The following is a 55,984-nucleotide window of genomic DNA, read 5'->3' as shown; positions in this document are numbered from 1 at the left end:
TGGCTCAAGGGAACTGGTTCCAGGGATCGAAACGCGAGTCCGAGGCCGGCATCTGGCGCCGGGCGGTCAGTGTGCCGAAAGACCGGTTTGCCGGCCGCGCGCCAGCGTTGCGGAAGGAGCTTCGTGGAAGGTCGCACGGTAGGCGGCGGCAAACTCGCCGAGGTGATGAAAGCCCTGGGCGCGTGCGCATGTGGCGACCGACGCACCACTGCTCCTGAGGAGCTGTGTGCGGGTCGCCCACAGCCGCTTCAGGCGGATGTACTGGTGCAGGCTCATGCCGCGCACCTTGGTCACCGCGCCGCTGAGAGTCCGCACCGAGACACCGAATGCACCGGCGAGATCGGCCGTATAGATCGGCGCGGTCGGATAGGCTGCGACATAATCGTCGATCTGCTGCACGAGCTTCGCGGATCGGGCGCCCGGAATCGGAGCAACGCCGTCCGCCAGCGGGTCAATGCGAAACAGATCATCGATGGCGAGCAACAGGCCCTCCTGGAGGTGTCCGGCGACCTCCGTCGTCTCGAACATGTGCGGCTCGACCGAGGCGGTGCGCAGAATGTCGAGCACGAGCTGCCTGGCGTGGAGTTGAGCGGCACGGTCAGCGACGCGGACCCACAATCTATCGGCACGATCGAACCAGCCGCGATCCCTGAGCAAGGGCGAGAAGATGATCAGCGCGTGATAATTGATCTGGGGCTCGACGAAATGGCAGTCATGGTTGCCGCGCAGGGCCACGAAGAAGCGTGCGTCGAGATCAAGCCCGCTCGACTTTGCGCGCAGATCGTCGGTCATCGGCAGTATCACCATGCCGCCCGGTGCGCGATAGGCGGTATCGAGGATGCGGGCAAACGACTTCGCGACGATGATCCGGCACGCCGGCAGGTTCACGACCGCGCGCGCCGCCGCGAAATTGGTGACGTCTAACGGAATGCTCCGGGCATCTTCGAGCGATTCGGCCGGTCGAAACGCGTCGACATCGGCAAAGCGGACCAACTGAAGGGCGGTAGAGGGGGCAAGCGCGTCAAAGAACATGCGTCCGGCCGGGTGTTGAAATGTGACAATCAAATGAACTTCGGTACATCGCCATCTTTGGCGAAACACGACGATTCAGTAAACCGGATTCCGGGCCGTAGTATTGCGGACATCATGCCACGAGGCCGGGCTGATCGATGTCAGCGTCAACGGTCTCGGTTCATCGGCTGGCCGGTGGCGAGGTCGATAAAGTGGAGCCTCGTGCATGCGGGACAGGTGATGGACTCGAAGCTGCGACCTTCAGGTCTGTGCTGCTTTTCCAAATGCGTTTGCACGTTCATGCCCGTCTGGGGGCACCGGAAAACAATAAAATCCACCATCGAGACAGCATGACGGGATGGCGCGCGTCGTCTTTGATCTAGATCAGTTTTGGAACCAGTCTAGATTGGATCATGTCGCCGTTCACGATCGCGCAAAAGCGAAGGGCCCCCGGAGGGCCCCTCGTGAGGTCACCAGCGGCGGTAGCCGTAATAGCGGGGCCCGTAAGGGCGGGGACCATAATAGCGCGGGCCATAATATCGGGGGCCGTAGTACGGCCGCGGACCGTAATATCCATAAACGTTCGGACGCCAGAAACAGCGCCCCCAGGCATCGCAGACCATGCGGACCTGCTCGACGCCGGAGGCCTGCGGTGTCGCAGGCGCGGGTGCGATGGGCATGGCGGACGCCGCCGGCGATGCCGCGATGGCACCGAACAGGGATGCGGCGACGAGGCCAATCTTAATCTTCATGATGTCTTCCTCCGCTTACGCAGTACAGGATATCGAAGTTGTTCTGATCAAATTGTGGCCGGAACCGAAATGTAATGCTGATGAACAAATCTTCAGCCAATCCGCCGCAGGCCTGACCTTCGGCCTCGAGAGACTATCCCAGGTTCGGGCGCGTGACCAATGCTGCGCGCGCCCTCTGCAGGACGTCGCCGGCATCCTTGATCCTGCGCAATTCACCGACGCGGCTTCGTCCCTAGTCTTGTCGCCGTGGCCTGGCTTTCGAGGACATCGATGGGCGGGCTCACGGATTGCTTGGAGCTGTGCAATGGACAAGATGAGATTAGACAAAGGTGACTGGCTGGTCGTGTGCGATGGGCGCAAGGCGCTCATTCTGGAAAACCTCGGCGACGGGATGTTTCCGAACCTCCACACCAAAGAGGTGCACGAGCAGCCCAATCCGTCGACCAGCGCGCAAGGGACCGATGCGCCGGGCCGGCTGCATGCCGCGGCCGGCGGCGCGCGCAGTTCGGTCGAGCAGACAGATTGGCATGACGAGGCGGAGCGCGCCTTTCTGCGCAGCCTGGCCGGCCGGCTCGATACCGCCGTCAGTGCGGGCGAGACCAGGGCCCTGACCATGGTAGCCTCACCGCGCGCGCTCGGCATGATCCGCGCCGACTATTCGGACGCGGTGCGCAAGGCGCTTCAGGGCGAAGTCGGCAAGGACCTCGTCAAGCTGCCGGTTTATGAAATCGAGAAGCAGTTGCTGCTGACGGGCGCCGCCAGATAGGGACGCCCGTCAGGACGCGCTGGCGTCCCTCAGTAGCAGGGATGCCGGCGGCGGTCCTGGCCGACATAGGCGGCGGCGCTGCGGTAGCAGTGATTGGTCGAGGGGCCGTCGTAGAAGGCGAAGGTGCCGGGCGTGATGCCGGGGCCGTAATTATGCACATAGCTGATCGGGTAGGGCAGCGGGCTTGCGTAACGATGGTACCGGTGATGTCCCCGTGCCTCCGCGAGACCAGGGGCTAGGATTGCGGCCGACAAGGCAGCAACCGCGGCTACAAGCTTGAATTTGCTCATCTCGATTCTCCGGAACCCGCTCGAATAGGTAAGCCGTTTATAGCCAGTTCGAGCCGCCGGGACACCCGTCCAGGGGCCGTAAATCGGGGCCAATCCCGCAGATTCCCGGGTGGGTGTGACAGAATTGCCGGAATGGCCGTCCGTGGCTGCCCATTTTTGGCCTTTTCGGGATGCTTAACGAATTCCCCACACAAGTATGACCAAACAAATTCGGTTGAGAATCCTGTTGCCGGCCCTTTGGGGGTCCTTCGAGGCCGGTCCATTCCTGAAGGCTTTCGTCGTCACGCCGCCATGCGCATCAAGCTTCTGAGCCTGCTGTTGCTCTGCATCGCCGCCACCACGCCGGCGCGCGCCGAGCTGCACATCACCCGTGACCACGGCGGCTACGTCGAGGAGTACAAGGCCAAGTACAAGCGCGTCCGCGAGAAAGGCGAGCGCGTCATCATCGACGGCATCTGCAACTCGGCCTGCACCCTGGTGCTCGGCATCGTGCCGATGAACAAGATCTGCGTGACGCCGCGCGCGAGCCTCGGCTTCCACCAGGCCTATTACGACAAGGCCTTCACCTTCGGCATCAAGGTCACCAGCGCGGAGGGGACCTCCGATTTGATGTCCTATTATCCTGACAAGGTGAAGGACTGGATCCGCCGCAATGGCGGGCTCACCACCGACATGAAGAAGATCAAAAACGGTGTCGATCTCTGGAGGATCGTCGATCCCTGTCCGGAAGAATGGTGAGCGGTTGAACTGATCCGGCGCTTCCGCGCTCTGTCGCGGCGCAGCATCTCTCACGTGGAAATTCGCATTGCCGCATAGGCCCCGGTGGGGCAATGAGGGCGGCAATGAACCATAATCAAGAAGCATTGACCGCCCGCGCCGCGCCGATCCTGTTCGTCGTGCTCTGGAGCACCGGATTCATCGGCACCAAATACGTCATCAACAACGCCGATCCCTTGACCTACCTCGCCATCCGCATGGCGGTGGTGGTCGGCCTGATGACGATCATCGCGGCGATCGCACGTCCGAAATGGCCCGATCGTATCGGCATTGCGCACAGCGCCGTGGCCGGCATCCTCGTCCACGGCTTCTATCTCGGCGGGACCGCGATCGCGATCGCGCATTCGATTCCGGCCGGGTTGTCGGCGCTGATCCCGGGCCTGCAGCCGATCCTGACCTCGACCATCGCCAACCGCTGGCTCGGCGAGAAGGTGACGCCGGTGCAATGGGCCGGCCTCGTGCTCGGTCTCGGCGGCGTCGTGCTGATCCTGCACGGCCGGCCCATGACCGGCGAAGCCGGGCTCGGCTGGCTCGCCTCGGTGGTCTCGCTGATCTCCATCACGCTCGGCACACTCTATCAGCGCCGCTACTGCAACCACATCGACTGGCGCGCCGGCAATCTGGTGCAATACGTCTCCGTCACGATCTTCTTCACGATCGGTGCTTTCCTGTTCGAGGATCGCGTCGTGCACTGGACGCAGGAGTTCGTGCTCGCGCTGGGCTGGCTCGCCGTGGCGCTTTCGATCGGATCGATCGGGCTGCTGTACTGGCTGATCCGTCACGCCGCGGCGACCTCGGTCGCGAGCCTGTTCTATCTGGTGCCGGCGGTCACGGCGCTGATGGCGTATCTGCTGTTCGGCGAGAAGCTCGATGCGCTGGCGATTTTCGGCATGGCGATGTGCGCGGCTGCGGTGTTCTTGGTCAACCGGCGGTTCTAGACCGGTAGACCAAATCTCCGGAATACATCCCTGACGTGCGCCGCAAGTTCGTGTTAGGCTGGACGCATTTCAGTTTCCCTTTCGCAACGGTGATTTCCATGAAGAAGGCGCGGCGCGCACTGCTCGGCAGGTCCCTGAAGCCGGTCCGGATTGCCTGCATCAACTACGCGGAGGAGATGATGAGCGACCGGATGATGGCGAGGCTCACCGCCGCGCTCCAGAAATGCTACGACGAGCATTTCCTGCCGGTCTGGGGCTACCCCGTCGATCTCGATGTCACGAGGAAGCCGAAACCGACGGACTGGCAACTCGTCTATTTCGACGACGCCACCCACAAGAACTTCCTCGGGCGGCATGAGCTGACGCATCGCGGTCAACCGATCTCGAAAATTTTCCTCAAGGCGCTCGGCGAGGACGATTCTGTCAGCCTGGCTGCGTCGCATGAGCTGTTCGAGATGGTGCTCGATCCCATGGCCAATCTCTGGGCCGACAAGAACAGGAACACGCAATACGCCTACGAGGTCTGCGACGCCGTGGAGGAGGACTCCTTCCTCGTCAACGGTTTTGAGATGTCCAACTTCGTCTATCCGTCCTGGTTCGAACCGTTCAAGCATCCCCGCGGCACCAGGTTCGACCACAAGGGAACCCTGAAGGAGCCGTTCTCGATGACCGAGGGCGGTTACGTCATCAAGAAGATCAACGGCAGGAAGGTGATCAAGCAGTTCGGCTCGCCCGAGAAGCGGCGGCGCTTCGCCAAGGAGGACCGGCGCGGCCATCGTAGCGAATTCCGCGATCCGCAAGGCGAGCATCACGAGGGCCGGCGCGCGGCCAGGAAGCGCGGGTAGGGCGGGTGCTGTCTCCGGTCGCCGCCCGCAACCGGAGACACTCGAGCCGCTGCGATCAGCGCTTCGCCTTCTTGGCCTTTTTCTTCTTGGCGGCTTTCTTGGAAGCTTTCTTCACGGATTTCTTGGCTGCCTTCTTCGACGACTTCTTGGCGGCCTTCTTCGAAGCTTTCTTCGCCTTCTTGGAAGCCTTCTTGGGCGCTACTTTCTTCGCGACCTTCTTGGCGGCTTTCTTCACCTTTTTGACGGCCGTGACAGCGGCGTCCTTGGTCGCTTCCACAGCAGTGGTGATGGTGTCCATCGCCTGTTCGGTGATCGTCTTCTCGTCGTCCATATCGTCCCCCACGGTTTGTATGGAGCCGTGACGATAGCGGGTTTCAAAATTGTGTCAAAGCAACGCTCAACCTTTGCGGATCTTCGCATAGGCGGCGAGCGCGCGTTCGCGCCCCTGGCATGATCGACGATCGGTTGCGGATAGGTCTTGCCAAGCGTCACGCCCGCGCTTGCAAGCTCGATCGGCGTCGCCTGCCAGGGTTGATGGATCAGCTTGGCCGGCAGGTCCTTCAGCTCCGGCACCCAGCGCCTGACATAGGTTCCGTCAGGATCGAACTTCTCGCCCTGGAGAATCGGATTGAACACGCGGAAGTAGGGCGCGGCGTCAGCGCCGCAGCCGGCGACCCATTGCCAGTTGGCGGGATTGCTGCCGACATCCGCATCGACCAGCGTGTCCCAGAACCAGCTCTCGCCTTCGCGCCAGTCGATCAGGAGATGTTTGACCAGGAAGGACGCCACCACCATCCGGACGCGGTTGTGCATCACGCCGGTGTGCCAGAGCTCGCGCAGACCCGCATCGACGATGGGGTAGCCGGTGCACCCGCGCTGCCAGGCGGCGAGCGCTGTCTCGTCGGACTTCCAGGGAAGCCGTCGAAATTCGCCTGCAGGTTTTCGGTGGCGAGGTCGGGGTGATCGTGGAGCAGGTGACGGCAGAACTCGCGCCAGCCGAGCTCGCTCAGGAACTTGTCGACGCCGGTGCCGATCGCGGGGGTCTCGGCCGCAGCGAACCGCGCGGCGTGCCAGACCTGGCGCGGGCTGAGCTCGCCGAACCTCAAATGCGGGGAGAGTCTCGAGGTGCCTTCCCTGTCCGGGCGGTCGCGATCGCCGGCATAGCTGTGCGCGGTGTGCTTGAGGAAGTCGCGCAGGCGCGTCCGCGCGGATGCCTCGCCGGGCGTCCAGCTCTCGCGCAGGCCGCCGGCCCAATCGGGCTGGCTCGGCTCGAGCTCCCAGCTCTCCAGCGCATCGCCGGTGATCTTCGGACCCGCATAGAGCGCCTTCGGTGCGGGCAGGGGCTTGGGTGGATCGCCGAGCGCCAGCACGCGGCGCCAGAACGGGGTGAATACGCGCAGGCCCCGGCCTTCCTTGGTGCGGATCGCCGAGGGCGGGGCGAGGAGGTCGCCTGGGAGGATGTGCGAGTCGACGCCGAGCTTTGCCAGCGCCGCTTCGAGCGCCTTCTCGACCGCCTGATGCGGCACCTGCGCGATCCCGTTCCAGTAGACCGCAGCGGCTCCGCTCTCGCGCGCGACCTCGGGGATCACCCTGGCCGCCAGTCCCTTGCGCAGGATCAGGGACGAGCCGCGCGTTGCGATGTCGGCGCCGAGCGCCCGCAGCGATTGCGCCAGCCACCAGCGCGCCGCGCCGCCCGGCGCACGCCCGGCCGCGTCATCGAGCACATAGAGGCAGACGACCGGCGCTCCCGATTTCGCGGCGGCATGGAGGGCAGGATGGTCGGACAGGCGGAGATCATCGCGGAACCAGACGATGACCGGCGGCGGGCTTGGCATGATCGAGGATGTGTCGCCTTGAGGGGTTCTCAATATACGGGACACGGGGGCAGAGTTTCATCTGCAGATCAATCATCCCGGGGATATGCGCCCCGGGGTGATGCTTGGCTGCTGCCCGGCGCAACGGCCAGAGCTTATTTCGGCTGCGGCACGATGCGGATGTAGGGCTTCGGCTCTTTCCAGCCCTGCGGATAGATCGTCTTGGCCTCGTCGTTGGAGACCGAGCCTGCGATGATCACGTCCTCACCCTGCGACCAGTCGGCCGGCGTCGCGACGCGGTGCTTGGACGTGAGCTGGAGCGAGTCGATGACGCGCAGGATTTCCTGGAAGTTCCGCCCCGTGGTCATCGGATAGACCAGCACCAGCTTGATCTTCTTGTCGGGACCGATGACGAAGACGTTGCGGACGGTCTGGTTGTCGGCGGCGGTGCGGACGAGGGGATCGCCCGAGATCGCGGCCGGCAGCATGCCGTAGAGCTTGGAGACGTTGTAGTCGGTGTCGGCAATCATCGGGAAGTTCGGCGCAGCGCCCTGGGTCTCCTTGATGTCCTCCGACCATTTGGCGTGGCGATCGACCGGATCGACCGAGAGACCCATCAGCTTGACGCCGCGCTTGTCGAATTCCGGCTTCAACTTGGCGAGAGCGCCGAGCTCCGTCGTACACACCGGCGTGAAGTCCTTCGGGTGCGAGAACAGCAGCGCCCAGCTGTTGCCGATCCAGTCGTGAAACTTGATCTTGCCTTCGGTGGTCTCGGCTTCGAAGTCAGGAGCGGTGGCGCCGATCGGAAGTGTCATGATTTTACCTCATCGCATTGAATTTGCTTGTGAATTCATTCGCGGTCGTCGCCGTCAGTATAGGCGTTGTCCGACGCCATGTGAACGTCAAGTGAACCGCCTCAAGTAAAATGTGAATTCCTTCTTTGAAGGGCCGATCTCCTAGCACCTTTCTGTTACAGCCGCGCCTGCGACGAAACATCTTCACCGTGGACGCACGGTCTCGCTTGCCGCGATAAAGCCTTTTATGACTTGCATCACGCTGGCCCGACGTTTCACGGAACCAAAACGATCGTCATAGCGACCAATTGGCAACCATCGAGAAAAGTCGCGATCCCCGTATCCAATCATTAACCACCCCTTTACGCCCGCATGAAAATGCTGGTCGGTCAGAAGAAATCTGGAAGTGAACTAATGTCCGCCGCTGCGCATATGTCTGTTGAGTCGCCGTCCCTCGAACCGTCCTGCCGCGATACCGCGGCTCATGCACTCACCATCGTGCGCGACGGCGTGATCACGGGCGAAGGCCCGACCACCAAGGGCCGGGTCCACTTTTCCCGCTCGCTCGATGCCGATGACACCGCCTGGTGCACCCGCATCCTCACCGCTACGGCCGTCAACGGCCAGCCGGTCAGCCGCGCCGAAGCCGAAGCGCTGTTCGAGATCAACGAGGCCGCGACCGAGCGCACCGACGGTGGCCGGTTCGACGATTTGCTTGCCAAGGCCGTGGCCCATTATGCCGCCAGCGCCTCGGGCCTGAAGGTGCCGCCGCGCAGCGTCGCGCTGTCGGCCGAGTCCGACATCGAGAGCTGGGCGCCGTCCTATGGCTCCAAGGTCAACAGCGAGATGCTGGAGTGGATTGCCGGCCAGATGCGCGGCAAGCGCCAGAACAACCGTCGCCTGATGGCGATGGTGGCCATGTTCCTCGGCGCCACCGCGCTGCCTCTGGCGGGCCAGTTGCCGAACGTGTTCGACATCGGCATGTAAGATTTCAATACTGAAGAATCTCGCGCCCCTTGCAGGGCGCGAGCGCAAGCGGCGGGGTTATTTCCCCGCCGTTTTTTGTTTGCCGCCATCCGGCTCGAGGCCGAGCGTGCGGCCCGGGAAGCCGGCGGCGTCGAAATAACGCTGGCTGCCGACGCGCTGCACGTTGAGCACGGTCTCCAGACCGTTCTCGGACTTCTTCTTCGACCTCTCGACGCTCTTGTACGCCTTCGGCACGATGCCGTTGGGCAGCGCCTCGGACATCACGCGGCCGACGAGGCCGCCGTTCTGCGAGCCGCGCAGGCCGAGGAGCTGGGCGGCGGTCATGCCGACGTCGGCATTGCTGACCGGAATCTCGCTGACATAACCGGCCTTGAAGTCCGGACCGATGGCGGCCATGAAGTTCATGGTGTCGCCGCGGCTGAAGCTGCCATGCATGCCCTGGCCCTGGCGCAGCACGGTGTCGGCGACCTGTACCGAGCAGTTGGTCGGCGCCTCGCCGCATTCGCTGGCATAGGAGCGGAAGTTGACCACGATCGATGGCGTCGGCGTCGCCGACTTGCCGCGCAGGTTGATGCTCGACAGCGGCAGCGTGCCCGGGAATCGGCCGAGCGAATCCTCGACGAACAGGCCTGAGACGTAGTCTTGATCGAGCAGCGCCTTGATCGTTTTCGCTGCCAGCTTCTTGTCCTTGTTCGGCAGGTAAACCAGGTCCGAGCCGCCATTGGTGGCGACGACGAGATCGGGCTTCTCCGGATCCTTGCCGAGCACGCCATTGCCGGCCCTCGGATGCTTGTTGCCTTCGACCTTGGCATTCTTGTCATTGGGATCGAACAGCGGCAGGTCGAGCGCCTTGGCAAGGTCGATCGCCAGAAAGCCCATCGGCAGGAAGTCCTTCGGCGTGTCGTCGTAGCTGACCTTGGCCGAGGGGCTGGTCTTGCTTTCCTTGGAGATGGTCGAGAAGCCGTGGTCGGCCTGCACCATGATGTTGGTGGTGGCAGTGAGGCCGAGCTCGTCAAGCGCCTTGCGGAGCTGCGCGAGGTTGTTGTCGGCGTTCCTGATCCCGGCCATCGAGGTCGGCCCGTTGATGCCGGGCAGGATCTGGTTGAGGCTGTCGCCGGTGTTGTGCTGGCTGCCGTCGGGGTCGCGCGACCAGAACACCAGCACGAACGGCTTGTTGCGCGCCTTGAACATCGGCAGCACCACCTTGGCGGCGACGTCGGCGAAATAGGCCTGCTGCGCCACGTTGGCGACGACGGTGCCGGGCGTCTTGGCATCGCCCGCCTTGCTGTTGTCGCCGCGCGGCGGCGTGGCGAGGGGAAGGCCGGCCTTGGTCAGTGCCGCCTTGACCTCGTCCGACAGCGCCACGCCGTTCTTGCCGCCCGTCGCATCGTCGAACACGACCGAATGCAGGCCGGGCTTTTCGGGCTTGTCGGTATGGTCGAACTGGTAGGTCGGGCCATGCTTGCCCAGCGCAGCGGTGCTGTAGCCCTTGTCGCGGGCCAATTTCAGAATGGTCTCTTCGTTGAGATAGTCGCCCTTGAAATGCTCGTCGATGTCGCCGAGCACGGCGTCGTTCTCGATGAAGGGCACCACGGTGTTGCCGGCCGGGACCGAAGTATAGTTGGTCCAGATCGTGTTGGAGAACACGCCGGTGTCGCCGAGATAATGGCCGGTCGACATCGCCGAGCCATTGGCCATGGTGAAGGTGGGGAAGAGCGAGTGCGGGTTCTTGAAGTTGACACCCTTGTCGCGAACCTCCGCCATTGCGGGTGCCGTTTCGGGTGTGACCTTCAGCGCGCGCAGTCCGTCGGGAATGAACAGGATCAGGTTGCGGGGCGTGTTGTTCTGGGCGGAGGCAAATCCGGCGGACAGCACGGTCAATCCGGCGGACAGCAACACCAGTGAACGGCGCATCAAGTCTCTCCTGCGGTGAGGCGAATGGCCGCGGTCGCGGCCCCCGGCATCGTTTAGTTTCGCTGTGTGACGGTTTTGTTACAAGGGCGTGCGCCATGCAAGAGGGCTGGGGAGAGCGCTCGTTCTCACGGACTCGTCATTTTCTTTCCGTGTCCCAGACGCGCTGCAACGCTTTTTTGCGTTGCCGCGTAGCGTCCGGGGCACGTGACCCAGGTTTTCGCGCGCAACTGTATCATCCTCGTCATTGCGAGCGCAGCGAAGCAATCCAGAATCTTTCCGCAAATGCATTTCTGGATTGCTTCGCTGCGCTCGCAATGACGGAGTACATGGTGACGGCGTCGCTCCACTCAATCGCGTCTTCATTGTGGACACACCTTCGCATCCTCGCGGCGTGTTTCGCCCGAGCTTTGGATCTCGCTTCACCCTCGATTGAAAGAGGGTGCAGGGAAGGCCGGGTGCCGGCCGGGCACCCACGGTCCACTGTGCGAAGGTTTGCGCTACAAGAGGCTGCACAGCGGCATACAGGTGTAGCCAGACATCCGGCCTTCCCTGCGCAGTGGTTTGACGGCTTATGTCGTACTCTCCTCGGGGAGCGATGCACTCTTGCCCCCGTCGCCTTGCGGATGGCTGATGCGCGTGCCCGGTTGGGCATCACGTATCACCGCAACGCTTGACGCCAGCCTGCGGGCGCCAGGACCACACGATTTTGCCGTACGCAGATCACACCGATCGTGTGCGCGGCGGCTTCGCTCACGGTTGCCCGCCCTGCAAAACCCTCCGCGTCGACGTGACCCACGTCCACCGCCATCCGGCCCGCGTTCGTGACGATCGCGATACGCCCCTTGTCGTTGGGCCGGAGTGCGCGCTACATACGCCGTTTCCGAATTTCGGTAAAGGGGAATATTTTTGCCGATCCATCTCGACCCATGGATGGCGTGTTTTGCCCGTCGGGCAACTCAACATCTCGTAGGCCGGATGGAGCGGGGGCGAGGGGGCGCGTCTTGCCGCACCGGGTTCCCTGTTAATCCCGTGCCTTAACCAATAATTAATTATAGGTTTGCGGGGGCTGAGGGCCCGGCCTAGCGTGCGGTGGGGAGCCTGCGAAGCCAAACGAGTTGGTGCGTATCATGATGTCCAGATCAATTGGGGCGCTCGCCGCCTCGTTCAGCGCAGCGGCGCTTCTCCTTGCTCCCAGCGACAGTTTTGCCCGGCCCGGCGGCGGCGCACCGCATGGTGTTGCAACAGCCGCTGCGCCGTCCGGTCCGGTGGCACGTCCGCCGATTTCGCCGGGCGCCCGTTTCCGCGGCCGCAACAATCCCTGGGTCTACTGGCCGGGCGGTGGCGGGTTCTTCTACGACAATGCCGGCTACAACCAGCCCTTCGTCGATGCCGGGCAGCCGGCCTCGACCGATATCCGCTACACCTACACCTATGACGTTCCCTGGGATTGGACCCATCGCTTCCCGCCGAACGTGGTGCCGTCCGACCGGCCCTATGTGCCGAGTTGCCCGACGGAGCAGGTGACCGTGCCCGGCCGCGGCGGCGGTGAGCACACCGTCAACATCATGCGCTGTTACTGAGCGGCGCGCTCCGCTCAGCTAGCCGAGCTCGAAGCTGGTCACGCCGAAGACGCGGTCGATCCGCAGCGGCGCGATCGGCCCCGTGTACATCCGCGCCGTCTCGAACACCGGCTTGAGGCCGAGCGCCTCCGCAAGCGCGATGGCTCCGTGGTTGACGGCGGGAACGTCGAGGAAAACTTCGCCGCCGCCTGTGCTCGTGAGCAAGGCCTGCACGACCGCCTCTGCCGACGCGCGGTCATCGGCGACGAGCGGGCCGATCTTGTGGCCGCTCCGGCACGGCCGGATCACGCCCCACGCGGCAGGCCTGCCATCGCGCATCAGCGCGCGGCCGACATGACCCGATGTCGTGATCCAGGCCCGCAGGAACGCACTGCGCGGAGCCGGGAAAACCGTGCAATCATCGGCTTCCACGAGCGCGAACGGGATCGTGTCGAGCGCGACGAGATCGGCGGGCGGCTTCGCAGAGGCGGTGAGGGTGCCGCCATAGCGGATGTTGGCGTAGGCGAACTGAAAGCCCGACCTTCTGTAATTGTCCTGCTGTGCCACGACGCCGTCGAGCCCGATCACCCGGGCACCCGCATGCGCGATCGCGGCGTTCCAGATGCGCAGGCCGTGGCCCGCACCGCGCAAGCCTGAGCGCACGATGTAGAAGCCGAGGAAGGCGAAGCGATCATCGTAATTGACGCAGGAGACGGTGGCGACCGGCTCGCCGTCGATCTCGCCGACGAAGAAGCCCGTCGCATCGGGAATGGCGAAACAGGCGGCGTCGGAATGGCCGGGATTCCAGCCCTCGGCCGCGGCCCAGTCGACCGCGAGGGCGATCTCCTCGGGACGCAAATTGCGGATCTGCAAATCGCTCATTGGGCATGCCTTCGGCGGTGGACCTGCCGGCAGGTCCGGCGGTAGAAGGCCTGATGATAGGCCGGGCCATAACAGACTGAAACCGGGCTCGCCTCAACACTGGGATGATCAGGCATGGCAGCAGAGAAGGTCGCACTCGTCACCGCCGGCGGCAGCGGCATGGGGGCGGGGGCTGCGCGGAGGCTCGCGGCCGACGGCTTTCGCGTCGCGATCCTGTCGTCCTCCGGCAAAGGTGAGGCACTGGCGGCAGAACTCGGCGGGCTCGGCATCACCGGCTCCAACACGTCGAACGACGATCTGAAACGTCTCGTCGACGGCGCGATGGCGAAGTGGGGACGCATCGACGTCCTCGTCAACAGCGCCGGCCACGGTCCACGCGCCGCAATCACCGAGATCACCGACGAGCAGTGGCACACCGGCCTCGACACCTATCTGCTCAATGTGATCCGTCCGACCCGGCTGGTGACGCCGGTGATGCTGGCGCAGAAGGCCGGCGTCATCATCAACATCTCGACCGCCTGGGCGTTCGAGCCAAGCGCGATGTTTCCGACCTCCGCGGTGTTCCGGGCCGGCCTTGCCGCCTTCACGAAGATCTTCACCGACACCCATGCCGCCGACAACATCCGCATGAACAACGTGCTGCCGGGCTGGATCGACAGCCTGCCGCAAACCGATGCGCGCCGCGACAGCGTGCCGATGAAGCGCTACGGCAAGGTCGAGGAGATCGCGGCGACGATCGCGTTCCTGGCGTCAGACGGCGCCGCCTACATCACCGGCCAGAACATCCGCGTCGACGGCGGATTGACGCGCTCGGTGTGAGCCGGCGCGCAGATTCGTCTTGCCGTAGCCCGGATGGAGCGTCGCGCAATCCGGGGCGGTCGTCGTTTGTGGCGAGAATCCCGGATTGCGCTGCGCTCCATCCGGGCTACGCGCCAACAATTCAACTTAGCCCATCGGCTAACAATCGTTGACGCCTGAGAATAGCGCCTTTATAGTTAGCTTCATGGCTAACCAATTATCCCGGCTCGATCAGGTTTTCGCGGCCCTTGCCGATCCCACGCGGCGGGCGATCGTGATGCGGCTCTGCGCCGGCGAGGCGTCGGTCGGCGAGCTCGCCGATCCCTTCGACATGGCGCTGCCGAGCCTGATGAAACACATCCATGTGCTGGAAACGAGCGGGCTCGTGCAGTCGGAGAAGTCCGGCCGCGTGCGCACCTGCCGCCTCAGTCCCGACGCGCTCCTTGGTGCGGAAGACTGGTTCCAGCAGCAGCGCGCGATCTGGGAGGCGCGGCTCGACCGGTTCGAGGCCTACGTGATGAAGCTCAAGAAGGAGAGGGAGCCGGCTGCAAAGCCGTCCCGAACACGCAAACGGAAAGGTGCCAAGTGATGACGAGCTCTGCCAATCCCGCCCTGTCGCAATGGTCGCTCGACCGCGAGATCGTGATGTCGCGCGTGATCGACGCGCCGCGCGATCTGGTGTTCGAGGCGTGGTCCGACCCGAAGCATCTGCCGCAATGGTTCGGCCCGAAGGGCTTCGAGGTCGAGACCTTCGAGATCGACGTCCGCGTCGGCGGGGTCTGGCGCTTCAACATGATCGGCCCCGACGGCACGGTCTATCCGAACCGGATGCGCTTTCGCCGCATCGAGCGGCCGTCCTTGATGGAGATGGACCACGGTGTCGACCAGGACGAGGATCCCGGCATGTTCCGCTTCACCGTCACGTTCGCCGAGCAGAGCAACGGCAAGACCGTGCTGATGATGCGGCAACTGGCCTCGAGCGCCGCGCAGCGCGACGGCATGATCGGCTTCGGTGCCGTCGAATACGGCTACCAGACGCTGGACAAGCTGGCGGCCTATGTGGGCGGGATGAAGACGTAACCCGCCGTCTCAATCGTCAAGCCAGGCCATGACGGATGAGACGGCAGGAGCGCGCTTCACGCGCAGCCTTCACTCCTTCGCCTCATCCGCGACGATGCCGCCGAGCTTCTGCCAGCGCTGGCCGTCGAACTGCACCATCTGGAACTGCTTATTGACGCGGTAGTCGGTCGGCGTCGTCGTCACCGAGATGCCGGGGAGCGTCAGGTCGAGCTGGATGTTCCTGAGATTGGCGGCCTGACGCATCACGTTCTCGCGGGTAAGATCGTCGCCGCATTGCTTCAGCACCTGCACCAGAAGCTGTGCGGTGATGTAGCCGTAGACGTTCAGGTTCGAATCCTTGTCGCCGTCCGGATAGTATTTCGACATGAAGGCGAGATAGCGCTTCATGCCGGGATCGTCCTTCCATTCGGGATCGGCGGAATCCTTGACATAGCCGACACTCACCACCCCCTTGGCGTTGTCGAGCCCGGCGGGCTTCAGCACGGCGCTGACCGAGGAGGCGTTGATGTCGATGATGTGCAGCGGCTTCCAGCCGATCTCGGCGACCTTCTTGATCGCCTGCGCCGCCTGTTTCGGCGTGGTGGCGCTGAACAGCACGTCCGCACCGGCGTCCTTCAGGCGCAGGATCTGGGAATCGATCGTCGGCTCGGTGATCTCGTAGGAGGTCTCGGCCACGACCATCTTCGCCTTGTCGCCGAGCCCCGCCTTGAGGCCGGCGAGGTAGTCCTTGCCGAGATCGTCGTTCTGGTAGAGCACGCCGATTTTCGCGTTGGGATGGTTCTTCAGGAGGTATTGCGCATAGATCCGCCCTTCGACGAGGTAGGACGGGTTGAATCCCATGGTCCAGGGAAAGTTCTTCGGATCGGTGAAGCGCGCGGCGCCCGTCGCCGCGAACAGTTGCGGGACCTTCTTGGCGTTGAGATATTTCTGCACGGCGACGTTCGGCGCCGTGCCGATGATCTGGAAGGTCAGCAGCACCTCGTCGCTCTCGACCAGCCTGCGGGTCTGCTCAACGGTCTTCGGCGGCGAATAGGCGTCGTCATACTGGATCAGCTCGACCTTGCGGCCGTTCACGCCGCCCTCGTCGTTGATCATCTTCATGTAGGCGGCCTGGGTCTTGCCGATCACGGCATAGGCCGATGCCGGACCGCTGAGCGGCACGGTCTGGCCGACCTTGATCTGGGTGTCGGAGGCGCCCGGATCGTATTTCTTCTGGGCTTGAGCGGCGGCGATCGACAGCGCGAGAACCAGCGCGGAGGCGGCGGTGCGTTTGATGAATGCGTTTTTCATGTCCATTCCCCGTTCGTGACAGTCATTCGCCCTTGAGGCCGGCGTCGCGGATCAGCCCCGTCCATTTCTTGGTCTCGCTGTCGATGAACTGGCCGAATTCGGCGGCGCTGCCGGCGCGCACCTCGAGGCCCTGGGCGGTCAGCCTGTCCTTGATCGCGGGCACGGCGAGCGCGCGCAGGACTTCGGCCTGCAGCTTGTCGACGATCGCGCGCGGCGTCGTCGATGGCACCATGAAGCCGTACCAGCCGGCGGCAGCCACGTTGGGAAAGCCCTGCTCGCGCAGGGTTGGCGCCTGCGGATAGAGCGCGCTGCGCTCGGGTGAGGCGACGCCAAGCACGATGAACTTGCCGCTCTGGATATAGGGCAGCGCGGTCGGCAGCGCCGTCAGCGTGGCGTCGACGCGGCCGGCAAGCAGCTCGGTGTAGGAGGCCGCGTCGCCGCGGAACGGAATGTTGAGGCCCTTGACGCCGGCATCCCGGAACAGGAGCTCGCCGGCGAGATGCGGCTGCGAGCCGGCGCCGGGCGATGCGAAGGTCAGGCCGTCGGGCCTGGATTTGCCGTAGGCGATCAGTTCCGGCAAGGTCTTGAACGGCGCATCGGCGCTGATGATCAGGAACAGCGGTGCGAGCACCGTCATCGCGACCGGCTGGAGATCCGCGCGGTCGTAAGTCAGCTTGCCAAACAATGCTTCCGCGGTGGCATAGGGCGCGGCAGCGTAGAGAATCGTATAACCATCGCCAGGCGCATGCGCGACGAGATCGTTTGCGATGCGTGTGCCCGCGCCCGGCTTGTTTTCGACGATGAACTGCTGGTGCAGGCTGCGGCCGAACTCTTCAGCCAGCAGGCGCAGCGAGATGTCGTTGGAGCCGCCGGGCCCGTAGGGCGAGATCAGCCGAACCATGCGCGACGGCCAGGCGTCCTCGGCGCGCGCCGTCAGGCCCGAGCCGGCAGCAAGCCCGCCTGCGAGTGTGCCCAGCAGCGCTCGGCGTGTGACCTTGAATGATGCCACTGTTCTCTTCCTCCCTTTTGTTATTGTCTTGTTGTTATTGTCTTGTTTCGACGTCAGATCACCTTTCGCTCGGTGAGCTGCGCGATCTCTCCGTCCGAGAGGCCGAGCCAATCCCGGTAGACCTCGCGATTGTCCTGGCCGATGTCGCCGGCGGCGTGACGCAAGCGCGCGGGGTCGACGGTGAAGCGCGGAACGACGTTGGTCATGGCGACGGTGCCGAAATCCTTGTCCGCGACGCGCGTGATAACCTCGCGCGCCACCACTTGCGGATCGCCCGCGATCTGGTCGATCGCATAGATCGGTGCGAGCGTGCCCTGCGCAGCGTTGAATTTCGCGAGGACTTCGTCGAGGGGATGCGCGGCGCACCAGGCGGCGAAGACGTCGTTGAGCTCGCCGGCGTGCGCGACGCGCTGGTCGTTGCTGGCGAAGCGCGGATCGTCGATGAGATCGGGCCGCCCGATCGCCCGGCAGTTCGCTGCATAGAGTGCGTTGGTCGAGCCTGCGAGCGTCACCCAGTGATTGTCACTGGTCCGGAACACGGCGGCCGGGGCCGAATAGCCGTTGGCGTTGCCGATGCGGCCGCGAACGGAGCCGAGCTGGTCGTGCTCGATGGCGAGGACGTCGAGCAGCCGGAAGACGGCTTCAGTGAGCGCGAGGTCGATCTCCTCGCCGGGCGCATCCGGATCGCGCGCCCGTTTCCACAGCGCCGCGAGCACGCCGACAGCGCCGAACAGGCCACCAATCGAATCCCCGATCGGGTATCCGGGGTGGGTCGGTTCGCCGTCGCTCTCGCCGGTGATGTAGGTGAGCCCGCCCATGGCCTCGAAGATGCGCGCAAAGCCGGGTCGCTCGCGGTAGGGGCCATCCTGCCCGAAGGCGGTGGCGCGCAGGATCACGAGGCGCGGCTGGATCGACCACAGCACCTCCCTTGACAAGCCCCATCGATCGAGCGTTCCCGGACGGAAATTCTCGATCAGCACGTCGAAACGCGGAAGCAGCTGCTTGAACAGCGCAAGTCCATCCGGCGTGCGGAGATCGAGGGTGGCGAACTTCTTGTTGCGGTTGGCGGCTTTCCACCACAGCGGCTTGCCGTCCTTGAACGGCGGAAACGATCGCACGCCGTCGCCGTGTCCGGGCATCTCGATCTTGAGCACCTCGGCGCCGTAGTCCGCCAGCAATGTTGCGGCAAACGGCGCGGCGATGATCGTCGCGATGTCGAGAACCTTCAATCCGTCGAGCGGAGCAGCCATGACATTTCCTTGGATCCCTATGCTTTTCTTTGTTGTTTGCGCAGCGGCATCGCGGGTGCGGCTTGCTTGACGACGGCGCGGATGCTGTCGGCCAGCGCGACGATGCGCGGGCCGATCTCGCTCTCCAGCTGGCCCGGCTGAAGCCGGAACGCGGGAATGCCGCAATTGATGGAGAACGACCGCTTCGTCTCGCGGGTGTGAAACAATGGTGCGGCGACTGCGTGGATCGAGGCCATGTACTCGCCCCAGCAGGTGCAGAAGCCGCGGCTCGTGCATTGCGCGATCCCGGCGCGGTATCTGTCGCGGAACGCCGACCATAGCTCGGCGTCGTCGGCCTCGATGCGCCTTTCGAGCAATGCCGCCTCGGCCGGCGGCAGGGTTGCCGCCGCGGCGCGGCCCATCGCGGTCATCACCACGGGAATGGGCATGCCGATATCGGGGACGTGCGGGCCGACGTCGCCGGAGCGCGCGGTCTCGACATAGATCATCGACGTGCCGTCGAGCAGGCCGATCGAGACCGTGCCCCGCACGCTCTGCGCCAGCTCCTGCATCATCGGGCGCGCGACCTGCCGGAAGGGCATGTCGGCGAGCAGCGGATGGGCCATGCGTAGCGCATGGGCGCCGACGCGATATTTCGCGCGCTCGGATTCGTAAGTGAGGTAGCCGAGCTCGGCCAGCGTATGCGTCAGCCGCGCCACCGTCGGCCGCGGAATCCCCGTGAGCGTCGACAGCTCCATATTGCCGAGCAGCGTCGTCCCGGCCTTGAAGGCTTCGAGCACCACGAGGCCCTTTGCGAGTGTCGATGCAAAGGCGGCGTCATCGGCGCTCGACGCCAGCACCGTGGCGGCGGAGGAGGAGGCGTGGGGCGGTTTGGACGCGGTCTGAGCCATCCACGATTAATGGACCCGGAGGCGCCATCTGTCCAATAGATTCCAATCTATCGCCTAAATCGTCCAGTATGTGGACGATCCGGCGTATCTCCGGCGCAAACAAAAGAGGCGCGCAAAGCGCCCCGCACACAGAATTTTGTCGTGATTGCATGGCCCGTTGTGACAGGATTATTACGAAGACGTGTCACATCGATTACGGCGGAGCGATTCATGTTGCAGTGGCAGGCGCGGTCCAATCCCCTCGCATGGTGGTGGGGGTCCCTGACGCTTGTCAGCAACGTCAACATCCTCATCTGGTTCATGCTGTACCGGGAGTTCTACCAGCCGGTCGGCGGCAACTTCGCCGTGCCGTCGGGGATGGGCGTGATGCTGGTGCTCTGCGCAGGCTACGTGTTCGGCTGCGCCTTCCGTTCGTTCCTGCCGCGCGCCGACGTGCAGCGCATCTGCCTGTTCGACACCTGGCTCTCCAGCGTGTTCGTCGGCCGCACCGTGGCGACCGTCGCCGAAGTGTGCTTCGCCGCGCAATGGGCGATCATCCTGTATCAGCTCGGCGGCATGGCGGGCGCGGAGACGACGGTGAACATCGCGCTCGTGATCGTGCCCGTGATCATCATCGCGGAGTGCTTCTCCTGGTACGCGGTCGTGACCACCAACTATCTCTACAACGCGATCGAGAATTCGCTGTGGGCGGTGACCTTCTTCCTCGTCGGGATCGCGCTGTGCCGCCTGATGCCGGAATTCCAGGGCGTGGTGCGCTGGGCGCTGATGTCAGGCATCTTCGGCATCGCCTGCTTCCTCGCCTTCCTCGTCACCGTCGACGTGCCGATGTATCTCAGCCGCTGGCGGGCAGGGCATGCCGAGGGCGGTCGATTTTTGGGCCTGCTCGAAGGTCTGCATGACGTCTCGACGCGTTGGGTGGTGACCCACGACATCGCGCATTGGAAGGGCGAGCTGACCTGGATGTTCCTGTATTTCAGCGCGGCGGTGTGGTCGAGCCTAGCGCTCTGCGCGCTCTACGCGATGGAAGGCTATGTCGTGCGCTATCTGGCCTGATTATTTGTCGACCAGGCTACACTTGCTGCGGTCGAGGGGGCGGAAGGCCTGGTCGGGCGGGATGGTTGCGACCAGCTTGACGAAATCCCAGGGACCTCTGGACTCTTCCGGCGTCTTGACCTGCACCAGATAGAGATCGTGGACCATGCGCTGGTCCTCGCGGATCCTTCCGTTGGTGGTGTAGGCATCCGACACCGGCGTCGCCTTCATCTTCGCCATCACGGCCGCGCTGTCGTCGGAATCGGTGTCCTTCACGGCCTGCAGATAGTGGCGCACGGCGGAATAGACGCCGGCCTGGATCTGCGACGGCATCGCCTTGCGGCGGGCATAGAATGCGTCGGAGAATTTCCGCGCCGCCGGCGAGACGTCCTCGAAGAACGAGGTGACGATGAGATCGCCGCGCGTGGCTTTCAGCCCGACCGCCTCGATGTCGACATTCTGGAACGACATCGGCACGATCTTCATGCCCTGCGCGGCCAGACCGAATTCCTCGGCCTGCTTGATCGCGGTGGCGTTGTCACCGGCGACATTGATCGCGAGGATCTTGGCGCCGGAAGACTGCGCCTGGAGAAGGAACGAGCTGTAGTCGGGTGTACCGAGCTGCGCCTTGACGCCGCCCGCGACCTTGCCGCCGAGTTCAGTGATACGGGCGCGCGCGGTTGCCTCGATCGAATGGCCGAAGGCATAGTCGCCGGTGATGAAGAACCACGGTTCCTTGCTGGTCTGCATGATGCCGGAGACGACCGCGGTCGCGGTGGAATAGGCGTCCTGGGTCCATTGCACGCTGGTCGGCGCGCAGGCTTCGTCGGTGAGCTGGTTGGCGCCGGCACCGGAGACGAGGAAGATCTTGCCGTTGCCCCGCACCAGCTCCTGCACCGCGAGCGCCGCGCCGGAACTGCCGCCGTCCGCGATCGCCTGAACGCCGTCGCTGAACCATTTGCGGGCGAGCGAGGCCGCAAGGTCCGGCTTGTTCTGGTGATCGGCCTGCAGGATCTCGATCGGCTTGCCGTTGATCTTGCCGCCGAACTCCTCCGCCGCTATCCGCGCCGCCTCGAACGAGCCCGGGCCCATGGCGGTTGCGAAAATGCCGTTCATGTCGGTGAGAACGCCGATGCGGATGGCATCGCCCTTGATCTCGGCGCGCGCCGCGGGGCTCTGCGAGCGCCAGCGCTGTCAACAGGATGGCGGTGGATGTCGTGCGAAGCTTGCTCATGGCGTTTCCCGATGTTGTTAAGCTTTATTGATTGGCGTCGGCGGTCAGGCCGGTTCGGCGATGACCTTGTTGCGCAAGATTCCGATGCCGGAGATGTCGACCTCGACGGTGTCGCCTGGGCGCATCCACAGCGGCGGCGTGCGCTTGGCGCCGACCCCGCCGGGCGTCCCTGTCACGATGACGTCGCCGGGGACGAGCGGGCAGATCGTCGAGATGTAGGCGATCAGCTCCGGGATGGCGGTGATCAGGAGGTCCGTCGTGGTGTCCTGCACCACGGTGCCGTTGAGCCGCGTCTGCAAGGTGAGCTTCGACGGATCGGGGATCTCGTCCGCCGTTACCAGCCATGGACCGAAGCTGCCGCTCTCCGCAAAACTCTTGCCCGAGAGGAACTGGCTGGTGTGGCGCTGCCAGTCGCGGATGCTGCCTTCATTGTAGCAGGAATAGCCGGCGATATGCTCGAGCGCACGGCCTGCCGGGATGTGGCGACCTTCCTTGCCGATGACGAGCGCCAACTCGCCTTCATAATCGAAATCGTCGCTCACTTTCGGCTTCACGATCGGCTGGAGGTGGCCGACCTGGCTGCAGGGAAAGCGGACGAACAGCGCCGGCTTCTCGGTGACGGTGCGTCCGGTTTCGGCGACGTGGTCGCGATAGTTGAGGCCAACGCAGATGATCTTGCCGGGATCGGGGATGACAGGTGCGAAGGCGATCTTGTCGAGCGGATGATCGGGTGCGGTGGAGGCGACCAGCTTGGCCGCCTCGGCAACGCGGCCGGATTCGAGCAACTGCCGCAGCGAGGTGCAGGGCGCCATGCGCGTGCCGAGATCGATGACGCCGTTGTCCTTGACGGCTCCGAAGGAGGCGCGTCCGCCGGCGATGAAAGAGAGCAGCTTCATGGGATGTCCTGGTGTTCGGTCAGGCCGCGGACGGCGCTTGGTTTGAAGAAATTTGGGTTGGAGGCGAGATGGCGGCGATGAGCCGGTCGAGGCCGCTGTCGTCGCGCGCAGTGCCGCGGATATAACGGTCGGGGCGAACCAGCGCGGCGATGAGGCCGTGCGCGCGGAGCCAGGGTCCGACGCCGTCGGCATCCTCAGCAGCCAGGATCTTGATTCCTGCCCGCGGAACAGCGTGACGCGCGGCGCTGTCGATGAGCAGCACGTGCTCGTAGCCGATCGCGTCGTCGCCGCGGCGGCCGTCCTTCATGTCGAATTGCGGCGCGAGATGGCCGGCCAATCGCGGGTGGCCGAGCGCGAGACCGGGGCCGAGCAGGGGCTTCTTCACCTCGAGCTTGACCGGCGCATTCTCGCGGGCCTGCCCGGCGGCAAGGCCGGCTTCGATCGCCTTGGTGTTGATGACGCCGCCGAGGCGGATGGCGAGCTCGATGAACTCGCGCACATGCGGCTGGCGCTCGCTCTGATAGGTATCGAGCAGGTCAGGCGAGGCGCCGTCGCGGATGATCCCGACGAGCTTCCAGGCAAGGTTGGCGGAATCGCGGATGCCGGCGCACATGCCCTGCCCGAGGAAAGGCGGGGTCTGGTGCGCGGAATCGCCCGCCAGCAACAGCCGTTCGTTTCGCCACTGCTGCGCGATGACGGAATGAAACGTGTAGACCGCGGCGCGCTCGATCTCGGCATCGTCGGGGGTGATCCAGCGTGACAGCAATTCCCAGACCTTCGCCGGCTGCGCCACCTCCTGGGAGTCCTCATTGGGGAGGACCGTGATCTCCCAGCGCCGCCGCGTGCCGGTGCCGCGGACATAGGTCGCCGGCCGCCTGGGATCGCAATGCTGGAGACTGTAGTCGCCGAGATCGTCGCGCGCGCGCTTGAGCAGCACGTCGATCACGAGCCAGCGCTCGTGGAAGCCGAGATCGTCCATGCCGGAGCCGATGAAGCGCCGCACCAGCGAGCGGGCACCGTCGCAGCCGACGACATAGGCCGCGCGGACCTCGCTGAGCTTTCCGCTCGAGAGGTCCTCGTAGCGGACGCGCACGCCGGTCTCGTCCTGGTCCAGCGCGAACACGTCGCAACGATTGCGCAAGGTAACGTGCGGCCAGCGCGAAAGGCCGGCGATCAGCACGTCTTCCAGATCGGGCTGGTGGAAGCGATAGCTGAGATTCCACCCCATCGGCGTCAGCGTCTGCGGCCGCGACCAGTCCAGCAGCATTTTGCCATTGGCGTCGAGGAACAGCATCCCGGGGCTGAGGATGGTTTGCGGCAGGACGGCGTCGGCGAGGCCGATGGTCTGGAACACGCGCATGCATTCGTCGTCGAAATGCACCGCGCGCGGCAGATGATACGTTCGCGCCTCGCGCTCCAGCACCAGGGTTCGCACGCCGCAGAGGCCGAGCAGGTTGGCGAACGTGGCGCCGACCGGGCCGCGGCCGACGATGACGACATCAAACTCTTCGGGGGCGGATCTATTTTTCATGGGGCTATCTCTTCCCCAAGCCGCGCCGCAGCATCAACGCCCCAGCGCCAAGTGTCCGCCCAGCGGACGGGCCCGTCCTCATGCCCGGGCTTGTCCCGGCCATCCACGCCTTGCCGCCGACGTGGAGGTGTCGGCGCAAAGGCCAATCACGCCGCTAAACCTCGACCGGAATGGCGGCGGCGGTGTCCTGAAGCTGCCCTGCAAACTGCGCCACCGCTTCCTCGATTCCCAGCGCCGAGCGGATCCAGATGATGGAGATGCAACCGAACACCACACCGCTGCGCACGATCGGAACGGCGATCGAGGCGGTCTTCGGATTGTATTCGCCCTCGCTGCGGATCGCGTAACCCCGCGCTTGCGTCTCCGCGATCATGCGGTCGAGGCGAGCTTCGTCGAGAAAGGGGCGGTCGTCGGCCTCGTCGATCCGGCGCAGATGACCGACGATCAGGTCGCGCTCGCGTGCCGGGCAGGCGGCGAGATAGGCGCGGCCCGCAGACGTCCGCAGCATCGGCAGGCGCTTGCCGATCATGCCGCGGTCGATCGACAGCGGGCTGCGCGAATGGGTGGTCTCCTGCACCACCATCGCGGCGTTCTCGTAAGTCGACAGATCGACCGGCCAGACCAGCGTCTTGCTGAGCTCGGCGAGGAAAGGCGCGGCCGCCTGGCAGATCACCACACCGGGATCGTAGCCGTCGCCGAGACTGAGCGCGAGCCGTGTGACGCGAAAGCGATCGTCGCTGGCGCTGCGCGCGACATAGCCGAGTTCCTCGAGCGTTTCGAGCAGGCGATAGACGGTCGGGCGCGGCAGGTCGAGCGCGCGCGCGACGTCGCCGGCGCGAATGCCGCCGGAGCGGTTGATCTCCTGCAGCACGTCCAGCCCGCGCTTGAAGGCGCGGACGCCCTCCGACTGCCGCGGCCGATCGGCACGCGTCCGCTCCTTGGACACTTCGCATTTCCTCCCTTGTGCTGCGTCGCCCCGCGACTATCGTCGTTGCAAACGCGAAGCGATTGCGGAGGCCACCGTAGGAGCGTGCGCGGCCGGTATCAAGTTCGCCGCACTGCAGCGGATGCGATGCCTCAATGCGATTCCTTGGAGGAATTCGATGGAAATCACCGCGCTCGGCTATGTCGGGATCAACTCGACCCAGCTCGATCAGTGGGGCCGGATGGCGACCGGACTGCTCGGCATGCAGCAGGTCGATCGTGGCGGCAAGACGCGTGCGTTCCGCATGGACGATCGCAAGCAGCGGTTGATCGTCGACGGCAGCAGCGATGCCGGGCTCGCGGTGATGGGATGGGAAGTGCCCTCGACTGCCGAACTCGACCGTCTCGCCGGCCGCCTGGAAGGTCACGGCGTGAAGGTGACGCGCGGCTCGCGTGCGCTCGCCGACGAGCGCCATGTTGGCGAACTGCTCATGTTCGCAGATCCCGCCGGCAACCGGCTCGAGGCTTTCTGCAAGCCGGAACTCGCGAGTGAACCCTTCAAGCCGGGACGCCCGATCTCGGGTTTCCGCACCGGCGCGCTCGGCATGGGTCATGTCGTGCTCAACGTCGAGGACGTCGAGCCATTGTTGCCGTTCTACCGCGATGTGCTCGGCTTCCACGTCTCCGACTTCGGCCTGAAGCCCTATGGGCTTTATTTTTTCCACGTCAACGGCCGGCACCACAGCTTTGCGATGGTCGGTTCGGGACGAAAGGCGCTGCATCATTTCATGGTCGAGCTCGGCAGTCTCGACGATGTCGGGCAGGGCTACGACCTCGCGCAGATGGACGACGGCCGCGTTGCCTATACGCTGGGCCGGCACACCAACGACCACATGACCTCGTTCTACGTGAACACGCCGTCGGGTTTCTTCATCGAGTATGGCTGGGGTGCGCGCGTGATCGATCCCGAGACCTGGCAGCCGCACGAGACCTTCGACGGCCCGTCGCTATGGGGCCACGAGCGGCTGCATATGCCGGAAGAGCAACGCAAGCGTCTACGCGACATGCGGCTGGATGCGGCCGCGCGCGGCGTGCGCGTCGCTGATCCGCGCGTGCCGCCGCTGAACTGTGCGTGGCTCGACCAGGTGGTCGCACGCGAATGATCCGCCGTGGGGCGGCAATGATCTGACATCTGGAAGGGACGATATGCTCAAGGCTCTCTTGCGGGCCGGCCTCGTGCTGCTCGCGTTCATGGCATCTGCCGCGGCCGAACCGATCAAGGTGACGCTGCTCGGCACCGGCGTGCCGACGCCGCGGCCGAGCAGCTTCAGCGCTTCCACGCTGGTGGAGGCGGGAAGCGAAAAGCTGCTATTCGATCTCGGCCGCGGTTCTACCATGCAGCTCTACAAGCTGAAGATTCCGCTCGGCGCGATCACGGCGAATTTCATCACTCATATGCATTCCGACCACCTCGTCGGTCTTCCGGACATGTGGCTGACCGGCTGGCTCGCAACGCCCTGGGCCTCGCGCAAGGGGCCGATGAAGCTCTACGGTCCCGAGGGCACCGTGGCGATGACGGAGAACCTGACCAAGGCGTTCGCCGAGGACATCCGCATTCGCATCGACGACGAGCACCTCGATCCCGCGGCGATCGCCTTTGCGGCGAAGGATATCGAGCCCGGGCGCGTCTATGACAGCAACGGTGTGAAGGTCACCGCACTCGATGTCAATCACGGCGACAAGATCAAGCCGTCGTTCGGCTATGTCATCGAATATGACGGCCACAAGGTCGTGCTGTCGGGCGACACCAAATATGACGAGCGCATCGCCAAGGCGGCGGAAGGCGCCGATCTGCTCATCCACGAAGTGGCTGTCATCGAGCCGGAACTGCTGGTCAGGAATCCCGTCTACAAGGACATCGGTGCCCACCACACCTCGCCGGAGGAAGCCGGCCGCATCTTTGCGTCCGCCAGGCCGAAGCTGGCCGTCTACTCCCACATCGTGTTCGGCACGGTGAAGCCGGCGCCCGACATTCCGGAGGAGCCGCTGATCCTGCGCACGCGAACGGAATACAAGGGGCCGCTTCTCGTCGGCCGCGACATGATGTCGTTCAGGATCGGCGACACGGTGGAAGCGTTCGCGCCCGACGGCGCGAGGCTCGCGCCGTAACGCAGCCGGCGATCAGGCCTCGCCGAGATCGACCTGCGTCAACAGTCCCTGACGCAGCGCCAGCCGGACCAGCTCGATGTCGGAGCCGACGCCGAGCTTGTCCTTGATCAGCGAATGCAGATTCGCCACCGTCTTCGGGCTGACGTGGAGGGTCTCGGCGATCTCGTCGGTCGTCTTTTCGGCCAGCAGCAGCCGCAGCACCTCGAATTCGCGCGGCGTGAGCACGTCGGCGGCCGAGCTCTCGCCAGCAAGGCGGCTGAGCGCAAGCTCGTGGTCGATGTCGGGGCTGATGGCGATCCTGCCGGCGAGCACGTCCATGACCGCGCGCACGAGCGTCTCCGGCGGGCTCATCTTGGTGACATAACCCCTCGCGCCGGCGCGGATCGCCTGCACGGCGAATCCGGCATTCTGGTGCATGGTGAAGACCAGAATCCTTGCCGCCTTGTCCCATTGCCGGATGCGCCTGACGGCCTCGATGCCGCCGATCCCGGGCATGCTCAGATCCATGATGACGAGATCCGGTGCTTCGGACTTGAACAGGCGATAGGCCTCGGCGCCGTCGGCGGCTTCGGCGATGACGCGAAGTCCCGGCTGCTTCTGGAGCACCGAGCGATAACCCTCGCGGACGACGGAATGGTCGTCGACCAGCAGAATCGTCGCGTCGGCCGCGCTCATGCCGCGCGCTCCAGCACCGGATGATCGGCAGTCGAGATTGGAATGACGACGCGCAGCGCGGAGCCTCCGTTGGAGCCTGTCTCGAAGCTCAACTGGCCGCGCAAGGCTGCGACGCGCTCGCGCATGCCGAGCAGGCCCATTCCGGATTTCGCGGCGGGGTCGTTTGACCGTCCGTCGTCGTCGATCGAAAGCGCGATCTCGCCGGCCCGCATCGCCAATTCGAGGCTGACCTTCGTGGCGCCGGCGTGCTTGGCGGCGTTGGTGAGTGCTTCCTGCACGATGCGGTACAGGTTGTCGCTGATCGTGGCCGGCAGGGTCTCGAACGCGCCGTCGAACCGGATCGAAAAACGCGTCTCGCCGCGGCTGCGCCCGTTCCAGCCCGCAACGAGGCCTTCGAGGCTGGCGACGAGTCCGAGTTCCTCGACGTCGGGCGGACGCAGCCGGAACAACGTGCCGCGCAGCGTCTCCATCATCCCGGTCGCGGTGCGCGCGATGCCGTCGCATTCAGAGAGCAGCGAAGGGCACTCCTGCGCCGCGGTCGTACGAGCGGATGAGGCGAGCGCGCGGATGGCGGCCAGCGACTGGCCGAACTCGTCGTGCAGCTCGCGCGCCAGATGGCGGCGCTCCTCGTCCTGCAGCGCGATCAGTTTCCGGGTGAGCTCGGCGCGCTCCGCAATCGCGGTATCGAGGCTTTCGGCGAGATGGTTGAAGACGTCACGGATGGTGGACAGCTCGGCGAGATCGAACGGCGGCAGTCGCGCGCTGAGATCGTTGGCGGCAATCCGTTCGAGCCCGGTACGGATCATGCGCGTCGGGCGCAGCGCGCGGGCGAGCGCGGCATAGACCAGCGCGCACAACAGCGGCAACGCGATCGCGAGCGCGATCATCAGGCGGCCGGCTTCGTGCCAGGCCTCCGCGGTCTGCACGGCCGGATCGACCGAGACCACGACTTCGCCGAGCTTCGCACCGCGCACGATCACGGGCCGCGCCGCCTCGCGGCCGGGATCGAACATGCCGTGATAGAAGGCCGCGAAAACCTGCGGCGGCATGTTCGCAGGACTGGGCGCGCCACTGCAGAACCGCTGGAGCATCTCGCCGTTCGTGCCACGAAAGGCCAGACACAGGCCGGGCGTCATCACATAGGCCGAAACCGGGTCGAGGTTGGGAAAGTCCGAGCGAGGGCTCGCCACCCACTGGATCTTGCCCTGTTGCAGCTCCAGCGTCTTGGCCACAATGGCGGCGATGCCGTCGATGCGCGCATGCGCCTCGCGGTCGGCCGTGACAAGGAAGTAGGCGGAGATCGCGGCGAAGCAGGCGGCCGATATGGCGGCCACGCGCAACGTCAGACGGACCTTGAGATCGAATCTCGGACGGTTCCACATCGGCGGGCACCTGGTGCGAACGGATTTGTCGCCCCCGCATTAAACGGCAGAATGCAGGCTGCGCAAAGCATTGCGCATAGTGCGATGCAACGTCGTGAAATTTTCCCGGCGCTCGCCGGGACGGGCACGGCTGCATGGCGCAAGGCTTTCGGGATATGCGAGCCGCTCCATCATGCGAGGCCCGTTCATGCAGCTCTCCCGGTTGATCCTCCCTGCGCTTCTTCTCATCGCCCTCCCGGTGGCTTATTCCCCGGCGGCGGCCGAGGCCGCCATCGGCGTTGCCATGGACGATTTCAGCTACACCGATACGTCGGCCGAGCCGGCCAACCAGACCGCCGCCCACGAGCGGCGGCTGTCCGCGTTCATGGCTGCGCTCAGACGGGATATCGGCGCGGACGGCCGCTACCGGCCGGTGGCGTCGGCCGAGGACGGCGCGGCATTCAAGGTCATTGGCGGTATCCAGAAGACGAGCACCCTGGTGCAATGGGCCAAGGTCGCCGTGATCGATGTCGGCGCCAGGAAGCTGGTGATGGACAAGCTCTACACCTTCCGCGGCGACAATGATGAATCATGGCAGCGCGCCGAGATGTTCGTGTCGCGCGAAATCATGGCTGCGCTCGCCACACCCGCACCGGTCGCGCTGGCGGTGTTTGAATTCGAGCTCGAGGACACCACCGCCGCTTCAGCGGGCGCTTCAGCGACGTCGGATGCGTCGTACCTGGCCGAAGTCACCACGAGCGTCCGCGAAGCGCTCGGCCAGTCTGGCCGCTATCGCATCGTCGAGGTCAGCGCCGAGGCGACCAAGGCGCGCGCTCTGCGCGACTGCGGAGGTTGCGAGGCCGCGATCGCGCAGAAGCTTGGCGCCGATCAGTCACTGATCGGCGTGGTGCGGCGGGTCAGCCGTACCGAATACACGCTCGGCTTCCAGGTGCGCGATGCCAGGACCGGCGCGGTGCTGGCGCGCGGCGACAGCGGCCTGCGCCTCGGCGCGGATTATTCGTGGAAGCGCGGCGCCGTCCGGCTGGTCAGTGAACGGCTGGTCGAGACCAGGTAGCGCCGACTTGGCTCAGAACGTCAGTTGCACCTTCATCGACTGCGAGCGGTCGCTGGCAAGCTCGAACGCCGCGACCGCGCTCTCGAACGGCATCGTCGCCGTGATCAGCGGCTTGACGTCGATCAGGCCTTCGCCCATCAGCCGCACCGCGAGTTCGAATTCGGGATCGAAGCGGAAGGTGCCGCGCAGCTGCAATTCCTTGGCGACAATGGAATTGATCGGCAGCGTCATCTCGCCGCCGAGGCCGAGCTGGACCAGCGTGGCGCCGGGCCGGAGCACGTCGAGCGCGGTGCGGAGCGCGGCCTGATTGCCGGAAGCTTCGAACAGCGTGTCGAACACGCCCTTGCCGGTGCGCCAGGGATCGAGCGCGGCGGCGTCGGTCGCGACATTGATCGCATGCGTGGCGCCGAGCTTCCTGGCGACCGCCAGCGGCGCATCGGCGACATCGGTCACCACGATCTCGGACGCGCCGCCGAAGCGCGAGACCAGGATCATCAGCGCGCCGATCGGGCCGCAGCCGGTGATCAGCACGCGCTTGCCGAGCAGGGGTCCGGCCTGCTTGCCGGCATGGAGGCACACCGCGAGCGGCTCGGCGACCGCCGCTTCGGCCAGCGACAGCCTGTCCGCGATCGGCACGGCCTGCGTCGCATCGACGGTGATGAATTCGCGAAACCCGCCCTGCACGTGGGGAAAGCGCATCGCGCTGCCGAGGAAGCGCATGTCGAGGCACTGGTTGCGCATGCCTTCCTGGCAATGCAGGCACTGGCCGCACGGTCTGCTCGGATTGACCGCGACCCGCGTGCCCGCCTTCACGCTGGTGACGCCGCCACCGACGGCCGCCACCACGCCTGCGATCTCGTGTCCCAGCGCCATCGGCTGCTGGATGCGGACGACGCCGAAGCCGCCGTGGTGATAGTAGTGCAGGTCGGAGCCGCAGATGCCGCCATTGGCGATTCTAACGCGGACCTCGCCCGGGCCGGGCGCCGGATCGGGATAGGTGTCGATCCGCAGATCTTTCGGTGCGTGGATGACGACGGCGCGCATGGTCTCGTTCCCTCAGCGTTTCGCGATTACATCGCGGCGATCATGCCGCCATCGACATAGATGATCTGGCCGTTGACATAGGTGGAGGCATCCGACGCAAGGAAGATTGCCGCGCCGACCAGTTCGTCCGGCTTGCCCCAGCGCTTGCTGGGGATGCGGCCCATCAGCCAATTGTTGAAATCGGTGTTGTTGACCAGCGCCTCGTTCATATCGGTCAGCATGTAGCCGGGACCGATCGCATTGGCGGTGATGCCGTGCTGGGCCCATTCCACCGCCATCGAGCGGGTGAGGTTCTTGATGCCGCCCTTGGCGGCGGTGTAGGGCGCAATCGTCGGGCGGGCGAGCTCGCTGCCGAGCGAGCCGATATTGATGATCTTGCCGTACTTGCGCGGGATCATGCGCTTGCCCGCCTCGCGGCCGATCACGAAGGCGCTGGTGAGGTTGGTCTCGATCACCTTGCGCCATTCTTCGGTGGTGAACTCGACCAGCGGCTTGCGGTGCTGGATGCCCGCATTGTTGACGAGAATGTCGACCGCAATGCCCTTTTTGTCGAAGTCGTCGAAGGCGGCGACAATCGCGGGCTCGTCGGTGACGTTGAACGCGGCGCCCTCGGCCTGATGGCCGGCAGCGCGAAACTCGGCGACGGCCTGTTCGACGCGGTTGGGGTCGACGCCGTTGATGATGATCTTCGCGCCGGCCTTGGCCATGCCCTCGGCGATGGCGCGGCCGAGGCCGCGGGAGGAGCCGGTCACGAGTGCGGTGCGGCCGGAGAGGTCGAACAAAGCGGTGGTCATCTCAAATAATCCTCAGACGTTGGAACGGCGCACGGTGAGATCGCTGCGATCGAACACCGCGGGCAGGAGGTCGACGCCGAGGCCAGGTCCTTCCATCGGATAGACAAAGCCGTCCTTGATCGTCGGCATCGTGGTCACGAGTTCATTGTACCAGCCCTTGTAAAAGGCGCGCACCGATTCCTGGATCAGCGTGTTGGGCTGGCTGAACGACATGTGGATGGCGGCGATGAAGCCGATCGGGCCGATGCAATCATGCGGCGCGAAGGGCCGGTGATAGGTCTCGGCCATCGCCGCGATCTTGCGGCCCTCGGTGAGGCCGCCGGTCCAGCACAGATCGGCCATCACCACATGCATGGCGTCGCGGTCGAGCATGTCCTTGTAGGGGAAGCGCGAGCCCAGCGTCTCGCTGGCGCAGACCCAAACGTCGGTCGAGCGCGCATATTCTGCCAGCGCCTGCGGCGAGTTCATGCGGATCGGGTCTTCGTACCAGGTCGGCTTGTAGGGCTCGAGCGCGCGCGCGATCTGCTTGGCGGTCGGCAGGTTCCAGAGCGAGTGGAGCTCGACCATGATCTCCATCTTGTCGCCGACGGCTTTTCGGATTTTTTCGAACGGCTCGATCGCCTGCTTCATCTGGGCTGCGGTGATGTAGAGGCCCTTGTTCTCCTGCGCGGCCGGATCGAACGGCCAGATCTTCATCGCCGAAATGCCGCTTTCGAGCAGGCTTTCGGCCAGTGCATCGGCGTGGTTCATGAAGCCGTCGAGATCTTCGTACGGTCCCTTGGACGCGCCGAGATTCCAGTTCGACACCGGGCTGATATTGGTCGAGCGGACATATTGCGTGCCGGCGCAGGTGTTGTAGATGCGCTGCTTGTCGCGGCAGAGGCCGCCGAGCATCTGGTGCACCGGCTGTTTGCAGACCTTGCCGAACAGGTCCCACAGCGCGATGTCGATGGCGGAGGCCGCGCGATATTCGACGCCGGTCGAGGACTGCGCCATCGGCAGGTTGAGCATGTCGCGATGGATGGCTTCGATGTGCAGGGGATTACGGCCGAGCAGGCGGCCGGCAAAGGTGTCGTGGATCTGCGCCTCGACCGCGCCCGCGCCGTAGAAGGTCTCGCCGAGACCGATCAAGCCCGTGTCGGTGTGAACGCGCACCCAGATGACGTTGGAGAATTCCTCGGTACGCAGCGTTTCGATCGACGTGATTTTCACGACCATTGTCCTCCCGTCACAGGCGCCTCGCGCCCGCCGCCTCATTTCGCACTGCAACATGTCGCAGATCGCGGGAAGTCTTACCTCTGCTTGTAATATATCACAACATGTTTTAAGGCTGCGGCAACTAGGGCGCCATCCAGCAACGAGAGCGCGGGCCGACGGGAGAGAACGACATGGCAAAGCGCAAGCGCGCGCTCGAGGTGGTGAGAAACGACGACGACGGCGAGGGCAAGCCCTCGCGGCGCAACCGGCTCAATTTCTTCGAGCTGGCCTATCAGAAGATCGAAGAGCTCCTTGTTCATTGCGAGCTCAAGCCCGGACAATTCATGACGATGCTGGAATTGCAGCACATCACCGGCTTCGGGCGCACGCCGGTGCATCACGCGGTCAATCGTCTGTCCGCCGACACGCTCATCATCATCCGTCCGCGTCATGGCCTGCACATCGCGCCGATCGATCTCGCCCGCGAACGCATGCTGCTGGCCCTGCGCCGCGACATGGAGCGCTTCGTCGTCCGGCTTGCGGCCGATCGCGCCAGCCTCTCGCATCGCAATCAGGCGCTGCACATCGAGCGTGTCTTGCGCGAGCGCCGCGGCAGCCTGACCCTCGACGAGTTCAACAGCATCGATCGCCGCATCGACGCACTGGTGCTGGAAGCGGCCGGCGAGCCCTTCCTGGTGCACACGCTGCGGCCGCTGCACACGCTGTACCGCCGCATCGGCTACATCCACCACCGCTTCATGCCGGGACAGGCCGAGCTGTCAGGCACGATTGATCGCCACCTCGCCATCCTCAGTGCGGTCGCCGGCCGCCACGTCGAGGACGCCGTGAAGGCGAGCGATGCGCTGATCGACTACATGGACCAGATGTTCACGGGCATGGAGGCGGGAATCGATCCGCGTCTGCTCGATTGCAGCATCGAGCCGCTGCTGGGCGCGTAGAGAATTTCGAAGAAAGGACCCAAGAAAATGTCAACGATGGCGATGCCACAACCGACCGCGAGCGAAGCCGCGGTCCGCTACCTCATCACGAATTACAGTCCCAAGGGCAACAAGGTCGGCTGGCTGATGATGGCCTCGATCCTGGTCGAGGCCTGGGACCTCTATTCGATCGCCTTCGTGCTGATCTTCATCAAGGAGCAGTACAATCCCGATCCGCTGATGCTCGGCCTTGCCGCCGCCGGCACCCAGGGCGGCGCCCTGATCGGCGCGCTGCTCGGCGGCTGGCTCTCCGACAAGATCGGCCGCCGCGTGATGTTCCTGGTCACGATGGTGATGTTCATCGTGTTGGCGCTGGCGCAGGCCTTCGTGCCGAACGTGACATGGCTGATCGTAATCCGCTTCCTGCTCGGCATCCCGCTCGGCTCGGACATCTCGACCGGCTACACCTACATCATGGAATCCATGGCCAAGGGTGAACGCGAGGTCATGGGCAATCGCTGGCAGTTCATGTTCGCCGTCGGAGAGGTGCTGACCATCGGCGTCATCGTGATCTTCCTGCTGCTCGACATCAACCACGAGACGCTGTGGCGCGTCACGCTCGGCCTCGGTGCGCTGCCGGCGCTGATCATCCTGATCATGCGTCACGACGTGCCGGAGACGGCGGTGTGGCTGGTGCAGAAGGGACGTTACCGCGAGGCCAAGAAGGTCGCGCGCGAGATGTTCAACGACGATCTCGCCATGCTGCCGGATCAGGACGTGGTGATGCCGAAGGTTTCTACCAGCGCCTTCATCGCCGATCTCAGGACGGATCCGATCCGCTGGCGCGCCACGATCTACGGCTGGATCGCCTGCTTCGTGCAAGCCAGCGAGTTCTCGACCTTCGCGTTCTATCTGCCGGTGCTCTTTGTCATGGTCGGCGTGTCCAGCATTCTGGGCATCAATCTGGTGACGATGGCGCTGTTCTCCTTCGCCGCGCTGTCGGGCTGGGTCGGTCCGCTGCTGACGCCGAAGATCGGCCACCGCGGCATCTCGATCGCGGGCTTCTCGATCGTGCTGGTCTCGCTGCTGGTCGCGGCGTTCGCGCTCTACACCGACAACAAGATCCTGCTGCCGTTCGCGGCAGCCGCGATGTTGTGGGGCCATTACTGGGACGCGTCGAACTGCATGACGATCCCGACCATGGTCGCCAAGCCGAAGTACCGCGGCACCGCCAGCGGCTTCGCCTACATGTTCGTGAAGCTGCCGTCGTTCCTGGCGATCTTCCTGTTCCCGACGGTGTTCGCCGCCATCGGGCAGGCCAATGCCACGCTGATGGTCGCGATCTTCCCGCTGATCGGATTGCTCGCCGCAATCTTCATCCTGCCGGAAGTCTACGGTTACGAGAACGACTGACGATGCAAGATACTCGGTCGCGGCCGTCATGGCCGCGATCGGGCTCTATGGGCTCAGGAAAACGGGATCGATCCCGGTGCCATGGCTGAGCAGGCCGATCGCCTGAAGCTGGGCGCTGTGCAGGTCGATTTGCACGATCGCGAACAGGGTCAGCAGCACCACGACCGAGACGATCAGCAGGGGATGGAACGTCTCAGCCCGGCCTCGGTCGGTTGCGGTTAAGCTGCGAAGCGAGCGGCGTAGGGAAAAGCTCTGCGGCAATGCCTTCGACTGGATCTGCATGATGGACCTCCTTGCCGCGCGATATCGGTCTGCGCGATAAGTTGGAGTATAGGTCCGCATCAGCCGGCGACATTGATGCGCCGCAAACTGCGCGCGATTACCTGATCGCGGCCGCGAGTGCCGCGATCAAAGCGGGCGGCGTCACCAGCATGCCGAGCTTGAGGAACGGCCAGGCGCCGACCTCGATCTTCTCCCGCCGCAGCGCGACCAGCCAGAGGATGGTGGCGAGCGAGCCCGTGACCGACAGGTTGGGTCCGAGATCGACGCCGATCAGGATGGCGCTGACGACGGGCGCGGGCAGATGATCTCCGGCGGCGACGGAGCCTGCGACGAGTCCGACGGGCAGATTGTTGGCGATGTTGGTGGCGACACCGGTCGCGATCCCCACGCTCCAGGCCGCCTTCGGGATCGATTGGGCGACGGCCTCGTTGAGCAGCGCGCTCAGCTGCCCGATCACGCCGGTCTTCACCAGCGTCTCCACCATGACGAAGAGGCCGCCGACCAGCGGCAGCACGCTCCAGGACACGCCGCGCAGCACGGGCAGGGGCGATTGCCGGCCGATGAGCAGCACGATCGCTGCCGTCGCCACGCCGCAAATGAAGGTCGGCAGGCCGAGCTGCTTGTCCAGCGCGGAGGCGGTGACCAGCACGACGCCGATGGCGACGATGCCGAGCGCGGTCAACTTGCCGCCGCGGCCGAGTTTCGGGTGCGGCACGCTGCGCGCGATCGTCTCTTCCTTCAGCGCGCGGTGCTGGGTCAGGCGCAGCACGATGTAGGTCAGCAGGATCGAGGCCGCCGACGGCAGTGCGAACAGGCGCAGCCATTCCGTCAACTGCGGCATGTGGGCGCCGAACACGACCAGATTGGCCGGATTGGAGATCGGCAGCACGAAGCTCGCGGCGTTCGCAATGAAAGCGCAGACGAACAGATAAGGCAGCGGCTTGGCGCCCGCGGCGCGCGTCGCCGCATAGACGGCGGGCGTCAGCACGATCGCGGTGGCATCGTTCGAGAGCAGCACGGTCACGACCGTGCCGACGATATAGATCAGCAGGAACAGCCGCTGCGGCGATCCGGCCGCATATTCGACCGCGAGGGCGGCGAGATAGTCGAACAGGCCTTCGAGCCGCGCCAGCTCGGCGATCAGCATCATGCCGATCAGGAAGAGATAGACGTCGACGCCCTTCTCGATGCCGACAAGCGCATCCCGCCAGGGCAGGAAGCCGAGCAGCACCAGCGCCACGGCGCCGAGCACGGCCCAGATTGCCTCGGGCAAGCGAAACGGCCGGATGATGACGCCTGCGGTCGCGGCGGCGATGATGCTCCAGGCCCAGATAGCGTCAGACAGCACGTTCAGTCCTTGAAATGCAATAATTTCATTCAGCAGCGATAGCGGATGCGGACGCCGCTGTCTTCCCCGCGGGCGCCGGCCGTCATCTGCATCATGCCGCGTCTCGGGCAATGCGAGGAAGCAGACGACGGCGCCGACGGCGGCAACTGCGCCGAGCGTGATGAACGCCGCGCTGTAGCCGGCGCCGACCACGACGAAGCCGGCGAGCGTCGTCGACAGTGCGGCCCCGATGCTCTGGGCGGTGATGACCGCCCCTTGCGCGACGTTGAAGCGGCCGGTGTTGCGCATGAGGTCGGCGACGATGACGGGGAAGATCGCGCCGAAGATGCCGGCGCCGACGCCATCGAGCAGCTGCACGCCGACCAGCCAGAATGGATCGTCCGAGAGCGTGTAGAGCGCCGCTCTCAGCGGCAGGATCAGGAGCGCTGCAAGGAAGAAGCGCTTGTGGCCCCAGGAATCCGCCTTGGCGCCGACCAGCATTGCGAACGGCACCATCACCAGTTGCGCGGCAACGATGCAGGCGGACATCAGGCTCGTCCCCGTGTTCTTGTCTTGGAGCGCGAGCTTCTGCCCGACCAGCGGCAGCATGGCTGCATTGGCGAGATGGAAGAGCAGGGCACAGATCGCGAACACCAGGAGGGGACGGCAGGTCGCCAGAACCGCGAAGCCGGACGGCTGCTCCTGCTGACTCCTGCGTCCGCACCATCGAGCCCGCGGGCAAGGTCGTGATCGATGGCGCCTTCGGGGATTGCGAGGATACTGACCAGGCTCGCGATCGCCATGGCGCCGAGGAGGTAGAACACGACGGTCGGGCCGAACCAATAAGCGGAGAGTCCTGCGAGCCCGGCTGCGACCGCATTGCCGGCGTGATTGAAGGTTTCGTTGCGGCCGATCCGCCGGGTGAAGGCGGCATGGCCGAAGATGCCGAGCGAGACGGCGGCGATTGCAGGCGGGAAAACGACACCGGCGGCCTGTGCGATCCCTTGCGATATCGCAACCGGTGCGAAGCTTGGAAACAGCGGCAACGCCAGCGATGCCAGCGTCACCATGATGGCCGCAACCGCCATCACCGTCCGCTTCGCCCGCGTCGCATCGACCAGCGCGCCCGCGGGCGTCTGCGCCACGATGCCGGCGATGGTCGCGATCGACATCACGAGGCCGATGCGCGCCTCATTCCAGTGCTGCTCGGTGAGGAGATAGACGGCGAGATAGGGCCCGAGCCCGTCGCGGACGTCGGCGAGGAAGAAATTGGCGGCATCCAGCGCGCGGCCGGCACGGGTCTTTTCGCCATTGTCGGACATGATGGTTTGCTTCCTCGCCTTCGCCTCGTATCAAGCCGCGCGAGCGTCTTCGCGGTGACCGTGTTTCGGCTTCTTGTCCTTCGGTTTCCTGACCCGCTTCAGCCGATCCTCGTGCGAGCCGATTTCCTCGACATGGATCACACGTCCGTGCCTGGTTTGAAGGCCGTCACCCCGGGCCGCGAGCTGTGCGCCGGGGGCGAGCAGGGCGGCGACGTGCTCGGCTTCCTTCGGGCCGACGCGCAGCACCGTGCCGTCGGACAGGAGCGCGCCGCGCAGCTCGCCCCTGGGGCCGAACAGCGACAGCTCGACCTCGCCTTTGGCCGACATCGGTGTGTGCTTCACCTTCGGATGCTCGCGGTCGTGGTCCGGACCGTTGTCCACGATCTCGCGTCCGCCGGAGGTGGTCACAGAAACGGCGGCGAGCAGCTCGGCGCCGCGAGGACGCACGCCGCGCACGCGGACCTTATCGCCTTGCTTGAGATGGCGAGTCAGCTCCTTTTCCACGTGCGGCGGCGCATGGACCAGGATGCGGGCTTTCTTGTCCTGCATGACGAAGCCGTCGACCTCGCCATGGGGATTGAGCACGAAGCGCTCGAAGGTGCCTGCGGTCTCCGGCAGGCTGTCGGGATCGATCCAATGCATATTGGTGTCCTGTCTGTCTGTTTCGGTTTGTATGAGCTTCAGCCGCGCGGCGGCGGGGGCGGCGGCGGGCCGAAGCCGGGAGGCGGCGGCGGTCCCCGACGGTCCGGCCCATCCTTCGGTCCATCCTTGGGCCCGGGCGGCCGCGGGCCGCGTAGCTCGGTCATCTGCTCCGGCGACGCGCCGATGGCGCGAACGTCGACCACCTTGCCGAGCGCGGTATCGAGAACGTCACCGCGCGCGGAGATGGTCTGACCCTGGCGCAACTGGTCTTGCAGGCGTTCGGCCTCCGGCGGCGGCAGGCGGAGCGTGGTCCCGTCGTCGAGCAGCGCGCCGTTCACTTCGCCGCGCTTGCCGTGCAACAGCGCCGCGATTTTGCCGCTGATGACCTGATCGTCATTGCCGGCACGCCGATCCGGCGGACCGTTGTCAACGACGCTCTTGCCGGTCGCGATGTTGGTGATCGAGGCTGCGTCGAGCAGCGGCATGGCGCGGGCGCGCAAGCCCCGGATCGAGACGTTGTCGCCGGGGCGGATCGCAAACACGATCTGGGCGGTGAGATGGGGCGGCAGCTTTACTTCGGTGCCATCAGTGAGAATGACGCCGTCAACGTCGCCGCGCGGTGTCAGCGTATATTGCTTGACGGTTCCGCGTGACTCCGGAAGCTGTGAGGAATCCCACATCGAGTCCCTTGCCTGTGAATAGGCGGTCGCGCCGCCGCCGATCGCCGTCGTGGCGAGCAGCAAGCAGAACAGCGCGCGCATGCGTGTCATCTTCATCGAACTGATCCTTTCGATTTCGCGACCTTGGTCGCCTGCAATCACTTCAGCAAGCGACATGCCAGCCACGAAATCATTGAAAGGAAAGAGAAAATCCGGAAGATGCAGCCGTCAGTCGTCGTCTTTCCCGACGCCGTCCGTCAGCTTTTCTGACACCTCGGCAAGGCCGTAGCGCTGCATCTTCGTGTAGAGGAGCTGGCGGTTGATGTTGAGACGGCGCGCCGCCTCGGTACGGTTGCCGGCGCAGGCATCCAGCGCACGTGCAATCATCGTCTTCTCGAGCTGCGCGACGGCTGCGGGGAGATCCGCATCGGACGCGGCGAGGTCCGTTGGTATCTCGCTTGCGCTGGTATCGATGTCGTCGGGCCCGATGACGTTTCCGCGCGTCATGATACAGGCGCGTTCGATCACGTTGCGGAGCTCGCGGACATTGCCAGGCCAAGAATGGCGCTGCAGTTTGTCGATCGCAGCCTGGCTGAGATGCTTGTGTCGGCTGCCGCTCGCGGCCGTGCGGGCCAGGAAATGCCGGGTGAGCGGCAGGATGTCTCCCGCGCGATCGCGCAGTGGCGGAATCGCGATCTGGAGCACATTGAGCCGGTAATAGAGGTCCTCACGAAATTCACCCGCGGCCGCCAGCCTGGAGAGATCGCGGTGGGTGGCGGCAATGACACGCGCATTGGTGCGCACGGGCTTGCCGCCGACCGGCGTAATCACCTGCTCCTGCAAAGCGCGCAGGATCTTCGCCTGCATGGCAAGCGGCATGTCGCCGATCTCGTCGAGGAACAACGTGCCGTTGGCTGCGTCGCGAAAGGCGCCGGCGCGGTCCGAGGTCGCGCCCGTGAAGGACCCCTTGACGTGACCGAACAACTCGCCTCGAGCAGGTCTTCAGGGATCGCGGCACAATTGACCGCGATGAAAGGGCCATCCTTCCGCTTGCCGTGGACGTGAAGCGCACGCGCCACAAGCTCCTTGCCGGTTCCGGTCTCGCCGAGAATCAGCACGATGGCGTTGCTGTCGGCGGCAAGCCCGATCGCTTTCTGTACATTGCGCATCGGCTCGCTCGATCCGATCAAGCCGTCCTCGGTATCGGCATCCGGGCCGCCGACCATGGGCGTGCGCTCGGGCAGGCGGCACAGCAGCTCTTTCAACTCGGCGCGTCCGATCGGCTTGCTGAGGTGATCGAAGGCTCCGAGGCGCATCGCCTCGATCGTGTTGGCGGCGCTGGCGAAGGCCGTCAGCACCACGACAGGCGGTGCGTTTGTGTGCGCGCGTATCCGCCGAAGCACCTCGATGCCATCCATGCCGCCGGGCATGCGCAGGTCGAGCAGTACGACGTCGACTTCGCCGTCGAGTGCGGCGAGGCCCTCTCGGCCGGATGCCGCGAGGCGGGTTGTGTGGCCGAGGTCGGCGAGCGCTTCAGCGAGAGCCTCGCGCAGCGCGGCGTCGTCGTCGACGATCAGGACCGTCGCCATGGCACCTCGATCTCGAAGACCGCGCCGCCGACGCCGCGGAGCAGGCGAACATGCCCGTGATGGTTTCGAGCGATTTCGCGAACGATGGCAAGTCCAAGACCGGTGCCGTCAGCGCGCCCGGTGACGAACGGTTCGAAAAGGCGCTCGCGCACGTCTTCGGCGATGCCGGGGCCGGTGTCTTCCACCCGCAGCACCAAGCTGTCATCCCGCCTGCTGGCGTGTACGGCTATTGTCCCGCCGGCCGGGGTATTCTGAATGGCATTGATGATCAAATTGTCGAGGGCACGCTGCATCTGTGATGGATCCAGTTGCGGTAACGGCGAGGATGCGGGCCCGGTTCCCGCGGTGAGGGCGATGCCCATGGATGCAGCGAGGTCGCGGTGGCTCTCGACCGTTCGCGCCAGGAACGTCTCGAGATCGACCTCCGCGAGCCTGGGCTCCCGAGCTTGTGTCATCTCGAGCAGATCGCGCAGCAGCACGTCGAGCCGGTCGACCTGCAGGAGGATGGCGTTCAGAGCCGCTTCGCTGCGCGAGCCATCGCCGACGGCCAGCGCGTTCTCGGCCTTCAAGCGCATGGCGGCGATAGGGTTGCGGATTTCATGGGCGAGGCCGGCCGACATGCGGCCGAGCGCTGCGAGCCGCTCGGCCGCAGCAGCGCGGCGGCGCTCCAGCGACAGGCGCTCGCCGGTGCTGTTGAGCGCATCGACCAACCGGTCCAGCTCGGAAGCTCCTGTCCGCGCCAGCCGCGGCAGATCGATTGTGCCCTCGCGACGGTCGTCCAGGGCCGTTTCGATCTGGTTGATCTTGCGCGACCAGACGTAGAGCACGCGTGCGAGCCACGCGGCCGAACCGAAAATGGTCAGGGCAAGCAGAATGAGGCCGGACAGCAACTGATTGTAAGCGGGGCCTTCCGACGTATAGGCGCGGGTCATGGTCCATCCGGTCACCCCTGCCAGCGGACCGCGCAACGGGCAGGCATGCACGATCAAGACCTGCGACCGGCCGGATTGCCGGATCGACATCGCGCGCCCCGATCGCAGGGCTTCGGCGTTGACATCGCGAATGGTGTTGAGCTCGGCCGACGGAAGGTCGGTTTTCGGTCCGGTGCCTTCATAGGTCGGGAAAGCGTAGGCGAGGGAGCCTTCGTCAGCCTGCCAGACGCCGCCCTCGACGCCGGGTGCGCCCGCGAGCGCGGTCTGGGCGACGAGTGCCAGTTGCTGCTTCAATTGATTGTCGATCGGTCCGCCGCCCCAGCCCGCGACGAAGAACTGGTAGCGATCGGCGAGGTCGCGGCAGGCGCGGGCCACCAGCTCTTCGGATCGGGCCAGCCGGGCGTTCGCCGTCTGCTGAAAGGATTCGAACAGCAGATAGCCGGTGGCGACACCTGATACCACCAGCATGATCCAGAGCGCGAGCAATCGAGCGCGGAGTGAACGCATGCAGCTAGAACGCGCGGTTTCGGAATCGGTGCCTCAAGGTCTCACCGCCAGCAGCACCGCGCCGCCGCCGAGGAGGCCGATTCCGATCCAGCCGCGGCAGCAAAGAGCGTGTCACCTTGCCACCGACAGCTTTTCGCTGATCGCCTTGCGCAGGATGCGCGACAGGGACTCCACCGAATACGGCTTCTGGATCAGCTCGAAGCCGCGATGGGCGTTTTCGGCGAGCACGTTGCTGTAGCCGGAGGTGAGCACGACCGGGAGACCCGGATAGCGCTCGCGGATGATGCCGGCGAGCTCGACGCCGTTCATGCCGGGCATGATGACGTCGGAGAAGACGAGGTCGACGGCGAATTCGTCTTCTCCGAGGATCGCGAGCGCGGCACTGGCATTGGCGACGCGGCGGACGACATAGCCGAGATCTTCCAGCAGCTCGGTCGAGAACTGGCCGACATCGTCATTGTCCTCGACCACCAGCACGCGATAGCCGCGCCCCGTCGTGGCGGCCTCGCTGATCAGCGCCGCTGCTTCTTTCTCGGCGGCAGGGCTCTGCGCCTGCGGCAGGTAGATGGTGAAGGTCGCGCCCTTGCCCTGCGTGCTCGTCACCGCGATGTCGCCCTCGGACTGCTTTGCGAAACCGAACGCCTGGCTGAGGCCGAGGCCGGTGCCTTTGCCGACTTCCTTGGTGGTGAAGAACGGCTCGAAGATGGCGTCGATATTTTCAGGCGCGATGCCGCTGCCGGTATCCGCGACGGAGATCGCGACATAGTCGCCGCCGCGCGCCGACTGTGCGCGAAGCCCCGGTATGCCATCGACCTTGCGCACGGCGATGGTCAGGCAGCCTTCGCCGTCCATGGCGTCGCGGGCGTTGATCGCGAGGTTGATCAATGCGGTCTCGAATTGCGCGATGTCGGCGACGGTGAAGCAATCGGCATCGTCGATCTCGACGACGATCTCGATGCGGCCGCCGACCAGGGGGCGGACCAGCTGCGCCACGCCCTCGACCTGGGTGCCGACGTTGAATATCTGCGGCTTCAGAGGCTGCCGGCGCGCGAAAGCCAGAAGCTGCGCGGTCAGCTTGGAGGCACGCTCGACGGTGTCGGAGATGGCATCGACATAGCGGCGGCGGCGCTCCTCCGGCAGCTCACGCCGGCGCAGGAAGTCTGTGGCCGAACGGATGATGGTGAGGAGATTGTTGAAATCGTGTGCGACGCCGCCGGTGAGCTGGCCGATCGCCTCCATCTTCTGAGACTGGCGCAGCGCTTCCTCGCCGCGGCGGCGTTCGGTGATGTCGACCAGTTCCGGGACGGCGCCGGTGATGTTGCCCTGGCGGTCGAGCACCGGACGCATGCCGAACTCGAAATCGCGCTCGCCGACCGGAAGCCGCAATCGTATCTCCATCCGCACCGCTTCGCCTTTCAGCACGGTGTCGAAGGCTTCACGCACGGTTGCGCTCATGCCTGGCGTCCCGGTGAACCAGGGCGTGTCCCAAAACGGCTTGCCGATCACATCGGCAGAGCTCGCCTTGATGCCGTCGAGCGCAGTCTTGTTGGCATAGAGCAATTCGCCCTCGAGATTGACCAGGCCCTGGTACTGGTTGCTGGTTCCCAGGATCGCGCGCAGCCGCGCCTCGTTCGATTCGAGCTCGGCGGTGCGCTCGGCGATGCGCTCCTCCAGCGTCTCGTTGAGCCGCCGCAGCTCGATCTCGGCCTGCTTGGCGACGGTGATGTCGTGGGCGACACCGATGAAGCCGATATGCTTGCCGGTCGGATCCCAGCGCGGCTGCGATTCCGAGCGCAGCCAGCGCCACTCGCCATCGGCGTCCTTGTAGCGCGCTTCCAGCACGAACGGTTTCAGCGAGGCTTCGCCCTGGACGGACTGCTGCAGCACGTGCGGCAGGTCGTCGGGATGCAGCACCTTGCGCCAGTCGAAGACGATGGCCTCGTCGTACGGCAGGCCGACGAAGTCGACATAGGCCTGGTTGGCGAAGGAGCGCGTGCGGTCGAGCTTGGTGACCCAGATCGGCACCGGCGCGCTGTCGGCGATCAGCCGGAAGCGCTCCTCACTCTCGCGCAGCGTTTCGCGCACCAGCATCTGGTCGGTGATATCGATATGGGCGCCGACGAGTCGGATGGCGCGCCGGTCGCCGCCACGCTCGATCTTGGCGACGACGCGGATCCAGCGGGTCTCGCCGTCGCTCGGGCGGATGATGCGGTATTCGGCTGTGTAATCCTCGCTGGTCCCCGCCAGCGCTTCGAGGAAATGCTTGACCGTCGCGTCGCGGTCATCGGGGTGAATGCGGTTGACCCAGTTCTCGTGGGTCTCGTCGGCGGCCTCAGGAGGCAGCCCATGGAGCATCAGATATTCGGGCGAGCGGCGGTTCTTGAAGCCCTCGCGGAAGTCGACCTCGAGCCCGCCGACCTTGCCGATGCGCTGGATCCGCGCCAGCTCCGCCTCACGCTCCTGGAGCGCGCGATAGGCGTCGTCGCGCTGGCGCGCGATGTCGTCGAGGTGTTGGCGCAGCCTTTCGGCGGCGGTGGTGTCGGGCGAAGAATCGTTCAAGGCGTCGGCCGTTGTGATGCGGGAGCGCACGTGCCGGAGGGATATTCACACAGACGAAGCGTGATAGCCATTGCTCAAAGGGGAATGAATTGTCGGAAAAGGTCCGCGGCCAGCCCGAACGCGGTAAAGTCCGATCAGCCAACGCCGGGTCTGGATATTTGTTCCAAAGATTGGAACGATGCGTCCGCGGACGCGTCTTTGCGAGGCGTCACAACTCTCATTGATAAAACTCTGTTTCCGAAGAGGCTAAATCTTGAAGCTCTTTGTCTGCCAGTCCTGCGGCAACGTCCTCTATTTCGAGAACCGCGTCTGCGAACGCTGCGGCCACCGTGTCGCCTTCCTGCCGGAGCAGGAGACGATGTCGGCGCTCGAGCCCGACGGGGAGGGCTGGGCCACGCTTGCCGACAAGGGCCGCGGGCGGATGCTGTGCCGGAACGCGGAGTATGATTCCTGCAACTGGCTGACAGACACGGACGACAGCACCGGCTATTGCCGCGCCTGCCGCCACAACGGCATCGTGCCTGATCTGTCCGACCCCGCGCAGCTCGTCGGTTGGCGCGAGCTGGAGGTGGCCAAGCACCGGCTGTTCTACTCCCTGATCCGCTGGAAACTGCCGCTCCAGACCCGGCAGGAGAACCCCGAGCACGGCCTCATCTTCAACTTCCTCGCCGACGATCCGAGCAGCGGTCAGAAAATCCTGACCGGGCATGACAACGGCCTGATCACGATCGCGCTCACCGAGACGGACGCCATTGAGCGCGAGCGGCGCAGGCTGGAGATGGGGAGCCCTACCGGACGCTGCTCGGGCATTTCCGCCACGAGGTCGGACACTATTTCTGGGACGTGCTGGTGCGTGACGGCGGCAAGCTGGACGACTGCCGCGCCGTGTTCGGCGACGATTCGGTCGATTACGGCCAGGCGTTGCAGCGCCATTATGCCGAAGGCGCGCCGGCGGACTGGCAGCAGAACTACGTCTCGGCTTATGCCACGACCCACCCCTGGGAAGACTTCGCCGAGACCTGGGCGCACTACCTCCACATCGTCGATACCCTGGAGATGGCCTCGGAGTTCGGCATGGAGGTGCGCCCCAAGGTCGACCGCGACGGGGAGTTGACGGCGCGCATTCGTTTCAATCCCTACGAAGCCCGGGACGTCGAGGCGATCGTCAACGCATGGCTGCCCTTCACCTTCGCCATGAACAGCGTCAACCGCGCGATGGGTGTGCGCGACCTCTATCCCTTCATCCTGTCGCCGGCCGTGGTCGCCAAGCTCGGCTTCATCCATGGCCTGGTCCGGGACGTGGCCAAGGGCAAGCCCAATGGTACGTCCAAGGGCACCTCAACGGACATGCCCAAGCCCGGGAAGCCGTAAGCCGCCCAAGGGCTTGCCGGGCAGGCTCCGGTCTTGCGCTGGTACGCCAGAGGAGCCGGATTTAGACCGTTGCCTCCGGCCTATTTTGATGTACCACGGGGGGCACACGGCCCGTCCGAACGGCCCCAGCGGCCAGGGAAGGGTCCCGCCCAAGGTCGAGATTCAAGAAAAACATGTTCAAGAAGATCCTGATCGCCAATCGCGGCGAAATCGCCTGCCGGGTCATCAAGACCGCGCGCCGTATGGGAATTCAGACGGTTGCGGTCTATTCCGAGGCCGACCGCGATGCGCTCCATGTCGAGATGGCCGATGAGGCCGTGCTGATCGGGCCGCCCGCTGCGGCCGAGAGCTATCTGGTGATCGAGAAGATCGTCGAGGCCTGCCGCAAGACGGGCGCCGAGGCGGTGCATCCCGGCTACGGTTTCCTGTCCGAGCGCGAGGCATTTCCGCGCGCCCTTGAAGCGGCCGGCATCGTCTTCATCGGCCCTAACCCGGGCGCGATCGCCGCGATGGGCGACAAGATCGAATCCAAGAAAGCCGCCGCCAAGGCCAAGGTCTCGACCGTGCCGGGCTATCTCGGCGTCATCGAGGACGACAAGCATGCGGTCAAGATCTCCGACGAGATCGGCTATCCCGTGATGATCAAGGCTTCCGCCGGCGGCGGCGGCAAGGGCATGCGCATCGCGCATTCGAGGGCCGAGGTCGCCGAGGGCTTCAATCTCGCCAAGGCGGAAGCGAAGGCCTCGTTCGGCGACGACCGCGTCTTCGTCGAAAAGTTCATCGTCGATCCCCGCCACATCGAGATCCAGGTGCTGGGCGACAAGCACGGCAACGTCATCTATCTCGGCGAGCGCGAATGCTCGATCCAGCGCCGCAACCAGAAGGTCATCGAGGAAGCGCCGTCGCCGCTGCTCGATGAGGCCACCCGCCGCAAGATGGGTGAGCAAGCGGTCGCATTGGCCAAGGCCGTGAACTACGACTCTGCCGGCACCGTCGAGTTCGTCGCGGGGCAGGACAAGAGCTTCTACTTCCTGGAGATGAACACGCGCCTCCAGGTCGAGCATCCCGTCACCGAGCTCGTCACCGGCGTCGATCTCGTCGAGCAGATGATCCGCGTTGCCGCCGGCGAGAAGCTCGCGATCGCGCAGAAGGACGTCTCGCTGAAGGGCTGGGCCGTGGAATCGCGCCTCTACGCCGAGGATCCCTTCCGCAACTTCCTGCCCTCGATCGGGCGCCTGGTGAAATACCGCCCGCCGGCGGAAGTCAGCAAGGACGGCATCACCGTGCGCAACGACACCGGTGTGCAGGAGGGCGGCGAGATCTCGATCCATTACGACCCGATGATCGCCAAGCTCGTCACCCATGCGCCGTCGCGCGCCGCCGCGATCGAGGCGCAGGCGACCGCGCTGGACTCGTTCTACGTCGACGGGATCAGGCACAACATCCCGTTCCTGTCGGCGCTGATGCATCATCCGCGCTGGCGCGAGGGCAATCTGTCGACCGGCTTCATCGCCGAGGAGTTTCCCAAAGGCTTTGCCGTACGCATGCCCGAAGGCGAGGTCGCACGGCGGATCGCTGCGGTCGGCGCCGCCATCGATCACGTGCTCGGCGAGCGCAAGCGGCAGATCTCGGGACAGATGGGCGGCCGCGTCGTGCAGCGCGAGCGGCGCCGCGCGGTCTGGCTCGACCGCCAGGAGATCTTGCTCGAGGTCGCCCGTGAGGGCGACGCGATCGCGATCCGTTTCATCGACGCCGAAGGCAAGGCCGGCAACGCACATCTGTTGCAGTCGGCCTGGAAGCCCGGCGATCCGGTCTGGCAGGGCACCATCGATGGTCATATCGTCGCCGTGCAGGCGCGCCCGATCGCCAACGGCATTCGCCTCGCGCATCAGGGCGTCGAGGTCCCGGTCTATGTCTGGACCGAGGCGGAAGCCGCGTCGGCCCGGCTGATGCCGGTGACGACGGCCGCCGACACCGGAAAGAAGCTGCTGTGCCCGATGCCCGGGCTCATCGTCTCGATCGCGGTGACCGAGGGGCAGGAGGTCAAGGCCGGCGAGACGCTCGCGGTGGTCGAGGCCATGAAGATGCAGAACGTGCTCCGCGCCGAGCAGGACGGCACCGTGAAGAAGATCCACGCCAGCGCCGGCGCGACGCTCGCGGTGGACGCGCTGATCCTGGAGTTTGCGTAGGCGTGTGAGTGGGGCAGGCGGTCTACCCCCAAAGCACCCGTCATTGCGAGGAGCCCTTCGCGACGAAGCAATCCAGTGTGCTTCCGCGGAAAGATTCTGGATTGCTTCGCTTCGCTCGCAATGACGGAGTATGTTGCGACAACATTGCAACAGCCGAGACAGCAACCATGGCCTTCCGTTCCCGCCGCGAGAAACTGCGTTCCATCCTGTCGGGCGAGACTTGCGTCCACCCCGGCTCGGTCTACGACGCCATCTCGATCCGCATCGCCGAAGACCTCGGTTTCCCGCTCGGCATGTTCGGCGGCTCGGTGGCCTCGCTCGCGGTGCTCGGCGACCCCGATATTACGCTGATCACGCTCACCGAGCTTGCCGAGCAGATGCGGCGGATGTCGCGCGCCGCAAGCTTGCCGGTGCTGGTCGATGCCGATCACGGCTACGGCAACGCGCTCAATGTGCGACGTACCGTGCAGGAGCTGGAGACCGCGGGTGCTGCCGGCCTCACCATCGAGGACACGCTGCTGCCGGCCGCCTTTGGCGAAGCAAAGGCGCAACTGATCTCGCTGGAAGAGGGCGTCGGCAAGATGAAGGCTGCGCTCGACGGTCGAGGCGATTCCTCGCTGGTGATCATGGGTCGCACTGGAGCTGCCTCCATCACCTCGATCGAGGACGCGATCCGCCGCGCCAGGGCTTATGAGGCGACCGGCGTCGATGCACTGTTCTTCACCGGCATCAAGTCACGCGCCGAGCTCGAGGAGGTCGCGGCTGCGACGCATCTTCCGATCGTGCTCGGCGGCGCGCCGGAGGACATGAACGCGCTCGACTATCTCGCCGGCCAGCGCGTGCGCATCGCCCTCCAGGGCCACGCGCCGATCGCCGCCGCGATGCAGGCCGTCTACCAGACGCAGAAGGCGTTGCGCGAGGGTGCGTCGCCGAAGGCGCTCGAGGGATTGCCGTCGTCGGAGCTGACAAACCGCGTCATGCGCGAGGCCGACGTCAAGGCGCGCAGCGCCGATCTGCTCGGATTGAAAAAATGAGCCAGGCGATCCTCCAGGTCATGATCCGCGGCCGCGTGCAGGGCGTCGGTTACCGGGCCTGGGTCGAGTATCAGGCCGTCACGTGCGGTTTGGAAGGTTGGGTCCGCAACCGCCGCGACGGCAGCGTCGAAGCGCTGTTCGCGGGTCCGCCGAACCATGTCGCCGACATGGTCGCCCTGTGCCGCCACGGGCCGCCGTCGTCGCGCGTGGACAGCGTCACCAGCGAGACGGCTGGCGTGGACGAGTTGAATCTGCGCCGGGCAGGGGAAGCGTTCTCGGTATTGCCGACGGTGTAGCGACCTTCACCGCGGCAGCTTCGCGATGGCCTCGCTCAGCTCGTGGATCTCATACGGCTTGCGCAGGATCGGGAAATCGCCGCGCACGTCGGCGGCAGCCTCGCTGTAGCCGGTGGCGAGCAGGATCGGCAGGCCGGGACGGATCTGTCGCAGGTAATGGGCGAGGCCGAGACCGTCCATCTTGCCGGGCATGACGATGTCGGAGAACACGAAGTCGACGCCGTTGTGCTCGAGCTCGCGCAATGCCGACTCGGCGTCTGGAACGCGGCGGACACGGTAGCCGAGCTGCTCAAGCAGCCCGATGCTGACGACCGCGACATCCGGATTGTCTTCCACCAGCAGCACCGTGCCGCTGCCGCGGAACGGCGCGGGCTCCGCCGTCTCCTTCGCTGGCGCATCCGTGCCACGCGGCAACAGGACGGTGAAGGTGGTGCCCTTGCCGAGCTCGCTTGCGACCTTCACGGTGCCACCGGCCTGATGCGCGAAGCCGTGCACCTGCGACAGGCCGAGACCGGTGCCCTTGCCGATCGGCTTGGTCGTGAAGAACGGCTCGAAGATCTTGTCGACGACGTCGGAGGGAATTCCGAGCCCGGTGTCGGCGATGTCGATGGCGACGAACTCGCCGGTCAGCAGCGTCTCGTCCAGCACGACATTGCGCGCGCTGACTGTCACGGTGCCGCCGTCAGGCATCGCATCGCGGGCATTGATGACGAGGTTGAGCAGCGCCGTTTCGAGCTCGGAAGCGTCGGTCCTGATCGGCCAGAGACCGTGGTCGATGTCGAAGGCAAGGCGAATGGAGCTGCCGACGCCGGCGTCGAGCACCTCGCGGATCGAACCGATGCGCTCGGCGAAATCGATCGCCTGCGGATTGACGCTCTGCCGCCGCGCGAAGCTCAGGAGCTGGCCGGTCAGCGCGGCGCCGCGCTTGGTCGCGGTCTCGATCGCCGAAATCGCGCGGTGAAGCTTGGCGTCGTCCCTGGTGCCCTTCTTCAGGATGTGAAGGCTGCCGCTGATGATCATCAGGAGGTTGTTGAAATCGTGCGCGACGCCGCCGGTGAGCTGGCCCAGCGCGTCGAATTTCTGCGACTCGGCGAGTTGCGTCTGCATCGCCTCGAGCTTGAGTTGGGTGTTGCGGCGCTCGGTGATGTCGCGGGTGATCTTGGCAAAGCCGACGATGGTGTCGTCCTCGTAGATCGGGTCGATCACGACGCTGGCCCAGAAGAAGGTGCCGTCCTTGCGGACGCGCCAGCCTTCCTCCTCGTAGCGGCCCTGCTCCCGGGCGATGCCAAGGGCGCGGGCCGGCCTGCCGTTGGCGCGGTCGGTCTCGGTGTAGAAGCGGGAAAAATGCTGACCGACGATCTCCTCGGACGAATAGCCCTTGATGCGCTCGCCGCCGATGTTCCAGCTCGTGACGATTCCGGAGGGATCGAGCATATAGAGCGCGTAATCGGCCACGCCTTCAACCAACAGACGGAAACTCCGTTCGCTTTCGAACAAGTCTCTCTGTTGACTTAGTTTTTTAACCATCCGGGGACCCCGCCTCAACCCGTGCAAACGCAACAGGTTCCGTTTGGTTCCCGCCTCTGAAGGATTTTTGTGCAATTCCGTCTGGCGGTATGCAGCAGGGCGAGGTTTGACCGTTTGACCACCGGCCGATCCAAGGCTCACAGCGTCACGCCGCGACACGCCTGAAGGTTGCCGCAATGATTCTGCAGCGCGGCGAGTTTTGCGGGATCGCTGACCTTCGAATGCAGCATCACCTTCGAGCTGCCGAGTTTGGGCAGCTTGTGCGCAGGCCCGATATCGATCAGCCCGGGCGGCGCGATCCGCCGCGCCAGCGGCGCGATCGCGAGACCGGCAAGTGTAGCCGCAACCACCGCCGTGACGCCGCCGCCGACAAAGCGCTCACGCCAGGCGATGCCGGCCTTGTCGAGCGCGCGCACGGCGATGGCGCGGACGCCGCAGGGCGGGGCGAGCGTGGCGAGCGGCAGCGCCTCGCCCTTCGGCACGATGAGGCGTCTTGACGCGAACCAGCCGAACTCGTCTTCAGTCAACTTCTCGCCGCCGCGCCGGCTGCCTTCCTGGCGGACGATCACCGCATCGAGCTGGCCTGCGTCATAGGCATCCTGCATCTCGCGCGAGAAGCCGATGGTGACGGCGAGGGTGAGGTTCGCCGACATCGCGTGCAGGCGTTCGAGCAGCGGCACCAGTTCGGGGCCCGCGGCATGGTCGGAGATGCCGAGCGAGAGCGATTGCGCGGCCGCTGCTTCGCCCGACAGCGCGCGGTCATGCGCGTCGATCAGCGCCCGCGCGCGATCCAGGAAGGCTGCGCCGTCGGCGGTGAGCCGGACCGCGCGGGGCGAACGCTCGACGAGCCGCTTGGCGAGCAAGGTTTCAAGCCGCTGCAGCTTGAGACTGACCGCCGCCTGCGTGGTGCCGAGCGCTTCCGCGGCGCGGGTAAAGCTCTGGAGGTCGGCGACCAGCAGGAAGGCCTTGATGGTGGCGATGTCGAGGGTGGCTGACATAATAGTTCATTATCACTGGTATCAATATGGATAAGATACCAAAATGACGGCGGAAGGTCTAGCTTCTCTCCAACGTCGCGCGAACACCCCGCGGCATCTTGAGGAGAACGACCATGCCGCTGATCACCGTGTCCTATGCCTCGTCCCGCCGGTCGCCGTCGCTGAAGGCCGACATCGCCAATGCCGTGTCCGAGCTCACGGCAAAAATCCTGCACAAGGATCCCAGGGTGACGGCTATCATCGTCAAGTCCGTCGACGCGAGCGACTGGTTCGCGGGAGGCCAATCGCTCGCCGAGCAAAAGCTCGCCAGTTACTGGATCGACATCCACGTCACCGAAGGCACCAACACCAAGGACGAGAAGGCGGCCTATCTCGCCGCGATGTTCGAGCGGATGGCCGACATAATCGGCCCGCTGCATCCCGAGACCTACCTCCATGTCGACGAGGTCAAGGGCGATGCCTATGGCTTTGGCGGCCTGACTCAGGAGCGCCGCTATATCGCCGGCAAGCTCGAGGTTGCGCTGTAGGCGGCGTGAGGCAGGTAGGCCGCGGGCGAGCCATCCCGCCCGCGGCCCGATCGTCAGCTCGCCACCCGGAACTGAACTGCGGCGTTGTTGATGAAGCACGTCTTGTCGAACAGCTTCAGATCAAGCGGGTTGGGCAGCCTGACATCGTCGAGGTCGGGGCATGGCTTGATCGAGGGGTCATAGGATCTGTCGATTTGCGAGATGAAGACCACGATCAACCCCTTGTCGCGTGCGAACGATTTCAGGGCGCGCACCTGAACGGTCAGGTCCGGATTTTCCCGCCTCTGGTCGAGCAGCTGCAGATAGTCGATCACCACGACTGTACCGCGGGGAGCTGCCGCCATCTGCTTGACGACGTAATCGGCGCTGATCGCGTCGGAGCAATCGACCTCGAACAGCTGATCGAACTCCGCCGGGTTCGCGCCGATCGCCCGGAAGCGATCCAGCACGTCCCTCTCGGTGTATTCGAGCGAGAAGAACGCGGCGCGATGGCCGGACTTCATGGCCTCCACCGCAAGTTCGAGGCTCATCAAAGTCTTGCCCTGACCGGGGCGCGCCCCGACCAGAACCAGATCACCCGGCCGGAATTGCGGAAACAGCCGGTTCGCAGGCGTCGCTGCGGCGGCTTTCGCGGCGAGCATGCTCCAGGCGGAAAACCCTTCCGCCGTAGCGATGCGGTCGAGCGCGTCGTGGAGCGGGATGCCTTGCTCGCGCGACAAGCGCTTGGCCTTGCGTTTCAGATGATAGATCGGTGCAGACAGTCTCATCGTCAGAACCTCCCATTGCGAGCAGAAGCGCAATCCCTCCTTATGCCTTGGCGCTCGAACAGTCGGTCCGATGATCGCATCGCCCGGCATGATCTGTACTTTCCCGGCGGAGGGGGAGGCGTGGGCGGCACCTGCAACGAGTCTAGCCGATTCCGCGGCGAGCGGAGAACGCGCGGTCAGGCTCGAACAGAAAAAGTTCTAGACCGCCGCCTCCGGCAGCAGCGCATGCGTCGGTCCGAACAGCTCTTCGAACGCCTGCCGGAGCGCGATATCGACATCGGCCATGGTCACGAGCTGGCCGAGATCGACCAGTGAGGTGACGCCGTAGCGGGGATCGGCGACGCCGCAGGGCACGATGCCGGCGAAATGCGCAAGCTCCGGCTCGACATTGATGGCGATGCCGTGGAACGAGACCCAGCGCTTCAGCCGCACGCCGATCGCCGCGATCTTGTCCTCGTGCTCCGCGCCCTTGTCGGGCCGCTTGACCCAGACGCCGACCCGGTCCTCGCGCCGCTCGCCGCGGACGTTGAAGGCCGCGAGCGTGCGCAGGATCAATTCCTCCAGGCTCGCGACATAGGCCCGCACGTCCGGCCGGCGCCGCTTGAGGTCGAGCATGATGTAGGCCACCCGCTGGCCGGGCCCGTGATAGGTGAGCTGGCCGCCGCGTCCGGTCGCAAAGGTCGGGAAGCGGGGATCGAGCAGGTCGGAGGCCTTGCCCGAGGTACCGGAGGTGTAGAGCGGGGGTGTTCGAGCAGCCAGACCAGTTCCGGCGCCTCGCCCGCCGCGATCTCCGCGACTCGGGCCTCCATGGCGGCCACGGCGTCCGGATAGGGCACCGGCGCGTCCGAGATCCGCCATTCGACGGGGACGCCGTCCGTGGCGGAAAACGACGTCAGATCGAGGTCTTGGCGCTGGTCCTGGCGGGGGTTTTGAGGTGAATTAACCATTGGCTAACCATAACGTGGTGATGATCGCAGGTGCAAATGCCAGTCTCCAGTTGCGGTGGTCATGACAGTGCCGACACTCGATAAAGTCACCGTGGATCTCATGGTCGTCCTCGGGACGACCACCATGCCGATCCATCAAGTATTACGTCTTTCCCGCGGCGCCATCATCGAGCTGGACGCAACCGAGGCCGACGAGGTCAAGGTTTTGGCCAACAATCTCCCCATAGCCTCCGGCGTCGTGCTGGTCGACCGCAACCGCATCGCGGTCGAGGTCAAGCAGATGCTGCCGCGCACGACCGGCACGCGGTAGCGGCCGGGGCACACGCTAGCGGCCGGGGCACGCGGTAGCGGCCGGGCGGGCAGGGCTCGGCCCCCCATAGGACCGATCCGGGCCGGAGGGCCGAACTTTCCTGCCAAGCTTGTGGAATTCGGGGCCTTTGCAGGCTTGTACCCCTCTGATGGATTTGTTAGATCGGCGCCGTTGATCCGGCAGGCCTCAAGCCTTAAGCCGGCATCCCCAAAGCGCTCGTGGCGGAATTGGTAGACGCGCTGCCTTGAGGTGGCAGTGAGTAAAATCGTG

Annotated in this window: 48 protein-coding genes and 6 pseudogenes; 21 read left to right on the top strand and 33 right to left on the bottom strand. The window is 65.1% G+C overall.

The window, feature by feature from the left end:
• Positions 1-66: 66 nt before the first annotated feature.
• Together ACQ86E_RS00270 and ACQ86E_RS00265 are read right to left on the bottom strand one after the other, a co-directional pair.
• The gene (locus tag ACQ86E_RS00270) at positions 67-1,032 is read right to left on the bottom strand and encodes a helix-turn-helix domain-containing protein (RefSeq protein WP_431203731.1); all 966 of its coding nucleotides are present in this window, start codon (positions 1,030-1,032) and stop codon (positions 67-69) included.
• Positions 1,033-1,481: 449 nt separating this feature from the next.
• Positions 1,482-1,763: a hypothetical protein gene (locus ACQ86E_RS00265; RefSeq protein ID WP_431203730.1), complete on the bottom strand. Its 282-nt coding sequence runs from the start codon at positions 1,761-1,763 to the stop codon at positions 1,482-1,484.
• 304 nt (positions 1,764-2,067) lie between these two features.
• Here ACQ86E_RS00265 and ACQ86E_RS00260 point away from each other — a divergent pair, with 304 nt between their 5' ends.
• Positions 2,068-2,529: a host attachment protein gene (locus ACQ86E_RS00260; RefSeq protein ID WP_431206636.1), complete on the top strand. Its 462-nt coding sequence runs from the start codon at positions 2,068-2,070 to the stop codon at positions 2,527-2,529.
• Positions 2,530-2,558: 29 nt separating this feature from the next.
• On the opposite strand, the gene ACQ86E_RS00255 is transcribed toward ACQ86E_RS00260, so the two are convergent.
• Positions 2,559-2,819 (bottom strand): hypothetical protein, encoded by a 261-nt coding sequence (locus tag ACQ86E_RS00255; RefSeq protein ID WP_431203729.1) that lies wholly within the window; start codon positions 2,817-2,819, stop codon positions 2,559-2,561.
• A gap of 291 nt (positions 2,820-3,110) precedes the next feature.
• Here ACQ86E_RS00255 and ACQ86E_RS00250 point away from each other — a divergent pair, with 291 nt between their 5' ends.
• From ACQ86E_RS00250 to ACQ86E_RS00240, 3 genes are all read left to right on the top strand, one after another.
• Positions 3,111-3,557 carry a hypothetical protein gene (locus ACQ86E_RS00250; RefSeq protein WP_431203728.1) on the top strand — a complete coding sequence of 149 codons (447 nt, stop codon included), beginning with the start codon at positions 3,111-3,113 and terminating at the stop codon, positions 3,555-3,557.
• Positions 3,558-3,661: 104 nt separating this feature from the next.
• Entirely contained in the window at positions 3,662-4,534 is an 873-nt protein-coding gene (locus ACQ86E_RS00245) for a DMT family transporter (RefSeq protein WP_431203727.1), read from the top strand.
• A 98-nt stretch (positions 4,535-4,632) separates the two neighbouring features.
• Positions 4,633-5,379, top strand: a complete 747-nt coding sequence (locus tag ACQ86E_RS00240) for a hypothetical protein (protein ID WP_431203726.1) — start codon at positions 4,633-4,635, stop codon at positions 5,377-5,379.
• Positions 5,380-5,434: 55 nt separating this feature from the next.
• On the opposite strand, the gene ACQ86E_RS00235 is transcribed toward ACQ86E_RS00240, so the two are convergent.
• The 3 genes and pseudogenes from ACQ86E_RS00235 to ACQ86E_RS00225 form a co-directional block, all read right to left on the bottom strand.
• Positions 5,435-5,710 (bottom strand): histone, encoded by a 276-nt coding sequence (locus ACQ86E_RS00235; protein ID WP_431203725.1) that lies wholly within the window; start codon positions 5,708-5,710, stop codon positions 5,435-5,437.
• 66 nt (positions 5,711-5,776) lie between these two features.
• Positions 5,777-7,214, bottom strand: a pseudogene (locus ACQ86E_RS00230) (cryptochrome/photolyase family protein).
• Positions 7,215-7,348: 134 nt separating this feature from the next.
• Complete coding sequence (locus tag ACQ86E_RS00225; protein WP_431203724.1) at positions 7,349-8,008, bottom strand: peroxiredoxin; 660 nt, start codon at positions 8,006-8,008, stop codon at positions 7,349-7,351.
• A gap of 393 nt (positions 8,009-8,401) precedes the next feature.
• Between ACQ86E_RS00225 and ACQ86E_RS00220 the strand changes: the two genes are divergently transcribed.
• Positions 8,402-8,974: a hypothetical protein gene (locus ACQ86E_RS00220; RefSeq protein WP_431203723.1), complete on the top strand. Its 573-nt coding sequence runs from the start codon at positions 8,402-8,404 to the stop codon at positions 8,972-8,974.
• 57 nt (positions 8,975-9,031) lie between these two features.
• On the opposite strand, the gene ACQ86E_RS00215 is transcribed toward ACQ86E_RS00220, so the two are convergent.
• Positions 9,032-10,888, bottom strand: a complete 1,857-nt coding sequence (locus ACQ86E_RS00215; RefSeq protein WP_431203722.1) for an alkaline phosphatase family protein — start codon at positions 10,886-10,888, stop codon at positions 9,032-9,034.
• Between the two features lie 1,127 nt (positions 10,889-12,015).
• On the opposite strand from ACQ86E_RS00215, the gene ACQ86E_RS00210 reads away from it, so the two are divergent.
• Complete coding sequence (locus ACQ86E_RS00210; RefSeq protein WP_431203721.1) at positions 12,016-12,468, top strand: hypothetical protein; 453 nt, start codon at positions 12,016-12,018, stop codon at positions 12,466-12,468.
• An 18-nt stretch (positions 12,469-12,486) separates the two neighbouring features.
• Here the strand turns inward: ACQ86E_RS00210 and ACQ86E_RS00205 are convergent, their stop codons facing one another.
• Positions 12,487-13,329 (bottom strand): GNAT family N-acetyltransferase, encoded by an 843-nt coding sequence (locus ACQ86E_RS00205; RefSeq protein WP_431203720.1) that lies wholly within the window; start codon positions 13,327-13,329, stop codon positions 12,487-12,489.
• A gap of 114 nt (positions 13,330-13,443) precedes the next feature.
• On the opposite strand from ACQ86E_RS00205, the gene ACQ86E_RS00200 reads away from it, so the two are divergent.
• The 3 genes from ACQ86E_RS00200 (at position 13,444) to ACQ86E_RS00190 (ending at position 15,207) form a co-directional block, all read left to right on the top strand.
• Entirely contained in the window at positions 13,444-14,148 is a 705-nt protein-coding gene (locus ACQ86E_RS00200; protein WP_431203719.1) for an SDR family oxidoreductase, read from the top strand.
• 184 nt (positions 14,149-14,332) lie between these two features.
• Positions 14,333-14,716, top strand: a complete 384-nt coding sequence (locus tag ACQ86E_RS00195) for an ArsR/SmtB family transcription factor (protein ID WP_431203718.1) — start codon at positions 14,333-14,335, stop codon at positions 14,714-14,716.
• Positions 14,716-15,207, top strand: a complete 492-nt coding sequence (locus tag ACQ86E_RS00190) for an SRPBCC family protein (RefSeq protein ID WP_431203717.1) — start codon at positions 14,716-14,718, stop codon at positions 15,205-15,207. The genes ACQ86E_RS00195 and ACQ86E_RS00190 overlap by 1 nt, the downstream gene beginning before the upstream one ends.
• Before the next feature lie 69 nt (positions 15,208-15,276).
• Here ACQ86E_RS00190 and ACQ86E_RS00185 read toward each other — a convergent pair whose 3' ends face one another.
• The 4 genes from ACQ86E_RS00185 to ACQ86E_RS00170 are packed head-to-tail and all read right to left on the bottom strand — an operon-like array spanning position 15,277 to position 19,646.
• Complete coding sequence (locus ACQ86E_RS00185) at positions 15,277-16,497, bottom strand: ABC transporter substrate-binding protein (protein ID WP_431203716.1); 1,221 nt, start codon at positions 16,495-16,497, stop codon at positions 15,277-15,279.
• Between the two features lie 22 nt (positions 16,498-16,519).
• Positions 16,520-17,506, bottom strand: coding sequence for a Bug family tripartite tricarboxylate transporter substrate binding protein (locus tag ACQ86E_RS00180; protein WP_431203715.1), 987 nt, complete (start codon positions 17,504-17,506; stop codon positions 16,520-16,522).
• Between the two features lie 53 nt (positions 17,507-17,559).
• Entirely contained in the window at positions 17,560-18,756 is a 1,197-nt protein-coding gene (locus tag ACQ86E_RS00175) for a CaiB/BaiF CoA transferase family protein (protein WP_431203714.1), read from the bottom strand.
• 17 nt (positions 18,757-18,773) lie between these two features.
• Positions 18,774-19,646: an IclR family transcriptional regulator gene (locus ACQ86E_RS00170; RefSeq protein WP_431203713.1), complete on the bottom strand. Its 873-nt coding sequence runs from the start codon at positions 19,644-19,646 to the stop codon at positions 18,774-18,776.
• Positions 19,647-19,856: 210 nt separating this feature from the next.
• Here ACQ86E_RS00170 and ACQ86E_RS00165 point away from each other — a divergent pair, with 210 nt between their 5' ends.
• On the top strand, positions 19,857-20,699 hold the full coding sequence (locus tag ACQ86E_RS00165; protein ID WP_431203712.1) for a hypothetical protein: 843 nt from the start codon (positions 19,857-19,859) through the stop codon (positions 20,697-20,699).
• Here the strand turns inward: ACQ86E_RS00165 and ACQ86E_RS00160 are convergent.
• From ACQ86E_RS00160 to ACQ86E_RS00145, 4 genes and pseudogenes are all read right to left on the bottom strand, one after another.
• Positions 20,700-21,912 (bottom strand): annotated as a pseudogene (locus ACQ86E_RS00160) (ABC transporter substrate-binding protein).
• A gap of 44 nt (positions 21,913-21,956) precedes the next feature.
• Positions 21,957-22,808 carry a fumarylacetoacetate hydrolase family protein gene (locus tag ACQ86E_RS00155; RefSeq protein ID WP_431203711.1) on the bottom strand — a complete coding sequence of 284 codons (852 nt, stop codon included), beginning with the start codon at positions 22,806-22,808 and terminating at the stop codon, positions 21,957-21,959.
• Between the two features lie 19 nt (positions 22,809-22,827).
• Positions 22,828-24,339, bottom strand: a complete 1,512-nt coding sequence (locus ACQ86E_RS00150) for a bifunctional 3-(3-hydroxy-phenyl)propionate/3-hydroxycinnamic acid hydroxylase (RefSeq protein ID WP_431203710.1) — start codon at positions 24,337-24,339, stop codon at positions 22,828-22,830.
• Between the two features lie 154 nt (positions 24,340-24,493).
• Positions 24,494-25,285: a DNA-binding transcriptional regulator gene (locus tag ACQ86E_RS00145; RefSeq protein ID WP_431203709.1), complete on the bottom strand. Its 792-nt coding sequence runs from the start codon at positions 25,283-25,285 to the stop codon at positions 24,494-24,496.
• A gap of 157 nt (positions 25,286-25,442) precedes the next feature.
• On the opposite strand from ACQ86E_RS00145, the gene ACQ86E_RS00140 reads away from it, so the two are divergent.
• Both ACQ86E_RS00140 and ACQ86E_RS00135 read left to right on the top strand, forming a co-directional pair.
• Positions 25,443-26,426 (top strand): VOC family protein, encoded by a 984-nt coding sequence (locus tag ACQ86E_RS00140; RefSeq protein ID WP_431203708.1) that lies wholly within the window; start codon positions 25,443-25,445, stop codon positions 26,424-26,426.
• Between the two features lie 43 nt (positions 26,427-26,469).
• Entirely contained in the window at positions 26,470-27,432 is a 963-nt protein-coding gene (locus ACQ86E_RS00135) for an MBL fold metallo-hydrolase (RefSeq protein WP_431203707.1), read from the top strand.
• 12 nt (positions 27,433-27,444) lie between these two features.
• Here ACQ86E_RS00135 and ACQ86E_RS00130 read toward each other — a convergent pair whose 3' ends face one another.
• Both ACQ86E_RS00130 and ACQ86E_RS00125 read right to left on the bottom strand, forming a co-directional pair.
• Positions 27,445-28,107, bottom strand: a complete 663-nt coding sequence (locus ACQ86E_RS00130) for a response regulator (protein WP_015685512.1) — start codon at positions 28,105-28,107, stop codon at positions 27,445-27,447.
• Positions 28,104-29,489, bottom strand: coding sequence for a histidine kinase (locus ACQ86E_RS00125; RefSeq protein ID WP_431203706.1), 1,386 nt, complete (start codon positions 29,487-29,489; stop codon positions 28,104-28,106). Before ACQ86E_RS00125 ends, ACQ86E_RS00130 begins: the two co-directional genes overlap by 4 nt.
• Positions 29,490-29,676: 187 nt before the next feature.
• Here ACQ86E_RS00125 and ACQ86E_RS00120 point away from each other — a divergent pair, with 187 nt between their 5' ends.
• Entirely contained in the window at positions 29,677-30,543 is an 867-nt protein-coding gene (locus ACQ86E_RS00120) for a DUF2380 domain-containing protein (RefSeq protein ID WP_431203705.1), read from the top strand.
• A 12-nt stretch (positions 30,544-30,555) separates the two neighbouring features.
• Here the strand turns inward: ACQ86E_RS00120 and ACQ86E_RS00115 are convergent, their stop codons facing one another.
• The 3 genes from ACQ86E_RS00115 to ACQ86E_RS00105 are packed head-to-tail and all read right to left on the bottom strand — an operon-like array spanning position 30,556 to position 33,593.
• A complete protein-coding gene (locus tag ACQ86E_RS00115) occupies positions 30,556-31,587 on the bottom strand; it encodes an L-idonate 5-dehydrogenase (RefSeq protein ID WP_431203704.1) in 1,032 nt (343 codons plus the stop codon).
• Between the two features lie 26 nt (positions 31,588-31,613).
• Positions 31,614-32,381, bottom strand: a complete 768-nt coding sequence (locus ACQ86E_RS00110; protein ID WP_431203703.1) for an SDR family oxidoreductase — start codon at positions 32,379-32,381, stop codon at positions 31,614-31,616.
• A gap of 12 nt (positions 32,382-32,393) precedes the next feature.
• On the bottom strand, positions 32,394-33,593 hold the full coding sequence (locus ACQ86E_RS00105) for a mandelate racemase/muconate lactonizing enzyme family protein (protein WP_431206635.1): 1,200 nt from the start codon (positions 33,591-33,593) through the stop codon (positions 32,394-32,396).
• Positions 33,594-33,769: 176 nt separating this feature from the next.
• Here ACQ86E_RS00105 and ACQ86E_RS00100 point away from each other — a divergent pair, with 176 nt between their 5' ends.
• The gene (locus ACQ86E_RS00100) at positions 33,770-34,537 is read left to right on the top strand and encodes a GntR family transcriptional regulator (protein ID WP_431203702.1); all 768 of its coding nucleotides are present in this window, start codon (positions 33,770-33,772) and stop codon (positions 34,535-34,537) included.
• A gap of 27 nt (positions 34,538-34,564) precedes the next feature.
• Positions 34,565-35,929: an MFS transporter gene (locus ACQ86E_RS00095; RefSeq protein ID WP_431203701.1), complete on the top strand. Its 1,365-nt coding sequence runs from the start codon at positions 34,565-34,567 to the stop codon at positions 35,927-35,929.
• Positions 35,930-35,974: 45 nt separating this feature from the next.
• Here ACQ86E_RS00095 and ACQ86E_RS00090 read toward each other — a convergent pair whose 3' ends face one another.
• The 8 genes and pseudogenes from ACQ86E_RS00090 to ACQ86E_RS00055 all read right to left on the bottom strand — a co-directional run bounded on the left by ACQ86E_RS00090 (position 35,975) and on the right by ACQ86E_RS00055 (position 45,778).
• Positions 35,975-36,211, bottom strand: a complete 237-nt coding sequence (locus ACQ86E_RS00090) for a hypothetical protein (protein WP_431203700.1) — start codon at positions 36,209-36,211, stop codon at positions 35,975-35,977.
• 97 nt (positions 36,212-36,308) lie between these two features.
• On the bottom strand, positions 36,309-38,147 hold the full coding sequence (locus tag ACQ86E_RS00085; protein ID WP_431203699.1) for an SLC13 family permease: 1,839 nt from the start codon (positions 38,145-38,147) through the stop codon (positions 36,309-36,311).
• Positions 38,087-38,860 (bottom strand): MFS transporter, encoded by a 774-nt coding sequence (locus ACQ86E_RS00080; protein WP_431203698.1) that lies wholly within the window; start codon positions 38,858-38,860, stop codon positions 38,087-38,089. The genes ACQ86E_RS00085 and ACQ86E_RS00080 overlap by 61 nt, the downstream gene beginning before the upstream one ends.
• A gap of 30 nt (positions 38,861-38,890) precedes the next feature.
• A complete protein-coding gene (locus ACQ86E_RS00075; RefSeq protein ID WP_431203697.1) occupies positions 38,891-39,502 on the bottom strand; it encodes a hypothetical protein in 612 nt (203 codons plus the stop codon).
• A gap of 38 nt (positions 39,503-39,540) precedes the next feature.
• Positions 39,541-40,278: a hypothetical protein gene (locus ACQ86E_RS00070; RefSeq protein ID WP_431203696.1), complete on the bottom strand. Its 738-nt coding sequence runs from the start codon at positions 40,276-40,278 to the stop codon at positions 39,541-39,543.
• Positions 40,279-40,389: 111 nt separating this feature from the next.
• Positions 40,390-41,750: pseudogene (locus ACQ86E_RS00065) on the bottom strand (sigma-54-dependent transcriptional regulator).
• Complete coding sequence (locus tag ACQ86E_RS00060; RefSeq protein WP_431203695.1) at positions 41,735-43,189, bottom strand: sensor histidine kinase; 1,455 nt, start codon at positions 43,187-43,189, stop codon at positions 41,735-41,737. Before ACQ86E_RS00060 ends, ACQ86E_RS00065 begins: the two are co-directional and overlap by 16 nt.
• 111 nt (positions 43,190-43,300) lie before the next feature.
• Positions 43,301-45,778 (bottom strand): PAS domain S-box protein, encoded by a 2,478-nt coding sequence (locus ACQ86E_RS00055; protein ID WP_431203694.1) that lies wholly within the window; start codon positions 45,776-45,778, stop codon positions 43,301-43,303.
• A gap of 223 nt (positions 45,779-46,001) precedes the next feature.
• Between ACQ86E_RS00055 and ACQ86E_RS00050 the strand changes: the two are divergent.
• The 4 genes and pseudogenes from ACQ86E_RS00050 to ACQ86E_RS00035 all read left to right on the top strand — a co-directional run bounded on the left by ACQ86E_RS00050 (position 46,002) and on the right by ACQ86E_RS00035 (position 50,638).
• A pseudogene (locus ACQ86E_RS00050) lies at positions 46,002-47,119 on the top strand (zinc-binding metallopeptidase family protein).
• 173 nt (positions 47,120-47,292) lie between these two features.
• Complete coding sequence (locus ACQ86E_RS00045; RefSeq protein ID WP_431203693.1) at positions 47,293-49,308, top strand: acetyl-CoA carboxylase biotin carboxylase subunit; 2,016 nt, start codon at positions 47,293-47,295, stop codon at positions 49,306-49,308.
• Positions 49,309-49,475: 167 nt separating this feature from the next.
• Entirely contained in the window at positions 49,476-50,342 is an 867-nt protein-coding gene (locus tag ACQ86E_RS00040) for an isocitrate lyase/PEP mutase family protein (protein WP_431203692.1), read from the top strand.
• A complete protein-coding gene (locus tag ACQ86E_RS00035; RefSeq protein WP_431203691.1) occupies positions 50,339-50,638 on the top strand; it encodes an acylphosphatase in 300 nt (99 codons plus the stop codon). The genes ACQ86E_RS00040 and ACQ86E_RS00035 overlap by 4 nt, the downstream gene beginning before the upstream one ends.
• A gap of 6 nt (positions 50,639-50,644) precedes the next feature.
• Here the strand turns inward: ACQ86E_RS00035 and ACQ86E_RS00030 are convergent, their stop codons facing one another.
• Together ACQ86E_RS00030 and ACQ86E_RS00025 are read right to left on the bottom strand one after the other, a co-directional pair.
• Entirely contained in the window at positions 50,645-52,165 is a 1,521-nt protein-coding gene (locus tag ACQ86E_RS00030) for an ATP-binding protein (protein ID WP_431203690.1), read from the bottom strand.
• A gap of 145 nt (positions 52,166-52,310) precedes the next feature.
• Positions 52,311-53,163, bottom strand: a pseudogene (locus tag ACQ86E_RS00025) (LysR family transcriptional regulator).
• A 113-nt stretch (positions 53,164-53,276) separates the two neighbouring features.
• Between ACQ86E_RS00025 and ACQ86E_RS00020 the strand changes: the two are divergent.
• Positions 53,277-53,690, top strand: coding sequence for a tautomerase family protein (locus tag ACQ86E_RS00020; RefSeq protein ID WP_431203689.1), 414 nt, complete (start codon positions 53,277-53,279; stop codon positions 53,688-53,690).
• A 53-nt stretch (positions 53,691-53,743) separates the two neighbouring features.
• On the opposite strand, the gene ACQ86E_RS00015 is transcribed toward ACQ86E_RS00020, so the two are convergent.
• A complete protein-coding gene (locus ACQ86E_RS00015) occupies positions 53,744-54,457 on the bottom strand; it encodes a DNA helicase (protein WP_431203688.1) in 714 nt (237 codons plus the stop codon).
• Between the two features lie 198 nt (positions 54,458-54,655).
• Positions 54,656-55,404, bottom strand: a pseudogene (gene lipB / locus ACQ86E_RS00010) (lipoyl(octanoyl) transferase LipB).
• Positions 55,405-55,471: 67 nt separating this feature from the next.
• Between lipB and ACQ86E_RS00005 the strand changes: the two are divergent.
• Complete coding sequence (locus ACQ86E_RS00005) at positions 55,472-55,714, top strand: FliM/FliN family flagellar motor switch protein (RefSeq protein WP_028154983.1); 243 nt, start codon at positions 55,472-55,474, stop codon at positions 55,712-55,714.
• The last annotated feature ends 270 nt before the right edge of the window (positions 55,715-55,984 follow it).

Source organism: Bradyrhizobium betae, assembly GCF_050632175.1.
Lineage (GTDB): Bacteria > Pseudomonadota > Alphaproteobacteria > Rhizobiales > Xanthobacteraceae > Bradyrhizobium > Bradyrhizobium betae_B.
The sequence above is the reverse complement of the archived record's forward strand: the minus strand, read 5'-3'. Positions and strand labels throughout refer to the sequence as shown.

Coding starts and splice junctions, on each gene's coding strand:
- ACQ86E_RS00270 (WP_431203731.1), bottom strand. CDS start 1,032: ATGTTCTTTGACGCGCTTGCCCCCTCTACCGCCCTTCAGTTGGTCCGC.
- ACQ86E_RS00265 (WP_431203730.1), bottom strand. CDS start 1,763: ATGAAGATTAAGATTGGCCTCGTCGCCGCATCCCTGTTCGGTGCCATC.
- ACQ86E_RS00260 (WP_431206636.1), top strand. CDS start 2,068: ATGGACAAGATGAGATTAGACAAAGGTGACTGGCTGGTCGTGTGCGAT.
- ACQ86E_RS00255 (WP_431203729.1), bottom strand. CDS start 2,819: ATGAGCAAATTCAAGCTTGTAGCCGCGGTTGCTGCCTTGTCGGCCGCA.
- ACQ86E_RS00250 (WP_431203728.1), top strand. CDS start 3,111: ATGCGCATCAAGCTTCTGAGCCTGCTGTTGCTCTGCATCGCCGCCACC.
- ACQ86E_RS00245 (WP_431203727.1), top strand. CDS start 3,662: ATGAACCATAATCAAGAAGCATTGACCGCCCGCGCCGCGCCGATCCTG.
- ACQ86E_RS00240 (WP_431203726.1), top strand. CDS start 4,633: ATGAAGAAGGCGCGGCGCGCACTGCTCGGCAGGTCCCTGAAGCCGGTC.
- ACQ86E_RS00235 (WP_431203725.1), bottom strand. CDS start 5,710: ATGGACGACGAGAAGACGATCACCGAACAGGCGATGGACACCATCACC.
- ACQ86E_RS00225 (WP_431203724.1), bottom strand. CDS start 8,008: ATGACACTTCCGATCGGCGCCACCGCTCCTGACTTCGAAGCCGAGACC.
- ACQ86E_RS00220 (WP_431203723.1), top strand. CDS start 8,402: ATGTCCGCCGCTGCGCATATGTCTGTTGAGTCGCCGTCCCTCGAACCG.
- ACQ86E_RS00215 (WP_431203722.1), bottom strand. CDS start 10,888: ATGCGCCGTTCACTGGTGTTGCTGTCCGCCGGATTGACCGTGCTGTCC.
- ACQ86E_RS00210 (WP_431203721.1), top strand. CDS start 12,016: ATGATGTCCAGATCAATTGGGGCGCTCGCCGCCTCGTTCAGCGCAGCG.
- ACQ86E_RS00205 (WP_431203720.1), bottom strand. CDS start 13,329: ATGAGCGATTTGCAGATCCGCAATTTGCGTCCCGAGGAGATCGCCCTC.
- ACQ86E_RS00200 (WP_431203719.1), top strand. CDS start 13,444: ATGGCAGCAGAGAAGGTCGCACTCGTCACCGCCGGCGGCAGCGGCATG.
- ACQ86E_RS00195 (WP_431203718.1), top strand. CDS start 14,333: ATGGCTAACCAATTATCCCGGCTCGATCAGGTTTTCGCGGCCCTTGCC.
- ACQ86E_RS00190 (WP_431203717.1), top strand. CDS start 14,716: ATGACGAGCTCTGCCAATCCCGCCCTGTCGCAATGGTCGCTCGACCGC.
- ACQ86E_RS00185 (WP_431203716.1), bottom strand. CDS start 16,497: ATGAAAAACGCATTCATCAAACGCACCGCCGCCTCCGCGCTGGTTCTC.
- ACQ86E_RS00175 (WP_431203714.1), bottom strand. CDS start 18,756: ATGGCTGCTCCGCTCGACGGATTGAAGGTTCTCGACATCGCGACGATC.
- ACQ86E_RS00170 (WP_431203713.1), bottom strand. CDS start 19,646: ATGGCTCAGACCGCGTCCAAACCGCCCCACGCCTCCTCCTCCGCCGCC.
- ACQ86E_RS00165 (WP_431203712.1), top strand. CDS start 19,857: ATGTTGCAGTGGCAGGCGCGGTCCAATCCCCTCGCATGGTGGTGGGGG.
- ACQ86E_RS00155 (WP_431203711.1), bottom strand. CDS start 22,808: ATGAAGCTGCTCTCTTTCATCGCCGGCGGACGCGCCTCCTTCGGAGCC.
- ACQ86E_RS00150 (WP_431203710.1), bottom strand. CDS start 24,339: ATGAAAAATAGATCCGCCCCCGAAGAGTTTGATGTCGTCATCGTCGGC.
- ACQ86E_RS00140 (WP_431203708.1), top strand. CDS start 25,443: ATGGAAATCACCGCGCTCGGCTATGTCGGGATCAACTCGACCCAGCTC.
- ACQ86E_RS00135 (WP_431203707.1), top strand. CDS start 26,470: ATGCTCAAGGCTCTCTTGCGGGCCGGCCTCGTGCTGCTCGCGTTCATG.
- ACQ86E_RS00130 (WP_015685512.1), bottom strand. CDS start 28,107: ATGAGCGCGGCCGACGCGACGATTCTGCTGGTCGACGACCATTCCGTC.
- ACQ86E_RS00125 (WP_431203706.1), bottom strand. CDS start 29,489: ATGTGGAACCGTCCGAGATTCGATCTCAAGGTCCGTCTGACGTTGCGC.
- ACQ86E_RS00120 (WP_431203705.1), top strand. CDS start 29,677: ATGCAGCTCTCCCGGTTGATCCTCCCTGCGCTTCTTCTCATCGCCCTC.
- ACQ86E_RS00115 (WP_431203704.1), bottom strand. CDS start 31,587: ATGCGCGCCGTCGTCATCCACGCACCGAAAGATCTGCGGATCGACACC.
- ACQ86E_RS00110 (WP_431203703.1), bottom strand. CDS start 32,381: ATGACCACCGCTTTGTTCGACCTCTCCGGCCGCACCGCACTCGTGACC.
- ACQ86E_RS00100 (WP_431203702.1), top strand. CDS start 33,770: ATGGCAAAGCGCAAGCGCGCGCTCGAGGTGGTGAGAAACGACGACGAC.
- ACQ86E_RS00095 (WP_431203701.1), top strand. CDS start 34,565: ATGTCAACGATGGCGATGCCACAACCGACCGCGAGCGAAGCCGCGGTC.
- ACQ86E_RS00090 (WP_431203700.1), bottom strand. CDS start 36,211: ATGCAGATCCAGTCGAAGGCATTGCCGCAGAGCTTTTCCCTACGCCGC.
- ACQ86E_RS00085 (WP_431203699.1), bottom strand. CDS start 38,147: ATGCTGCCGCTGGTCGGGCAGAAGCTCGCGCTCCAAGACAAGAACACG.
- ACQ86E_RS00080 (WP_431203698.1), bottom strand. CDS start 38,860: ATGTCCGACAATGGCGAAAAGACCCGTGCCGGCCGCGCGCTGGATGCC.
- ACQ86E_RS00075 (WP_431203697.1), bottom strand. CDS start 39,502: ATGCATTGGATCGATCCCGACAGCCTGCCGGAGACCGCAGGCACCTTC.
- ACQ86E_RS00070 (WP_431203696.1), bottom strand. CDS start 40,278: ATGAAGATGACACGCATGCGCGCGCTGTTCTGCTTGCTGCTCGCCACG.
- ACQ86E_RS00060 (WP_431203695.1), bottom strand. CDS start 43,189: ATGCGTTCACTCCGCGCTCGATTGCTCGCGCTCTGGATCATGCTGGTG.
- ACQ86E_RS00045 (WP_431203693.1), top strand. CDS start 47,293: ATGTTCAAGAAGATCCTGATCGCCAATCGCGGCGAAATCGCCTGCCGG.
- ACQ86E_RS00040 (WP_431203692.1), top strand. CDS start 49,476: ATGGCCTTCCGTTCCCGCCGCGAGAAACTGCGTTCCATCCTGTCGGGC.
- ACQ86E_RS00035 (WP_431203691.1), top strand. CDS start 50,339: ATGAGCCAGGCGATCCTCCAGGTCATGATCCGCGGCCGCGTGCAGGGC.
- ACQ86E_RS00030 (WP_431203690.1), bottom strand. CDS start 52,165: ATGGTTAAAAAACTAAGTCAACAGAGAGACTTGTTCGAAAGCGAACGG.
- ACQ86E_RS00020 (WP_431203689.1), top strand. CDS start 53,277: ATGCCGCTGATCACCGTGTCCTATGCCTCGTCCCGCCGGTCGCCGTCG.
- ACQ86E_RS00015 (WP_431203688.1), bottom strand. CDS start 54,457: ATGAGACTGTCTGCACCGATCTATCATCTGAAACGCAAGGCCAAGCGC.